This is a genomic window from Rhizobium leguminosarum bv. viciae USDA 2370 (assembly GCF_002008365.1).
In the GTDB taxonomy this organism is placed as follows: Bacteria; Pseudomonadota; Alphaproteobacteria; order Rhizobiales; family Rhizobiaceae; genus Rhizobium; species Rhizobium leguminosarum.
In genome coordinates this window covers 229,065-283,772 of sequence record NZ_MRDL01000001.1, presented here as the reverse complement: position 1 = coordinate 283,772, position 54,708 = coordinate 229,065, and the positions used below count along the sequence as shown (strand labels likewise).

Below are 54,708 nucleotides of genomic sequence, written 5' to 3'. Positions count from 1 at the left end.
CGCCATATCAGCACCCGTGTCGGCGTCATGTATCTCGGGCGGCTCGCCGAACTTGCCACCCGCGAGGAACTCTTCGACAATCCGCTGCATCCCTATACCAGGGCGCTGCTGTCGGCCGTTCCGGAGACCGATCCCGAGCATGAGCGCACACGTCAGCGCCAGATCCTGCAGGGCGACGTGCCGAGCCCGCTGAACCCGCCGTCGGGCTGCCGTTTCCACACGCGCTGCCCAATCGCCATGGATGTCTGCAGCAAGGTCATTCCCGCGTGGAAGGAGGCGAAGCCCGGCCACCTCGTCGCCTGTCACGCCGTCAACACCGGACAGACCGCATGACGCTGAAGGCCGTTATCGTCGCCGATGATCTGACGGGTGCGCTCGATACCGGAACGCCCTTCGTCGAAGCCGGCCTTTCGGTTGCGGTCGCCGTCGATGTCGAGGCCGCAGAGGATGCGATCGCCACCGGCTGTGACGTTGTTGTTATCAATACCGCCTCTCGCGCGCTCGGCGAACCGGAAGCTGCCGAGAGGGTCCGCTTCGCGACCGCGGCACTTCATGGCGTGAAGCCCGCGGTCGTGATGAAGAAGATCGACTCGCGGCTGAAGGGCAATGTCGCGGCGGAAAGCCTGGCGCTGGCCTATGCGCTCGGCATGGAGACTATCCTCGTGGCGCCCGCTATTCCCGATCAGGAGCGTGTGACCTGTAGAGGCTGTGTCGTCGGCCGCGGCGTCGACAAGCCACTGCCGATCGCCGATCTGTTCGAGGGCCGTGCGGGCAATGTTGCCGTTGCCGATGCGGAGGACGATAGTGATCTCGACCAGATCGTTGCCGATCATGACTGGCGGCTGACGCTTGCGGTCGGCGCACGGGGTCTGGGTTCCGCACTTGCCCGTCAACTCGGCGAGACGGGGCGGCAATCGGTGCCGGAGTTTGCGGCGACCCGGCGTACCCTGTTCGCCGTTGGCTCGCGCGACCCGATTACCGCTACCCAAATGGACCGGCTCGAAGCCTCGGGCGTTCTGCGTATGGTGGTTGACGCGCCGATGGGGCAGGTCGAAGGCGGGGAGGGCATGGCGCTGCCGGCGTTGCTGCGCTGCACCGGCGATATGGCAACCGATGCAACACTTGTCGCCCGCCATTTTGCGGCTGGCGTCAAAACGGCCATCGACGATACGAGGCCTGACATGCTGATGGTCGGAGGCGGCGATACAGCGCTTGCCGTTTTCCAGGCGCTTGATGTCAGGGTGCTGGTGCCGAAGGGCGAAATCGAAGCTGGCGTGCCGTGGTTCGATGTCACTGCAGCCGACGGGCGGCATTTTCGGTGCGCCGTGAAGTCGGGGGGCTTCGGCAATCCCGATAGTTTGCTAAGACTGGTTCTTTGGAATCGGGCGGCATAGTAAGACACCGCCGGGGAGAATGACGTGGCTGAAGTGAATGGCGAATCTTTGAACGCGGAAGCCGGCCCACCGGGCAAGCCCGAACGCGGCAAGGCCGTCAAGCTGGTCGATCGCGTCTTCGACCAGTTGCTCGAGCGTATCCGCGGCGGAAATTATCCGCCGGATTCCCGCCTTCCCGGCGAGCATGAGCTTGCCTCGATGCTGGGTGTGTCGCGGCCGATCGTCCGCGATGCGCTGGCGCGCCTGCGCGATCAGGGCATGGTCTATGCCCGGCAGGGCGCCGGCACCTTCGTCAGTGCGCATGGATCGCCGACGACGCAGCTTGCCTATTCACCGGTCAAGACGATCGCCGACATCCAGCGCTGCTACGAGTTCCGCCTGACGATCGAGCCGGCGGCAGCCTATTTTGCCGCCAAACGCCGCAATGAGCAGGCCATTCAGAAGATCGCCAGCGCGCTTGCGGATCTGCGTGAGGCGACCAGCCACCAGCTTCATCGCACCGACGCCGATTTTCTCTTCCACCGCGCGGTGACGGAGGCTGCCAACAATCATTATTACACGGCCTCGATCGATGCGCTGAAGGCCCATATCGCAGTAGGCATGCATCTCCACGGTCTCTCTTTGCTCGGCCCTCGCCAAGGGTTGGAACAGGTCTACGAAGAGCACAACGCCATCTACAAGGCGATCGCCGATGGCCGGCCTGACGATGCACAAAGACTGATGAAGGCGCATCTCGAAGGCTCCCGGGACCGTCTGTTCGAGGGCAGGGTGCTCGACCTATCCTTCTGACGCGCATTCCAAGCGGCTATCAACTCAAAAATGGTAGAGAGTTCATGCCCTTAACTCGGGATGTCTCCTTCGTCGTCAATTGTCAGCCGGATTTCTGCTTCTTGATGATGCTGATGTTGCCGCTTACTTCGAGGATCGCAAATTTTATCTCCCCCACGCTCTCGATGCCTTCCTGGCTTCGAGCCGCTTGCATGACGTCTTCCTTCTGCAGCCGGGCGCCTCTGAGCGCGCGTTCGTCGTAGACGCCATCCGTCACCAGAATGGTTGGAACGCCATCGATGATATGAGCTGCGCGAGGCCACCACCTCTTTACGTAAGACAGGCAGATGTCGGTCGTAAACAGTGTGAGGATCAAGATGACGGCGTTGGTGATCGAGAAGTCATCGCCTAGCATCGCCTGCTGGGTGGTTTCGGAGATCACCAGCACGATCACCAGATCGAACGGTGTCATCTGGGCCAATGTCCGTCTTCCCGACAAGCGGATGATCACGAGCAGGGTGAAATAGATTGCCAGTCCGCGTAATACCGCATCCACCGTGCTGTCCTCATGGAAAGATGAAAGTGGATTGGGTGCGGGTCTCCCCGCCCATGCCAATGGTGGCGCGAAGAGGGCCGGGGAGTTGCGTTTGCAGACGGAAGACGATCTGCGTCGGCCCTGCCGGGTCGGCGGGGAACACGTAGCCTATCCGGCCCGCGCGCGCAAAGGTCGCTTTTTGGGGCGGGTCGACGCCTTGGATCGAAAAGGTTTGAAGAAAGGCGGGATCTATCGTGAATATCCTGTCTTCGGACGACGGCGTGAAGGTCACCGTCATATCCTCGGGAGCATTCCATCGGGAGATGACGGGAAAGTCCACGGACCCTTCGGGCAGTATGAGTGTTTGCCGCGAAAACGGACCGCCTCTTCCAAGCAGACCCAGCAAGCAGGTCAGCAGAAGAAGCGTGAAAACGATCCAGGAAAAACGTTGAACAGCCCAGAACCGTTGCTGAAATTCGCTATGATCGAGCACACCTTCCGGCAGCGTGGGCAATGCGTCTATCTTTCCGATTCCCCCTCCCTGTACGTCTTGCGGAGAGCTTGGCTCGGGGGCAACCGTTCCCGGCAATGAGGGGGCCGTCGCCGTATACATCGGATGGGAAGCGGTCCAGGCGTCTTCGCCGATCAAGGGAACGAAGAGTACCCCGCCGAGATCTTCTTCCTCGAATGCGGTGGCGCCGATGCGCGTGAGGCGTTTCAGGCGCTGCCCATCACCGCGGCCGACCGGGATGATGAGCCGCCCTCCGAGCCCCAGTTGTTCCCTCAAGGCGGATGGCACCTCTGGTGCGCTCGCAGAAACAATAATGGCATCGAAGGGGGCGGCTTCCGCCCAGCCCCTGCTGCCATCGCCCACGCGAACGTCAATGTTGCGGTATCCCAGTTTCTCGAACCGTTCCTTGGCCTCAAGCGCCAGTATTTCATGGCGCTCGATGGAGTAGACATGCCTGGCTATCCGGCTCAGAAGGGCTGAAGCGTAGCCGGAACCTGTTCCGACCTCGAGCACCGTGTCGCCGGCATCCAGTTTGGCCTTTTCGAGCATCAAAGCCACGATAAACGGCTGCGAGATTGTCTGGCCTTCGCCGATCGACAGGGGCGCATCCTCATAGGCGAATTCCTCGGAGCCCGGAGGAACGAATTTTTCGCGCGGCACCGTGCGCATCGCTTCGGTCACACTTGGATCGCGAATGCCACGACGCGTAACGTGGTGCTCCACCATGCGATCTCGGATGCGCGTCATGTCCATGGATCAGTTCCACTGTCGCCGACTGCACCTTGGAAAACTTCCGGGTGGTGCAGAATGTAAAACAAATGGGCGACCGGGGAGTTCCTGAGAGGAGCAGGTTTTCCGCAAAGGCGTCCTCCACGAGTTCATGACCTTCAATGCCGGAATAAGCGGCGCTTTATTGGACTTCTCCCGGCATGTCGCACCCCGCGTTGAATGTCGCGGCCGGCCATCGAACAGCGGGACCGACGGCTCGATAGCCCCGGGTCTTCAAATCATGCCTGGAACTAGGTTAGATCAGCCTCTGTAAACGTGAATCGTGATCGCCATGATGCGCTTTCGTGAAAGTCAGGATATCAGCAAGAGTTGCACCGACCTGGAAAGCTCTGAAACCCGCCCATGAACCACACCGACATCAGTTTCCCTTCCCTATCCCTTTCTTCAAACATCAGAAAACATGCTCATGACTAATCCTACCAGCGTCTATTCGATGCCCGGAACGTGTTTTTTCGATCTGGCTCCTGCCGCGGGCGGCGAGCCCTATCGCATATTCCTTTCCATTCCGGCAGAGAGCCCGCCGGTGAAAGGATGGCCGCTTCTCGTTATGACCGACGGCAACGCCACTTTCCCCTTCGCGGTTGCCAGCTTGGTCACGCAGGCACCTTATCCCACGGGAACGAATGTCGGCTGGGGGGTGATCGCGGCGATCGGCTACCCGTGCGACGAGCCCTATGATCCGCTCCGCCGGTCTTGGGACCTGGGGCCTCCGCCGGTTAAATCCTATCCGCCCTTCGTTGAGGGCGGTCCGCCGGTTGTCATCGGCGGGACCGGTAAGCTGCTCGATTTCATCGAGAACGAGCTTATACCGCGGATTGCAGAGATGGTGATCCTGGATCCGACGCGCCGATCGCTCTTCGGACATTCCTTCGGCGGCCTCTTTACTCTCTATGGCCTGTTCGAGCATCCAGGTCTGTTTGCCAATTGGATTGCGGCCAGCCCGACCATCTATTGGGAGAACAGCGAAATCCTCAAGAATGAGGCGCGCCGTCAAGTCATACCGGGAAATGCACCCTTCCTGCATTTGTCTGCCGGAGAACACGAAGGCGATGAGCTGGCACCCTTCCAGTACCGGAACGAGGATGCGGCGGCACGTCTGGAGAAGAGGAAGATCGAGCGGACCGTCCTCCTGGCGCGAGAGATGGCGGAGCGATTAGACGGCGCCGCCGACGGATTGCGTGCTGAATTCGAGCTTTATGCCGGCGAGACCCACATGTCCGTTCTTGCGGCGGCAGTGAATCGCGCGGTGAGCATTGCGTTCGCCGTCCAGGGTTTGACCGGCAGGGAAGCGAAAACGGAGAATTCGCGATCGGCTTGATGCTGATGGCGCTTCTGCGGCCAAATGCGCCGGCCGGACGGAAGGTTGGACAGTGTTCAGCCTCCGTGTGGGCAGCGTGCGGCTAAGCGCGGATGAGCCTTCGCTCCAGAAAACTCTGCATGTCGCGCCGTCCATCTACCACGCAGTAGACGACGACATCAGTGCCCATGATGCGATAGATCATGCGCCACGGCTTATGGTGCAGTTCCCGATATTCGGAAATTCCGATCCCCGCCAACTCCTTCGGAATATTTCCGCGGGCGGGGAATTCTTCAAGCTCGGCGCAGGCGTTCTCGATGTCCGTCAGAATGCGCTCTGCCGTCTCGGCGCCGTCGCGACCGGCGATAAAGCGATGGAGATCTTCGATGTCGCGTTCCGCATCCTCGGCGAAAAGAACACGATATGGCATCAGGATTGGCTGTCCGCCAGACGTTTGCGGATGCGCGCAAAGGATTCCGCAGCAGGGCGCAGTTTGCCCTCCTCGATTTGCCGGTTGGTGAGCGCCAGCACCTTCAGGAGCGCCAGTGTCTCCTGGGTTTCTTCATATTGGCCGACGTCCTGAAGGATGGCTTTCGCTTCTCCGTGAAGCGTAATGACGACCGGCTGCGGGTTATCCTTCAATGTCCGGATGATCTCGGGCGCATGCGCCTTGAGATAGCTGATCGGCTTGACCTGTTCTGACAGCTTCATGTGGCTACTCCCTTTCGACCAGAATATAGACCATCAAGTGGTCGATTGAAAGAAGCCTTTCAGTGGCGGCGAGACACATTCGCAGCATCCGATTTTCCATCTTGGGTGCGGCCGCTTTTTTCAATCAACGCGTTCGAAAGAGAATGTCATTTCTTATAATTAAGTTTGTCTACTGATTTTATAGACTAAACTTTGCAACCAAGGATCGGATCGTGGTGCCATGACCTACCTCCTCAGTCTTCTCGACAAAAGCCCGATCGAACAGGGGCTGACGGCCGCGGATGCGCTGCGGGCGACGGTAAAGATTGCCGGCCGGGCCGAGGAACTCGGTTATCACCGTTTCTGGGTCGCCGAGCATCATAACATGTCCAATCTGGCAAGCTCGGCGCCGGAGGCGCTGATCGCCTATCTTCTCGCCAGGACATCGAGGATCCGCATCGGTTCCGGCGGCGTCATGCTGCAGCACTACAGCGCCTATAAGGTTGCCGAGACCTTCAATCTTCTGGCATCGCTTGCGCCCGGCCGCGTCGATCTCGGTGTCGGCAAGGCGCCGGGCGGTTTTCCTCTCTCGACGCGCGCCCTGCAGCTTGCCGTCGATCCGGCCAGGAAGCCGGATTTCGCGAGCCAGCTTTCCGATCTCAACACATATCTCGCTGCGGACCCGAATTACGACGGCGCGCAGGCAACGCCTTTCCCGCCGACTGCGCCTGAGCGTTTCCTGCTCGGCGCCAGCGTCGAAAGCGCCGAACTCGCTGCCGAGAAGGGCTGGGAACTCGTTTTCGCCGGTCACCTGAACGGCGATCCTGACAATCTGCGCAGGACCTTCGAGGCCTATGAGCGGGCATCCGGCGGCAAGCGCCCGATCCTGGCACTCGCCGCCTTTGCCGCCGAAAGCGAGGACTATGCCCGCGAGCGCGTCGGCAATCTGCGCATCGTCAAGGTGTTCCTGCCGAACGGCCAGACCGTCAATGTCGGCAGCGAGGAGCAGGCGGCCGAATTCGCCCGCCAGGCCGGCGTCACCGATTACCGCATCGAGGAGAAGGTGCCTAGCGTGCTGCATGGCACGGCGGAGCAGATCCGCAAGGAGCTGGACGAACTTCACCGCCGCTATGGGGTCAAGGAGTTCGTGCTGGACACGCCGGCGCTTTCGGTTGCCGAGCGCCTGGCTTCCATCGAGCTTCTCGCCAAAGAGCGGCTTTCCCTCGTCGCCTGATCGTTTCCAAGGAGGACTGATCCAATGGCTCAAAAACACGTCACGTTCGGCATCATGCTGCAAGGTCCCGGCGGTCACATGAATGCCTGGAAACATCCAAGCGGACCGGCCGATGCCAGCGTCAATTTCGAGTTCTTCGTCAAGACCGCGCGCAAGGCGGAGGCGACCGGCATCGCTTTCGCTTTCGTCGCCGACGGGCTCTATATCAACGAGCAGTCCATCCCGCATTTCCTCAACCGGTTTGAGCCGATCGCCATTCTCTCGGCGCTCGCCGCCTCGACCTCGAAGATCGGCCTCGTCGGCACGGTCTCGACCTCTTATAGCGATCCCTTCACCATTGCCCGCCAGTTCGCCTCGATCGATCTCATCAGCGGCGGCCGGGCAGGGTGGAATGCGGTGACCTCGCCGCTTGAGGGGTCGGGCCGCAATTACAGCCGCGAACATCCCGAGCACGAACTGCGCTACGAGATCGCCGAGGATTATATCGATGCGATCAAGGGCCTGTGGGATTCCTGGGACGACGACGCCTTCGTCCGCAACCGTGAGACCGGCGTCTTTGTCGACAAGACGAAGATGCATCGCCTCAACCACAAGGGCCGCTTCTTCCGCGTCGAGGGGCCGCTCAACATCGGCCGTTCCAAGCAAGGCCAACCTGTCGTTTTCCAGGCCGGGGCCTCGGATTCAGGCATCAGGCTCGCCGGCAAACATGCCGACGCGGTCTTCACCAATGGCGGGCCGTTCGAGGATGCGCAGGCCTTCTACCGTCAGCTCAAGGACAGCGTGATTGCCCATGGCCGCAGCGCCGCGGAAGTAGGCATTTATCCTGGTATCGGGCCGATCGTCGGAGCGACGCAGGACGAGGCGGAAGCCAAGTATCAGGCGATTCGCAACCTCGTCACGACAGAGGAGGCACTGCTCTATCTCGGCCGCTTCTTCGATCATCATGATTTCAGTGTCTATCCGCTCGACGCGCCGTTCCCCGAACTCGGCGATATCGGCAGGAACAATTTCCGCGCCACCACCGACCGCATCAAGAAGACGGCGCGGGAGAAAGGCCTGACGCTCCGGCAGGTCGCGCTCGATTCGGCAACGCCGCGCACGACTTTCATCGGCACGGCCGATCATATTGCCGACGAAATCATCCGCTGGGTGGACCATGGCGCTGCCGATGGCTTCATCCTCGGTTTCCCTGTCATCGCCGAGGGCTTCGACGATTTCTCCAGATATGTTCTGCCGATCCTCACGGAGCGCGGCTATTTCGATCCCGTCCTGAAGGGCGAGACGCTGCGCGACCATCTCGGTCTGCCCTTCCGTGAAAGCCGCTACACGGCGGGCGCAGATCAGGTCGAGCGCGGAAAGGCTGTCGGCGCCTGAGGCGCCGACGAACCGTCATGAACATCATCGCTCAGAACCCAAGCAGCAACGATCCGGTCGACAAGGGCATCGCCGCCTATCTCGACGAGATCATCGCGCTTCGCCACGATCTGCATCAATATCCGGAGCTTGCGTTCCAGGAGCTCAGGACCAGCAAGCTTGTGGCATCCCGCCTTTCCTCCTGGGGCTATGAGGTGGCGACGGGCATTGCCGGAACCGGCATCGTCGCCACCCTCAGGCGCGGCGAGGGGAAAAAGCGGATCGGCATCCGCGCCGACATGGACGCGCTGCCGATCGAGGAGGCGAGCGGTCTTGCCTATGCCAGCAGCAATCCCGGCGTCATGCATGCCTGCGGCCATGACGGGCATACGTCGATCCTGCTCGCTGCCGCGCGTTATCTCGCCGAAAGCGGCAATTTCAGCGGCACGTTGCGGCTGATTTTCCAGCCCGCTGAGGAAATCGGCGCCGGCGCCCGCAAGATGATCTCGGAAGGCCTGTTCGAACGGTTTCCTGTCGACGCGGTCTTCGGGCTGCACAATTGGCCGGGTGTGCCGACGGGACAATTCGGCTTCGTTAGCGGCCCCGCCATGGCCTCGGTCGATCAGGCGGTGATCAAGATCATCGGCAAGGGCGGCCACGGCGCCGAACCGCACCGCGCCGTCGATCCGGTGCTCGCCTCGGCCTCCTTTATCACCGCCCTGCAGAGCGTCGTCTCGCGCAATGTCGACCCGCAGGATATGGCGGTCGCGACCGTCGGCTCGATCCATGCCGGCTCCGCCTCAAACGTTATCCCCGAAAGTGTGGAGATGAAGCTCACCATGCGGGCCTTCAGCGAGACGGTCCGCCAGCTGTTGCGAGAGCGCATTCCCGCACTTGCACGCGCCCAAGCCGAAAGCTTCGGCGCCGAGGCGGATGTGAATTACCGCCTCGGCTTTCCGGCGCTGATCAACCATGCTGCGGAGACGGCCTTTGCCCGCGACGTCGCCTACGACGCACTCGGCCCTGCGGCGGTCGAGAAGGATTTCCGGCCGAGAACCGCAAGCGAGGATTTTGCCTTCATGCTGCAAGCAAATCCCGGCAGCTATCTCTTCGTCGGGAATGGTGACAGTGCTCCTCTCCACAGCGCCCACTACAATTTCAACGACGCGATCATCGCGCCCGCCGCCCGCTACTGGGTGCGGCTCGCCGAAACCTTCCTCACTGATGACAACGGGTGATGAACGATATGAGCGATACGTTTCTGTATACTAGCCCTCTCGACCCGCGCGCCAAGCCGCTGATCGATGAATTGATCTACGAATACGACAGCCGTTACGGCAACTATTTCAATGCCGAAGGTGCTGCGGCCGAGCTCAACCGTTATCCCCCTGAGGCTTTTGCGCCGCCTCAGGGCAATTTTCTCCTGTTGATCCGTGATGGTGAAACCATCGGCGGTGGTGCCTTCAAGAACTATGACGACCGCACGGCCGAGTTCAAACGCATCTGGACGCGCTCCGATCTGCGCCGTCAGGGCCTTGCCCGCAAGGTGCTGGTGGAGCTGGAGGCCCAGGCCGCTCGCCAGGGCTATTCCCGCATCTATCTGACGACCGGCTTTCGCCAGCCCGAGGCCGTCGGCCTCTATCTGAACTACGGCTACACCGCTCTCTTCAACACATCCGCCGATCCCGAGATCTACAAGAGCCTGCCCTTCGAGAAGGACATCACTCATCTCGCTGAGCCTGCTCACGAAGATGCCGAGCCGCGCCTGCGCGTGGCCGGTGCAAATTTTTGAAAACGGCAAAGACCGACAATCATAAAAGGGAAGCACAATGGCACTGACGACGGATTTCGCCGGCATCGACGCCGGTAGCAGGGCGGCAGAATCGAAGGATCATTCCCGTTACCGCATCGTGCAGGCGCGCCATCCGGGCCGCCTGGCAGGCACGATCTTTGCCGCCCTCGTCATCATTGCCGTGCTCTATTCCATCTTCACCAATCCGCGCTGGGGTTGGAGCGTCTTTGCCGAATGGTTCTTTGCCGAACCGGTGCTCGTCGGTCTCGGCAGGACGCTGCTTTTGACCGTGCTTGCCGCCATATCCGGCTCCATCCTCGGAACGGCCCTGGCGCTTGCCCGCGTTTCCAAGTCGCCGCTGCTCTCCGGTCTCTCCTGGGGCTATATCTGGCTGCTGCGCTCAATCCCGGTCATCGTGCTGCTGCTGATCCTGAACAATCTCGGCTACCTCTATGAGACGATCAAGATCGGCATTCCCTTCACCGATACCGTCTTCCTCGACTATCCCACAGTGCAGTTGCTGACGCCCTTTGCAGCCGCCTTTCTCGGCCTGACGCTCAACCAGTCGGCCTTCTTCGCCGAGATCGTGCGCGGCGGTATTCTCTCGGTGGATCACGGACAGTTGGAGGCCGCCGCAGCACTCGGCCTGCCGCGCCGCCGCCAGGCCTTCCGAATCGTGCTGCCGCAGGCCATGCGTTCGATTCTGCCGACCGGCTTTAACGAACTCATCGGACTGGCGAAGAGCACCTCCATGGTCTACGTGCTGGCGCTGCCGGAGCTCTTCTATACGGTCCAGGTGATCTACCGCCGCAATCTCGAAGTCATTCCGCTGCTGATGGTCGCGACCGTCTGGTATCTGATCATCATGACGGTGCTGTCGATCGCTCAGCGCTATATCGAACGCTACTTCTCCAAAGGCGCCGTGCGCAATCCGACGCCGTTGCCCTTCCAGGCATTTTTCGAGCGTTTCCGCCGTCCGCTGCCTGTCCTCGATACGGCGACCGACACCGTGCGCAAGATCGGTTTCCAGGATGCGGCGACGCTGCGGGCCGCAGGAGGCGCGGTGCGCATTCACGGCATTTCCAAAAGCTTCGGCTCGCTGAAAGTGCTCGATGATGTCGAGCTCAGCCTTCCCGCCGGCAGCGTGACCGCCATCCTCGGTCCGTCCGGTTCGGGCAAGTCGACGCTTCTGCGCGCCATCAACCACCTGGAGCGTGTCGATGAGGGGTTCATCTCGGTGGACGGCGATTTCGTTGGCTACAGCAGGAAGGGCGATACGCTCTACGAGCTCAAGGAGAAGGATATCCTCAAACGCCGCGCCGATATCGGCATGGTCTTCCAGAGCTTCAATCTCTTCCCGCATCTGACCGTGCTCGAAAACCTCATCGAGGCACCGATCCAGGTTCGCGGCATCGGCCGTGAGGACGCCGTGCAGCTGGCGCAGGAGCTGCTGGCACGCATCGGCCTCAGCGACAAGATCAATGCCTATCCGCGCCAGCTTTCCGGCGGCCAGCAGCAGCGTGTGGCGATCGCCCGCGCACTGGCGCTCCGCCCGAAGGTGCTGCTCTTCGACGAGCCGACCTCGGCGCTCGATCCCGAGCTCGTCGGCGAAGTGCTCGACGTCATCCAGGAACTTGCCCGCACTGGCACGACGCTTGTCATCGTCACCCATGAGGTCGGTTTTGCCCGCGAAGTCGCCGACACTGTCGTCTTCATGGAAAGCGGCCGCATCCTGGAGGCTGGCCCGCCGGCCCGCATCTTCGCACAAGCGGAACATCCCCGTACGCGGGAATTCCTCGCCAAGGTTCTCTAGCGCCTGATAGCGCTGGCGAAATGCCGGGCCGCGACGGGCTGCTCCGGCCGAATAACAATAACCACAACCTAAAGATGAAATGGAGAAGGGGCATGACATTTACAGATAGGGCAAGGCTTCTGATAGCGGGAGCCGTCACCATTGCCGCGATCGGTTTCGGTTCCGCTCAGGCGCAGCAGAAGTTCGATCTCAGCCCCGAGCAGCCCAACCGGCTGCGGGTGGAAAAGAACGAGAAGCGCATTGCCGAAGTCAAGGACTTCAATTTCGTCGAAAGTGGCGTCTTCACCGTCGGCATCAGCTCGAGCGGCAATCTTCCGCTGCATGATTATGCCTCCGATTCCAAGACGGTTATCGGTTACGACGTCGATCTGGCGCAGGCGATTGCCGACAGCCTGGGCCTGAAGCTCGAACTCGTTTCCGTCGCCTGGGCCGATTGGCCGTTGGGGCTGACCTCCGGAAAGTTCGACGCGGTGATCTCGAACGTGACGGTAACGGAAGAGCGCAAGGAGAAATTCGATTTCTCGACCTATCGCAAGGACGAGCTTGGCTTCTACGTCAAGTCCGACAGCTCGATCACCTCGATCAAGCAGCCGAAAGATATTGCCGGTCTGAAGGTCATCACCGATGCCGGCACGAACCAGGAGAAGATCCTGCTGGAATGGGATCGTGAGAATGTCGCCGCCGGCCTGAAGCCGATCGAGGTGCAATATTATGACGACGATGCGGTCAAGGATCTTGCCGTCCAGTCGGGCAGAGCAGACACCGTCTTCAGCGTGAACGCGACGCAGGCCTATTCGGCGGGGATCAACGGCAAGACCAAGCTCGTCGGCACCGTCAGCGGCGGTTGGCCGATCACCGCAGAAATTGCGGTCACCACGCGCAAGGGCAGCGGCCTGGCCGCGCCCTTGACCGATGTCGTTAACGACCTGATCGCCAGCGGTGCTTACCGGAAGATCCTCGATACGTGGAACCTCGGTCCGGAGGCGATCGACAAGGCCCAGACCAACCCACCGGGCCTGCCGAAGAGCGGCTCCTGATCGATCCCTATTGGGCCGGCGGCAATGCTGCCGGCCATTCCCGCCTGACAATTTGGAGATTGAAGACGATGATTGCCTTTCCGGCATTCCGGACCCTGCTGATCGCCGCCATGGCGTCGGCCCTTTTCTTCGGCGCAGCTCATGCAGCCGAGGATTTCGACCTCAGCCCAGAGCAGCCAGGCCGGCTTCACGCCGCCAGGAACGATGCGGCGATTGCCGCAATCCCCAGGGAATTCAAGTTCGTCACACCCGGCAAGTTCACCATCGCCGTCAGCCCCGGCGGCCCGCCGCTTGCGACCTATGCCACGGACGCCAAGACCGTGGTCGGGGCAGATCCCGATTATGCCTATGCCATCGCCGACAGCCTTGGCCTGACGCTGGAGATCGTGCCGGTCGCCTGGATCGACTGGCCGCTCGGCCTCGCCTCGGGCAAGTATGATGCCGTCATCTCCAATGTTGGGGTCACCGAGCAGCGCAAGGAAAAATTCGATTTTTCCACCTACCGCAAGGGCCTGCATGGTTTCTTCGTAAAATCCGACAGTCCTGTAACCTCGATCAAGGAGCCCAAGGATGCGGCGGGCCTCGGGATCGTTGTCGGGGCCGGCACCAACCAGGAGCGTATCCTGGTGAAATGGAGCGAGGAAGATGTCGCAGCGGGCCTGAAACCGATCGAGCTGCAATATTACGACGACGAGGCGGCAAGCCTTCTCGCGCTGCGTTCCGGCCGGGCCGATGTCATCGTCCAGCCGCATGCACAGCTCGTCTTCATCGCCGCGCGCGACAAGAACATCAAACGCGTCGGCACGCTGAGCGCCGGCTGGCCGGATCGCTCGGACGTCGCGATCACCACTCGCAAAGGAAGCGGACTGGCCGATGCGCTTACCATTGCCACCAACGGTCTGATCAAGGACGGCACCTACGCGAAGATACTCGACCACTGGCATCTCTCCGAGGAAGCCCTGCCGGCATCCGAGACCAACCCGCCCGGCCTGCCGAAATACTGATCATCGGATGGCACGCGTGGGCAACATATCCATCAGCCATATCGGCTTCCTCACACCCGGCAATTATCCCGACGGCGATCCTTTGTCGGGCTTGGAGCAGACGCTTGAGCAGCTGCAATATGGCGAAGATCTGGGCTTCGACAGTGCCTGGGTCCGGCAGCGGCACCTGGAGCCTGGAATCTCTTCCGCGAGCGCCTTCCTGGCGGCAGCGACGCAGCGAACCAGCCGGATCGAGCTTGGAACCGCGGTCATCCCGATCGGTTACGAGAGCCCTTACCGGCTGGCCGAAGATCTCGCCACCGTCGATGTTCTGTCGCGCGGGCGGCTGAATATCGGCGTCAGCGCCGGCCGGCCGCTGCACGCCGAGCTGATCGCTCCGCTTGTCTTCGACGGCGACTGGACGGGTTACGATTTCTCGCATGATCGCGTGCTGCGCTTTGCCGACAATCTGCGTGGCACTTATCTCGGCGACGAGCAGACCTTGATCAAGACGCCCTTCGGTCCGCAGCGGCCACGGCTGCAGCCCTATGCCAAGGGCCTGATCGACCGGATCTGGTATGGCGGCGGGTCGCAGCGCTCGGCCGAATGGGCCGGCCGCAATGGCTTCAACCTGTTGACCGGCAATGTGATAACGGGCGACGGGACCGATGATTTCTTCACCGCGCAATCGCGGCTGATCCAAACCTATCGCGCCGCCGGCACGCAGCGCCGGGTCGCGCTGGGCCGCGTCATCGTGCCTTTCGATAGCGCCGATGCCGCAACGCGGCGCCGGTATCGAGACTATGCCGATGGCCGTCATGAGCGAACCCTTTCACCGCAGGGCGAGCGGCGCACCCTGTTCGCCCGTGATGTCGTCGGCACCTCGGACGAGATATTGGCGCAGCTTTTTGCCGATCCGATCTTGCCTGAGGTCGGTGAGTTGAGGCTGGAGCTCCCTTACGAGTTCGAGCACGAGGAGTATCGACAGATTCTCCACGACTTCGTGACGCTGATCGCACCGGAACTCGGATGGAAAGCCCAATCCGAAGTTAGATCCGCTTCCTGAAAATGCCGTCGACCATTCGATGCCAGAACAATCACCTCGTAGGGAACATGCATCAGTGACCAAATCAGTAGAGTACTTCTTTTCTATCGGCTCGCCCTGGTCCTACATCGGCTTCGACGTCTTCGCCGAACTTGCGGCAAAGAACGACGTCGTCATCACGCCCTATTTGACGACGGTGGTCGAGGAAAATGGCGGTATCTTTTCGCGCAATCGCCCGGAGATCCGGCGCGCTTACTGGACGCGGGACCTCAAGCGCTGGGCGCGCGTGCGCGGCAAGGAACTGCGGCTCGAACATCGCCCGGATTTGAGCGATCCGACGCCGGCATCCCTCTTCGTGATTGCGGCCTATCTCGACGGACAGGATTGGATCGGCGTTGCCCGCGCCCTGCAGCATGCCTTCTGGAGCGAGGCGAGGGATATCGGCAAGCCCGACGTGCGCGAGGCGATCGTGACATCAGCGGGTTTCGACGGCGCAACACTCCTCCGGCGACAAGCCGACGACGATGTCCAGAACAAATGGTCGGCAGACCGCGTGCATGCGCGCGACAGCGGCGTCTTCGGCTTTCCCACCTATGTCTATGATGGCGAGATCTATTGGGGACAGGACAATTTGCCCTTCCTTGAACGCCATCTTCGTGGTGACAAGCCTTAGACTCGAGCGAGCAATCCGATCGGATTGAGACGGATTTTTTCAAATAAATCTATAAAATAGATAGCTTTATTCTCTATCGCTGATGCCCTGCGATAGATTGGTGTGGTTGATGGGGAAAAATCACACGCATGCTCGACAGGACTTCGCAAGCCATTATTCCGTCGCGTTCGACGGAATGGCCGACCGTCATTCTCGCACTCGTCATCCATGGCGGATTTCTTGCGCTCACCTGGTGGTGGCAATCATTGCCGCTGATCATGGCCGTGATTGCCGGAGGCTGGTTGATTGCCTGGCATGGATCCCTTCAGCACGAAGTCATTCACGGCCATCCGACGGGAAACCAAGGCATAAACGACGCGATCGGGTCGATACCGCTGTCGCTGTGGCTGCCTTATCCGATCTATAGGGAAAGCCATCTGGAGCATCATCGCGACGAATATCTGACCGATCCGATCGAAGATCCGGAATCCTCCTATTTTACCAAGGCCACCTGGGACCAGCTCGGCGCGACCGGCAGGTTGCTGGCACGGTGGAACACCACCCTGTTCGGCCGTTTGACCATCGGCCCTGCGGTGATGCTTTTGAGTTTCCTTGGGCAGGAAGGGCAGCTGGTACGGGCGAACGAACCGGGACGACGGCGGATATGGGGTGTGCACGGCATCGCCGTTGCCGCCGTTCTTTTCTGGGCGACCGTCATCTGCGGCATGCCGCTTTGGCTTTATCTTGCTTTCGTCTATACGGGTGCTGCGATGACGCGGCTCAGATCCTATGCCGAGCACAGATATGCCGACAGCCATGAGGAACGCACCGCCATCGTCGAAAACAGCTATCTCTTCGGCTTGTTGTTTCTCTACAACAACCTGCACGTTCTCCATCATCGCCGGCCGGGCATCTCCTGGTATCGCCTTCCGGCGGTCTATCGCAAAAACCGCGATACGCTCGTCCGTTCGAATGGCGGGCTTGTCTATGATGGCTATTGGGACATCGCGCGTCGGTTTTTCCTGAAGCCGCACGACGATCCGACGCATCCTCATCATTCCTAAAATTTCTACCTGAGCCGGACCCGTCACTATAATGTTTGAAAAGCCGGGATTTGGGGGCTGCTCAGTCGCCCTGTATTGCGGCTTCCTGTTGCCCCCATTTCACAGCTCTGCAATTTGCACTTTCAGCGGATGTCCAGTGTGATCAGCTACGGCTGGCGGCGATCAGGGCGTGCGCTGCATCGCGGAGCAAACCGGTGGCCTCGCCGGGCTCAAAGAGCTGCATGCTGACAAAGGCGCCGTTGATCAGAACCGCGAGTTGACCGGCGAGCCGATCGGGCGCGGCAACCGCAAGCCCCTCGGCGATGGTCTTCAGACGCCGCCGCATCTCGCGCATGTGGGCTTCGGCGACCTTGCGGGCAGGGTGATCCGCTTCGGGAAATTCGGCTGCGGTGTTGATCTGCGGACAGCCTCGGTAGTTTTCCCGCCCGACCCGTTCGCCGATCCACTCAAAATGTGCATCGAGCATGGCCTCGGCATCGTCCGAATGCTGTTCCGTCACGCGATCCCAGGTGCTCCAGAAGTCTAGGTCTTCGCGCTTGAGGAAGGCCGCGATGAGCTCGTCCTTCGTGCCGAAATGGCGGTAGAGGCTGGTTTTGGCGACGCCGGATTTTTCGACCACCAGATCGACACCGACAGCACGCACGCCGCGCCGGTAAAAGAGTTCCGACGCCGTCTCGAGAATCCTATCCCGCACCTCGTTGCCGCCAGAGGCACGGGAGTTCGTTGCGCTTTTCGACATTCGTGTACCTCCAATGTCGCCAGCATAACAGCAAACGGATTGACACGCTACAGACCTGTATGTTTTATTGGGTACAGACAGGTCTGTAGCGATGGAGAAAACAATGACCATTTACGAAGCCGACATCACGGAGACGTCCCAATCTATCGCGGTCTTGGGAGCGAACGGCCATACCGGTCGTTTTGTCGTAGCCGAACTGTTGCGGCGCGGTCTCAAGCCCATCGCGGTTGGACGGAATGCCGAGCGGCTGGCGGCTGCGGGCTTTGCGGAGCGCGGCATCGAATGCCGCGAAGCAGCGGTCGAGGATGACGGGGAATTGGACAGGGCGCTAGCCGGCGCGGCGGCGGTCATCAACTGCGCCGGCCCGTTCATGGACACCGCCGACGCAGTGGTGCGTGCCGCGTTGCGAGCGGGAATTCATTATCTCGACGTGACGGCCGAGCAACCGAGTGTGCAGGCCACGTTCGAGAGGCATGAGGTTGCGGCCCGGGAAGCGGGCACAGCCGTCATCCCGGCCATGGGTTTCTATGGCGGCTTGGCCGACCTGCTCGTGGCAGCTGTCATGGACGAGTGGGAGCACGCCGACGACATCGAAATTCGAGTTGCGCTCGACAGCTGGCTCCCGACGAGAGGCACACGCGTTACCGGAGAAAGAAACACTGCACGGCGCCTGGCCGTCAGCGGTGGGCAGCTGGAGCCGGTGCCTCAACCGCCTGCTGAAAGGGTGTCGACTTTACCGGCCCCGTTCGGTCGGCAGACTTTCGTCGAGCTTCCCTTTTCGGAAGTGCCGCTGATCGCCCGGCACGTCCGGACGAAGGAACTGCACACCTTCTTGAGCACAGTCGCTCTGCGGGATGTCCGCGACTCGTCGACGCCTCCGCCGCAGGCAGTCGACGAATCCGGGCGTTCGGCGCAGCGCTTTGCCGTAGAAGTGATCGTCACGCAGGGTGACGTGCGCCGTCAGATTGTCGCACAGGGACAAGACATCTACGCCGTCACGGCGCCGATCATCTGTGAAGCGGTCCAGCGTATCCTCTCGGGGCGCATCCGCGATATCGGCGCAAAGGCGCCGGCAGCCATTTTCGATGCCGCTAGCTTCCTGCAGGCGCTCGGCCCGGATCTGTCGGTCGAGATATCGGAAACTTAGTTCGGAAACGCCAGACTTTCAGAAAGTCCCTCACAATGGCGTGGGGGACTTAATTCTCCTGGCGTATTCAGGGAGACTGTTCAGAACGATCGTCCCGCTCTGGCGATGATAGCGGATGGAATTCCGTTATCTTGGCAAGATTGCACATTCCCATCGAAACCGTTCCATTCTATTGGAGGAAAATATAGGGGAAGATTTTTTTACATTGTTTGCTGCAATTGGTTCTTTTATCTCCAGTTTCATCGAAACACGAAACGCTACGATATTGACCGGAGAGAGACAATGAACCCCGCCATGAACATGATGCCGATGATGAACAACATGATGCCCGCCATGATGAACCCGATGATGGGTGGAATGATGCCGATGATGTCAGGCATGCCCATGATGAACGGCGCGATGATGCCGATGATGGCCTCCATGCCGATGATGATGATGATGGGCTCCATGAAATGCACGATGACCGCCGAGGGCATGGTCTGCGAAATGAAGCCGATGGAAGGCATGGACAAGGACATGTTCATGGAATGCTGCAAGCGTATGATGTCCAGCGGCATGCCGATGATGATGAACTGCGGCGGCATGATGATGTGCTGCATGATGGCCGCCTGAGCCATCCGCCTCTCAAGGAAACGACCAAGAGCCTCCGGAGACGGGGGCTCTTTTTGTGTCAGACGCGAACGTCTTCGAGATAGGTCGTGACTAGGTAGAGGATTGCTTCCGTTCCCGTCATGTTGCGGTAGATGTGCGGCACGTCTGCATCGAAGATGATGGCATCGCCTTCACCCAGAATATGGGGTGCCTGCTTGCCGGCGATGATTTCGACGGTGCCCTGAGCAACGACCAGATTTTCGACCGTTCCATGCTGATGGGGATCGGCGCTTTCGGTATGGTGCGGAGCGATCCTGAGCTCGTAGAATTCCACCTTTCTTTCGCTTTCGAAGGGGAAAAGAGCCCGTGTCCGGAAGCGCCCTTCGGAAGAGGCGAGGATCTTCGATCTTGCCCGCGGTACTGTAATGATCGAGGTGTCGCCGCGTTCGGCGATCAGAGCGGCGCAGGGAATACCGAGAGCAAGTGCAATCTTCGAGAGAATGCTCAATGTCGGGCTGCTTTTGCCCGTCTCGATTTGCCCGAGCATGGCGCGGCTGACGCCGGCGATCTTTGCCAGCCGGTCCAGGGAGTAGCCGCGGCGGGTGCGAATGCGCCGCAAATTCTGTCCTGTCTGAACCGTGATCTCTTCGGCGGCATCTCTCGCTTCGCCGTCGGGAAGAAGCGCTTGATCAGACGCCATATCCCGCAATGCCCATTGCCATGACCGGGACAAAGCCCCAATAGGGCACCCACATCAGAACCGGCTGCATCGCAAAGGATACGGGCGCGGCCGCCTTCAGCGCATCGGGCGCATCTTTGCTGCGAGATTGCCGGTAGGCCTGGAAATCGATGACATCAGCCGTCTGCACTGGCATGAAAAGCTCCCGCTAAAATCTATAAGAAGCGTATATTTTCCGCAGAGGAAAAGGCAGGGCTTGTCATCCAATCGTTCCGCTGAACCGGAAATCTTATACCAATTATATTCGACCTTGCGGCAAAGCCATTTATGGCGAGCAATTTGTACGAGCTTCTCGCCAGGCTCGCGACATCACGATGCCGCCCACACCAGCGTCTACAAAAGAAGCCGAACAAGTTCCCCTTCCTGCCGTCTTCCCGCACGCGAGGTCGAAGCGGTCGCTGGACCGGCGATCCCTTGTGACGATCGCCATGCAGCCTATGCGTGCTGGAGCGGCGGCGAACGTTTTTTTCAACCAGGCGAAGAAGGAGAGACGCACGTTCCTTTAATCTATCAATTTTGTAGACAATAGTTGGGGCAACGCAAAGAGAGGAAAAACCATGTCAGGTTTCAAACTCGTCGGCATCGCTGGCAGCTTCAACCGTCCATCGAAGACATTGGCACTTGTGCGGCACGTCGCCGAACGTGCGAGCATTCGCTACGGATTTGCGAGCAAGAGCTATGATCTGCATGATGTCGGTCCGTCGCTTGGCAGCGCCTTGTGGCGCAAGGATCTCGACGCGCAGGCCAGGCATGTCGTCGACGAGATCGTGCAGGCCGATGCCCTGATCATCGGCTCGCCAACCTACAAGGGCTCTTATCCCGGCCATTTCAAACACCTCATCGACCTGATCGACCCGCACGAACTTCGGGGCAAGCCGATCATCATCACGGCGACCGGCGGCGGTGACCGGCATGCGTTGATGGTCGAGCATCAGCTTCGGCCGCTGTTTGGGTTTTTCATGGCCCATACCTTGCCGACCGCCGTCTATGCGTCCGACCGCGATTTCACAAACTATGCGGTTTCATCCGACGCGCTTTTAGCCCGCATCAACGACGTGATCGACGAATTGGCGGCCTTCTTTCCGGGCGCAAACCCGGCCCTGGCGGCAGCCGAGTAAGGATCGTCACCATGGCTCGATCTCAGGAAGCAACGATCACCGATGAGGAAAGGCCGGGGCCAAGCGAGCAATTGTGGAGCGTCTTCGAATTCGCCCGACGATATCGTCTCGCCAAACGCGAGGAGAACCGCCTGCTGATGCTCTACGGACCGACGGCATCGCTTCACGTTCTTCTCGCCAATGCACAACGTCATTCGCTGATTTCGTAGAGCAATTCCAGCAAAAGTGCACAGCGGTTTTGCGTCCGGAATTGCATGAAAACAAAGAGATAGAGCACCTCCGTGATTCGAAGAAAAACGGAAATGCTCTAGCCGAAGAATACCGGTTCCTGACAGGAGGTTCGCATGAAGCTTGATTTTCAGTTCTGGCTGAAGCTTTCGATCGGCCGGATCCTCGGCCTGAAGCCGCCCGCTGCACGGGAGCCTGTGAACGGATTGTTCATGCCGGACGACGAGCGCGACCGGTCCGCCCGCGAATACGAACTCCATTATTGGGGCACCATGCCCGGCCTTTGGTATTGAGGAGAACGGCGTGATGGCGATTGTCGTTGAGACCGACCTGCGTCGGCACGGTGCGAGAAGAGCGGAAGGCAGCGTCATGTCGCATTTCAGGCATGCGGCCGGAATCTGCACGATCGTCAGTTCCTTCACATTCCTGTTCGCCCTGGTGATCGGGCTGGTCTGATGAGTGAGGTCAGATGTTTGCCCCGATCGGGAAAAGGACCGACGCGCAGCTTCGGAGAGGATGCCGTCAGATGATCGATGTACTTATTCTTCCCGGGCTTTTCGGCTCGGGAGAAGGGCATTGGCAACAGCACTGGCTGCAGGATCAGCCGGGCAGTCGTTGCGTCGCCCAGCAGGACTGGGATCATCCGAACCTTGACAGTTGGCTGCTGCGATTGGAAGGCGCACTTGAAGAGGCCGGCGAGGCCTATCTGGTCGCCCATAGTCTCGGATGCCTGCTTGCCGCCCGCTTGGCCGGGCGAAGTGCGGCGCGGCGCGTCAAAGGGGCATTGCTCGTTGCTCCATGCGATCTGCCGGCCACGGAAAACCTGCATCCGGGGCTTATCTCGTTTGGCGCCATGCCGACGGCGCCTTTGCCTTTTCCAAGCATCGTCGTCGGCAGCATGAACGATGCCTACATGACGGTCGATCGGTTGACCCTGTTCGGCCGCCTGTGGAACGCCGAGACCAGGAATATCGGCCTTGCCGGACACATCAATGTCTCCAGCGGCTTTGGCCGCTGGCGCAACGGCTACCGATTGCTGGAGGGCTTGAAGACGCAAACGCGCGGTCGAAGGCATGTCGTTTCCATGCCCCCGGCCTTTGCAATGTGAGTGGAATCGCAATGTCCGACATTGTCGCCGACCTGCTGCGCCTTAGCGAAGATCCGAATGCCGACCCGAGGACCAGGCGCCGCCAAACCATGGAGCGGCTGGTGCAGACGCTGCTCGCCATGGCCGATGCCGAAATAGGATCGGGAGATGCGCAGCATCGCCATTCCATCATTCATTTGACGACGATCATCCGCGAGATGACGGGAAGGATCGCAGAGGCCGATGATGCGACGTTTTCGGCAATCGTCAGGGAGGCCGCGATGCTGATACGCAGCCTGCAGCGGCGCCAGGCCGATGCGGCCAGATTTACGGTGCACTGACGCATGACGGATATCCGGGAGCATAAGCTGGTGACGGTCCGGGGAAGCAAACTTTTGATGACCGGATCAAGAATGGCTCTAACGGACGAGCTCGTATCGCTGAGCCTTCGCCCTGCGGTCGATGTAGGCCCCGAGCCACACCGAACACCGCTGACCGAAGCAGAGGTGGAGATGCTCGCCAACCGGCTGCTCGATGAGTCTATCGGCGCGCCGCTTTGGATCTTCGCCTATGGATCATTGATATGGAAGCCGGACTTCGATGCCGTCGAATCGCAGCATGGCGCAACAAGAGGGTGGCATCGCTCCTTCTGTCTGCAGATGACCCGCTGGCGGGGAACGCGAGCACAGCCGGGCCTGATGATGGCACTTGACCGCGGCGGACGTTGCAACGGCATTGTCTTCAGGCTTGCCGATGATGATCGCCTTGGCCAGATTAGGCGGTTGATCCGCCGTGAGGTCGGCACGATCGAAGACGCTGCGACGGTTCGCTGGATCCCGGTCGCGACCGCGCATGGGCTGGTGCGCGCGCTGGTCTTTTGGGCTGGCCCGAAGGGCGAGCGGGTTTCCCGCAAATTGCCGCTGGAGACGGTGGCGCAGGTGCTTGCGAGAGCCTGCGGACATATGGGCTCCTGCGCCGAATATCTGTATCTGACGGTGAAGCATCTGGAGGAACGCGGCATCAGGGACCGCAATTTATGGCGGCTTCAGAAGCTGGTCGCAGCCGAGCTTGTCGCCATACACGGGCTGAACGCGGCGGCAGGAAGCCATTGAATAGGCATCCCTGCCGCCACCTGGTCAGAGCTTGCCCTTCCAAGGCACAAGGAACGCCTCCAGAAAACGAATGGCGGCCGAGAAGGTGAATGCGCAGATCGCGATGATGCCGATGCCGACGAAGACGACGTCGGTCGCCAGGAACTGTGAAGCCGACATGATCATGAAACCGATCCCGCGCGTGGATGCGATCAATTCGGCCGCGACCAGCGTGCCCCAGCCGACACCGAGCGCAATTCGGATACCGGTGAGGATCTCGGGCAGGGCCGACGGCAGGACGATATCAAGGAAGAGCTGCAGCCGGCTTGCGCCCAAGGAACGTGCGGCATTGACGCGCTCGATCGGCAGCGAACGAACGCCGGCCTGGGCCGAGAGGCAGATCGGCGCGAACATCGCAAGCACCAGCAGCGTGATCTTCGACGTCTCCCCAATGCCGAGCCAGATGATCATCAGCGGCAGGTAGGAGAGTGGCGGAAGCGGCCAGTAGAATTCGATCGGCGCGTCGAGCACCCCTTTTGCCCAGCGATTCAGGCCCATGAGCAACCCGAGCGGGATGCCGGCGGAAACGGCGATGAGGGCGGCGACCACGATGCGGAACAAGCTCGCAAAAACATGCTCGGACAGTGACGCTCCGGCGTAGCCGTCGCGATAAATGGCGCCGATTTGTGTCAGCACCTCGTCTGGACGCGGCAGGAACAGGTGTGGGACGACACCGAGCGCCGATACCAGCCACCACAGCAGAAGGATGGCGAGGGCCGTGGCAATGCTGATGGCCACCGTCGATTTCTCGCCGGCTCCGAAGCTTGCCATTTTTACCAGCTTGACCTGGCGGTCCTCTCTGCCCGCCGCAATCGGCGGGGCCTGCACTATGTCGCTCATGCGGCGCTCCTGAGGTCTTCGGTGCTGTGGAGAATGGCGCGGATCTCCTCGCGCAGCTCGGCAAATTGCGGCGACGCCTTGATCGACCGGGCGTCGCCGGTTTCGGCGAAGCGGCGAACGAAATCGAGATCGAAACGTGCCACGACGCGGCCCGGTCGCGGTGACATGACCAGCACCTGCGTCCCCAGGAACAAGGCCTCTTCGATCGAGTGCGTGATGAAGAAAATCTTCTTTGCCGTTTTATCCCAGATGGAAACCAGCAGTTCCTGCATCTGCTCGCGCGTCAGGCTGTCGAGCGCGCCGAACGGCTCGTCCATCAGCAGGATGTCGGGATTTGTCGCCAGAGCACGTGCAATGCCGACACGCTGGCGCATACCGCCCGACAGCTCGTAGGGAAAAGCGCCGGCGAATTCATCGAGGCCGACGAGCCGGAGAAGCTCCAGGGCGCGCGCTTCGCGCTCCTTGCGCTTGACCCCGGCGAATTTCAAACCGAGCGCGACATTGTCGACAACGGATTTCCAGGGCAGCAGCGAGTCCTTCTGAAAGACGACGCCACGATCCGCGCCGGGTTTTTCGACCGCGCGGCCATCGAGCGTGATCCGGCCATCCGAAAGCGGGAGGAAACCGGCGATCGCATTGAGAAGGGTTGATTTGCCGCATCCCGACGCTCCGAGCGCAACGACGAAGCCCCGTTCGGGAATATCGAAGGAAACGCGATCGAGTGCATGAACGGTCCGCCCGTCGCGGGCTGCGAAGAAAACGCTGGCGTGATCGACTTTAAGCATGTTGCCGCTCGCAGGTTCGACGCCGGCGCGGCAAGCCGCGCCGGCGTTGGGGAGGATCAGTTGCTGACGCCGGTGAGGGCATCTGCGGTGACGAAGGCGCCGTAATTCGCCAGCACGTCAGAAACCTTGCCCTGTTCCTTCAGAAACGATGCGGTGTCCTTGAGGATCTTGCCGGCACCCGCCTTTTCGCCGCCGCCAAGCCAGGCATCCGATGCCTGGACCTCAGGTGTCAGCAGCGTGAGGTTCTTCAGGGCCGATGCCTGCTGGTCGGCTGTTCCGCCGAGAAGCTTGGCGAGTGACTTGGCGTTGTCGCTGTCGGGACCCCAGGCGGATTTGTCCGAGGCAAAGGATGCGTAGTATTTGTTGATGACCGAAGCGAAGCCCTTCAGAAACGCCGGGTTGTCGGCGGCAAATTTCGAGGTCGCGACCCAGGCGGAGAATGTCGGTGCACCCTTGTCTGCCACCTCCTTGGAGGTCACCAGGACCTTGCCGTTCTTCTTCAGTTCGGTGAGTGCCGGATCCCAGACGAAGCCGCCATCGATATCGCCGCGGTTATAGCTGGCGACGATCTCAGGCTGAGGGATTGCGAAGACCTGAACGTCCTTTTCGGTCAGACCGAGCGATTTGATCAGCGCCAGAAGCTGATAGTGGTCGGTGGAAACAGGCGCGGCCGCAAGCTTCTTGCCCTTCAGATCATTCAGGCTTTCGATACCGGAGCCGTTACGGACGACGAGAGCCTCGTCGATGCCCGAGATCGAGGCGAGGTAAAAGGCCTTGACCTCGAGCCCGCGTGATACCGCAGCCGCAAACGGGCTGGAGCCGACATAGCCGACCTGGACATCGCCGGAGGCAATTGCCGCAAAGATTTCGGCGCCTGAGTTAAACCGGCGGAAGTCGATCTCGTATCCCGTCTCCTTGGCGAATTCGCCATTGGCGATCGCCACGGAAGACGGCAAGGCGTCGGTTTGATAGGCGACGACGACCTTCTTGTCCGCCGCTTCAGCGACAACAGCCGTTGCAAGAGTGCCGACGCCGACGGCGATTGCGGCAACCAAATTCCTGAAATTCATCTTGAGCCCCTTTGTTCAGAGCCGCTCGGCTCTTGATCTCACCCTCAAAAGGGTAATGGTCGGGAAGGGGCTAGCGGGAGAAATAACAAACTATATTTATAGACTATAGAGATAATTGTTTTCGTGATTCTGCCGCTTGTGCGATCAGCAGGGACCGGTGAGCGACACGGGGCTTGAATGACGACATGTCTCGATGACGTTCTGAGCTTCAGGGAGAATGCATTTGACATATGATGTTATCGTGGTCGGTTCCGGTTTTTCAGCGATAGCGGTTACCTGCAATCTCATCGAACAGCTTCCCGCTTCGGCGAAGATCGCCGTCGTTGGCGACGATCCCGGTTTCGGCCGCGGGACGGCCTACCGGACGGAGCTCTATCTCCATCGCCTCAATGTTCCCGCCGGCCGCAAGAGCCTGTTGCCGCATCAACCCGACGACTTTGTCGACTGGCTGAAAAGCCATGGACGCCTGACGCAGGCAGGAGATTTCGCCTCGCGCAGCGATTTCGGTCTTTATGTTCGCGATACGCTTGCACGGCTGCTTCGAAAGCGGGACGGCCGTTGCCGGGTCGATTTCATCAAAGCCAAGGCGGCGGGATGCGTTGAACGCTATAGCAGCACGCTGGCCTTCCATCTCGGCAATGGCGACGAGATTGCCGGGAAGAACGTGGTGCTCTGCCTCGGCGTCGGGAACGCGAGCCTTCCGGCCGCTCCGGACGGGGTCCCGCCATCGCTGCGATCGCGGATCATCGAGAACCCGTGGCGGCTTTCGTGGTTGAGGCGCGTCGCACCATCCGATGCGGTGTGTATCCTCGGATCCGGCCTGACGATGATCGATCAGGTTCTCGCGCTTCGCGCCCATGGCCACAGCGGCAAGATCGATGTGCTTTCGCGGCGCGGGCTCGCACCGCTCGGACACGCGTGGAAGCAGCCGGCGCCTCTGCCGATCGACGTCGAGAGGCTTCCGGAGACGATCAGCGGCATATTGAAGACCCTGCGGGGAAAGAGCAGGACGGTTGCCGACTGGCGAGCCGTGATGGACGGTCTGAGGCCTGCAACGCAGGCCCTCTGGCAACGGCTTTCGAGCAGGGAGCGGGCACGCTTCCTCAGGCATGCGCTTCCATGGTGGAACATTCATCGTCACCGGGTCGCGCCTGACGTGTTCGACAGGTTTGAGAAGCTGGTCTTAGACGGAACCGTTCGCTTCCACGCGGGCTTCCTGAAATCGCTCGGAGCCGAGGAGGGGCGGCTTGCTGCCAGCTACAGGGTCAGATCGACGCGAGAGATCGCCGAGATCAGGGCGGACTGGCTCGTCAACTGCACGGGAATGGAGCGGGCCGGGATCAGTCATTCACCGCTTTTGAAGGAAATGAGCCGCTTTGAGTTGATCGTCCCCGATCCTCTTGGCCTCGGAATCCAGGTGGATGCCGCTTCCGAGGTGATAGCCTCGTCCCGGATCTCGCCTGCCCGACTATTCGCGGTCGGCGCCCTGACGGCGGAGCAATTCTGGGAGATCACGGCCGTTCCGGATATCCGGGTGCAGGCCAAGGCCGTGGTCGAGGAGATTGTTTCAAGAGGCTAGCTCGCGACTTCTAGAGCAGCAGATCTAAGTGCTACAGCGTCCTTTGCACGTCTGAAAGACGCGCGGCCCTATAGGTCGGCACGGCGCTTGTTGAATTGCCGGCCGCCGACAGCTACAGTATCTGGTACGCCATAATACGATTCTTGCATTCGGCTGCCGCGGCGGAAGTTGAGCGTGCAAAGTCCAACACTGAGGTACAGAATGAGCGGTGCTCTGAAGGACGCAATTAGAGTTGAGCGTCCTGCAAAGACCTTGCGGGAATTGGCGCTCGACAAGGTCCGCGAGGCGATCGTCAACGGATATTTCCGTCCCGGAGATCGCCTTGTCGAGCGTGACCTCTGCGCCCAACTCGGCGTCAGCCGAACAGTCGTGCGCGAGGTTCTGAGGCATTTGGAATCGGAAGGGCTTGTCGCCAATCTGCCGAACAAGGGGCCGATCGTCGCGCAGCTCGACATCGAGGAAGCCAAGCAGATCTATGAGATCCGTGGCGCGCTGGAAGGCATGGCGGCGCGGCTGTGCGCGGAGCGCCGCAGCCCCGAGATAGTCGCTGCGCTGGAGGAATCGCTGGCCGGGATACGCAACAGTTACCGCGACAACGACATGTCGGCTGTGCTGACGAACACCTCTGCCTTCTATCATACCCTGTTCACGATGGTTGACAGGAACGTTGCCTGGGGCGTCGTTAATCTCCTCACCGTGCGCATAAACCACCTGCGCTCGATGACGATCAAGACGGAGAGGCGCGGCATCGAAGGGCCGCTGCAGATGTCGAAGATCGTGGACGCCATCCGCCGCGGTGACGGCGAGGGGGCTTACCGGGCGGCGATGGATCACGTCGCCGCCGCGAGCGCGATTGCCGAAGCGGTGCTGTCGGCGAAGCAGCCTGCCGACTAGGCGCGGCGGACTCGCTGTGGCCTTCGTCGCAGGCGGATGGCAAAGCGCCGGCACCGAGCATCTGTCGATGTCACTCCACTAAGCGCAATCATATTCCTAGGAATTTAGCAGACTCCGCACTCCAAGCTTGACACCCAACTTTGCTCAATGTGATGGTATGCCATAATAAATAATACATAAGGCGGTATCATATGAACTGGGACAATCGTGACCTCCGGACTTGCCGTGAGCCTTCGGCGCTGCCGTTGCGGGGTCTGTGGCTGCTGACAATAAGCTGAAAAGAAGAGGCGCTTTCCAAGCGTGAGAGCACACGCGCGCCAAATTGAAAATCTCCGCCTCGGCCTGAACTGCGTCCATGCAGGAGCCAACTTGACACTCATATATTATGGTATACCATAATATGAAATTGAGAAAATGAGGTGTTCGATGGCCATTCAAATTCGCAAGACGGGACTGCAGATCGAAACGACATTGATCGAAGGCGGCAAGGCCGCGGCGGTTCCGCTGAAACTGTTTACCGCCTTTGCGGTCGTGAAGAATCCTTGGGCAGGGCGCGGCTTTGTCGACGACCTCAAGCCCGAAATTCACGCAGGCGCTCCGGTGCTCGGCGAGTTGCTGACCAAGATGATCATCGATGCGGTCGGGTCCGGCGAGGCTGTCGAAGGATATGGAAAGTCCGCTGTCGTCGGCCTGGACGGCGAGATCGAACACGGGTCCGCGCTCATCCACACCCTGCGCTTCGGCAATTTTTATCGCCAGGCCGTCGGCGCCAAGTCCTATCTCGCCTTCTGTAACACACGCGGTCCGGCCAACGCGCCGATCATGATCCCGCTGATGGACAAGAACGATGAGGGCCGCCGTTCGCACTACCTGACCATCCAGACGTCGATCCCCGATGCGCCCGCTGCCGACGAGATCGTCGTGGCTCTCGGGGCTTCGATAGGCGGGCGCCCGCATCACCGCATCGGCGACCGCTACCAGGATCTGAAAGACCTGGGGCAGGACGTTGCCAATCCTGCGGGCGTTTGAGGGAGCGGCTCTGAGATGCTGACGGCCGGATCGACCACACGCACCGCTGCAGCAACAAACGCCGCCGGTGCCTTGCCCCGAAAGACGACGGCAAGCGGAACGGCCTATCATGAGGCCGGCAGCGGCGAGCCGCTGGTTCTCATTCACGGCGTCGGCATGCGGCTTGAGGCTTGGGCTCCGCAGATCGCATTCCTGTCTGCAGGCCATCGCGTCATCGCTGTCGATATGCCGGGACATGGGGAAAGCGCAAAGCTGCCGGTGGGCAGTCGGCTCGAGGAGTTCGTCGCCTGGTTCGGACGCTTTCTCGACGAGATGGCAATCGGCACGGCAAATGTTGCCGGGCACTCAATGGGCGCACTGGTTTCGGGAGGGGCAGCCGCGACCTTTGGCGAGCGTATCAGCCGCGTCGCTTACCTCAACGGTGTCTACAGGCGTGACCCCGAGGCAAAGGCCGCCGTGCTTTCGCGCGCCGCGGCCATTCCGGTATCGGGCGTCGACAAGGAAGGCCCTCTGGCCCGCTGGTTCGGCGAGGATGCGGACAGCGTCACTGCGCGTGAATTGACACGAAAATGGCTGAACCTCGTCGATCCCCAGGGATATGCCGTTGCCTACGCCGCCTTCGCGGGAGGAGACGAGACCTATGCTGACGGCTGGAAAGACGTGGCTGGTCCGGCCCTGTTTCTGACGGGGTCCGATGATCCGAACTCGACGCCCTTGATGGCAACGCAAATGGCCGAGCTTGCGCCGCGGGGCTATGCCCGCATCGTCGAAGGCCATCGTCATATGGTGAACCTGACCGCGCCTGATATCGTAAATTCGCTGCTCGCTGAGTGGCTGTCGTTCGGGGAGGATGAACGATGACAATCCAGACTGTCGACCCAAGAGCGCTGCGAGATGCATTCGGGGCTTTTCCGACCGGGGTGACTGTCGTCACCGCCTGCGACGGGGACGGAAATCCGATCGGCTTCACGGCGAACTCCTTCACCTCGGTCTCGCTCAATCCACCGCTTCTCCTCGTCTGCCTTGCCAAGACGTCGCGCAATTTCGCCATCATGACCGGAGCGCAGCATTTTGCGATCAACGTGCTTTCGGAAACGCAGAAAGACGTGTCGAACACCTTTGCGCGACCGGTCGAGGACAGATTTGCGGCGGTCGAGTGGGCGAGGGGATCGGCAGGCTGCCCGATATTCTCGAGCGTGGCGGCCTGGTTCGAATGTGCCATGGAGCAGGTCATCGAGGCTGGCGACCACGTCATCTTGATGGGGCGCATCGAAGCTTTCGACAATAGCGGCCGCAACGGTCTCGGCTATGCGCGTGGCGGTTATTTCACGCCGACGCTCGCAAGCAAGGCAGTGTCCGCGGCAAGCGAAGGCAATATGGAACTTGCGGCCGTTGTCGAGCGGCGCGGGGAAGTTCTGCTGCTCGGCGAGGATGTGCTCTCCTTGCCAAGCGTCGACGCCCATGACGGCAGCCCGACCGAGGCACTGCAAAAATACCTGGAGACATCAACCGGGCTGAAGGTCAGCATCGGCTTTCTCTATTCGGTTTATGAGGGCAAGAGCGACGGCAAGCAGCACATTGTCTATCACGCCGTTGCCGGAGAGGGCGAGCCTGCCGGCGGCAGGTTCCTGAAGCCTGACGCATTGGTTGCGGCAAAGTTCAAGACCAGTTCGACTGCCGATATCGTCAACCGTTTTGCGATGGAAAGCTCGATCGGCAATTTCGGAGTCTATTTCGGCGACGAGACCGGCGGCACTGTACACCCAATTCCAGCCAAGGACGCAAAAGCATGAAATTCTCCCTCTTCGTCCATATGGAACGGCTCGACGCCAGCCAAAGCCACAAGAGCCTCTATGAGGAATTCGTCGCGCTCTGCGAGATCGCCGACAAAGGCGGCATGCATGCGATCTGGACGGGCGAGCACCATGGCATGGATTTCACCATTGCGCCCAACCCGTTTGTGACCATTGCCGATCTGGCGCGCCGCACATCGCGGGCACGGCTTGGGACGGGAACAGTAATTGCCCCCTTCTGGCATCCGATCAAACTCGCCGGCGAGGCGGCCATGGCCGACATCATCTGCGATGGACGACTCGACATCGGCATCGCGCGCGGGGCCTATTCCTTCGAATACGAGCGTCTGCTGCCCGGTCTCGATGCCTGGGGTGCTGGCCAGCGCATGCGCGAACTCATCCCGGCGGTCAAAGGCATATGGGCCGGCGACTACGCGCATGACGGGGAATTCTTCAAGTTTCCGTCGACCACGTCGGCGCCGAAACCACTGCAGCAGCCGAACCCGCCCATATGGGTGGCAGCGCGCGATCCGAACTCGCACGAATTTGCGGTCGCCAACGGCTGCAACGTTCAGGTGACGCCGCTCTGGCAGGGCGACGACGAGGTTCAGTCGTTGATGGAGCGCTTCAACGATGCCTGCGCGAAGAATCCCGAGATCGAGCGGCCCAAGATCATGTTGCTGCGTCACACCTATGTCGGCTCGTCAGAGGACGATGTCGCGCAAGCCGCCCATGAACTCAGCGTCTACTACAATTATTTCTTCGCCTGGTTCAAGAATGAGAAGCCGGTTACCCAGGGTCTGATTGAACGGATCCCGGACGAACAGGTCAGGGCAAACGCGATGCTGTCGGATCAGGTCATGCGCACCAACAATGTCGTTGGCGACGCTGAGACCGTCATCGACCGGCTCAAGGCGTATGAAGCGCTCGGTTATGACGAATATTCCTTCTGGATCGACACCGGCATGAGCTTCGAGCGCAAGAAGGCGTCGCTCGAGCGCTTCATCACCGAGGTCATGCCAGCATTTCAGGAGTAAGACCATGCGGCGTTTCCAGCACTACATCGACGGCGAATTCTCGGATGGCGAGGCCAGCTATCCGAGCATCGATCCAGCCTCCGGCGCGGTCTGGGCTGATATGCCCGAAGCGCGCGAAGGGGATGTCGATCGGGCTGTCAACGCGGCCGACAGGGCGCTTTACGAAGGCGCCTGGCCGAAACTGACGGCCACGCAACGCGGCAAGCTGCTCTACAAGCTGGCCGACCTGGTTGCCGCAAACGCGCAGATCCTCGCAGAACTGGAGACACGCGACACCGGCAAGATCATCCGCGAGACATCTGCGCAGATCGCTTATGTCGCCGAATACTATCGCTATTATGCCGGTATCGCCGACAAGATCGAAGGCGCCTACCTGCCGATCGACAAGCCCGACATGGATGTCTGGCTTCGCCGCGAGCCGATCGGCGTCGTTGCGATGGTCGTGCCGTGGAACAGCCAGCTCTTCCTGTCGGCGGTGAAGATCGGCCCGGCGCTTGCGGCCGGCTGCACGATGGTGGTCAAGGCCTCGGAAGATGGGCCGGCGCCGCTTCTCGAATTTGCGCGGCTCGTGCACGAGGCAGGATTTCCTGCCGGCGTCGTCAACATCATCACGGGTTTCGGCGCCTCCTGTGGCGCCGCCCTCGGGCGGCACCCGAAGGTCGCGCACGTCGCCTTCACCGGCGGTCCTGAAACCGCCCGGCATGTCGTTCGCAACTCGGCCGAAAACCTCGCCTCCACCTCGCTTGAACTTGGCGGCAAGTCGCCATTCATCGTCTTTGCCGACGCGGATCTCGAGAGCGCTGCCAATGCTCAGGTCGCGGGCATCTTCGCCGCGACAGGGCAGAGCTGCGTTGCCGGGTCGCGGCTGATCGTCGAACGCAGCATCAAGGACAAGTTCGTCGCCATGCTGCGTGAGAAGGCGGAGGCGATCCGGATCGGTGCTCCGCTCGATATGGCGACAGAAGTCGGCCCGCTTGCCACCAAGCGCCAGCAGGACAATATCGGCGCCCTCGTCGCCAAGTCGATTGAAAGCGGCGCCCGCCTCGTCACGGGCGGAAGCAAGATCGACGGCGACGGCTATTATTTCCCGCCGACGATTCTCGATTGCGACGATGTCGCCTCGCCGTCCCTGATCGAGGAATTCTTCGGACCGGTCCTGTCCGTCGTGTCGTTCGAGACGGAGGCCGAGGCGCTGCGGCTCGCCAACGATACCCGTTATGGCCTGGCTTCCGGCGTCTTCACCCAGAACCTCACCCGGGCGCACCGGCTGATGAAGGGGCTCCGTGCCGGGATCGTCTGGGTCAACACCTACCGCGTGGTATCACCGATCGCGCCGTTCGGCGGTTTCGGCCTGTCTGGCCATGGCAGGGAAGGCGGCATGGCCGCGGCGCTCGACTATACCCGCACCAAGACGATCTGGCTCAGGACATCGGACGATCCGATCCCCGATCCCTTCGTGATGAGGTAGCGCCGATGTTTTACGAGATCCGCACCTATCGGCTGAAGAACGGCACGATCCCGCAATATCTCAAGGTCGTCGAGGAGGAGGGGATCGAGATCCAGAAGAGCCATCTCGGCACGCTCGTCGGTTACTTCTTTTCGGAGATCGGGACGATCAACGAGATCGTCCACATCTGGGCCTTTGCGAGCCTGGACGACCGGGAAGCGAGGCGCCAGAGGCTTTTGGCCGATCCCCGGTGGCAGGCCTTCCTGCCCAAAATCCGCGATCTCATCGAGGTGGCGGAAAACAAGATTATGAAGCCAGCTAACTTTTCTCCCAGGAGCGAGGCGCACTGACGGCATAAGGCATACAGGACAAACCAGAACAAGGATAAGGGAACATGAAAACAACATTTGCTTTCGCGGCGGTTGCCGCATTCGTGGCTGTGTCCGCGCCGGCACACGCCGACAACATGGTCTTCTCGAGCTGGGGAGGAACGACCCAGGACGCGCAGAAGGCCGCATGGGCCAGCCCATTCACCGAGAAGACCGGCATCACCGTCGTACAGGACGGGCCGACGGATTACGGCAAGCTCAAGGCGATGGTCGAGGCTGGCCAGGTCACCTGGGACGTTGTCGACGTCGAAGGCGACTATGCCGCTCAGGCCGGCAAGAATGGCCAGCTCGAGAAGCTCGATTTCTCCGTCATCGATAAATCCAAGCTCGATCCGCGCTTTGTAACCGATTATTCGGTCGGCAGCTTCTATTATTCCTTCGTGATCGGCTGCAATGCCGATGCCGTCAGCGCCTGCCCAAAGACCTGGGCGGATCTGTTCGACACGACGAAGTTTCCGGGAAAGCGCACATTCTACAAGTGGTCGGCTCCTGGCGTGATCGAAGCGGCGTTGCTTGCCGACGGCGTGGCTGCCGACAAGCTCTATCCACTTGATCTCGACCGCGCCTTCAAGAAGCTCGATACGATCAAATCGGACATCGTCTGGTGGTCGGGCGGCGCACAGTCGCAGCAGCTTCTGGCGTCCGCCGAGGCTCCCTTCGGCAGTGTCTGGAATGGCCGCATGACCGCGCTTGCGGCGAGCGGTATCAAGACCGAGACCTCATGGGAACAGAACATCACCGCTGCGGATTCGCTCGTCGTGCCAAAGGGTTCGCCGAACGCGGAAGCCGCGATGAAGTTCATTGCAATGGCGACCTCGGCCGAACCGCAGGCCGCCCTTGCAAAGGCCACCGGATATGCACCAATCAATGTTGACTCGGCCAAGCTGATGGATCCGGAGACGGCCAAGACCCTGCCGGATCAGCAGACGGCAAGCCAGGTGAATGCCGACATGAACTATTGGGCTGATAATCGCGATGCCATCGGCGAGAAATGGTACGCATGGCAGGCAAAATAGCCTGAAACTTGAGATGATCAGGCACGGCGAATGTTCGCCGTGCCTCCCGCAGCGTCGGTGCCCGTTTGTTGGACCTCGGCGCCTGTGGAAATTGGCGGGTGGGAAGGACTGTCATGTCGACGTATAGCGATGCCTCCGGCGCAATTGCGCCCCTGCCAAAGGCCCGCAGGGCAACGGGTTTTGGCGGAGTCGTTCCGGCTCTCGCCTTCGTGGCGATCTTTTTCATCGCGCCGGTGGCGGTGCTCTTGTTGCGCAGCGTGCTGGAACCTGTTCCGGGCTTTGGAAACTATGCCCAGCTGATCGGATCCGCGACCTATCTCAAGATTTTCGCCAACACCTTCATCGTCTCCGGTCTCGTCACGATGATTTCGCTGCTGATCGGATTTCCCGTCGCCTGGGCACTGGCGATCATGCCCGGCCGCCTGACGTCGGTGATCTTTGCGATCCTGCTCCTGTCGATGTGGACCAACCTGCTTGCCCGCACCTATGCCTGGATGGTGCTTTTGCAGCGGACGGGGCTCATCAACAAGACGCTGATCGGAATGGGGCTGATCGACAAGCCCTTGGCGCTCGTCAACAACCTGACCGGGGTGACGATCGGCATGACCTATATCATGCTGCCCTTCATCATCCTGCCGCTCTACGGCGTGATCAAGAAGATCGACCCGTCGACCCTGCAGGCGGCAGCACTTTGCGGCGCCAACCGGTGGCAGTGCCTGACCCGTGTCCTGCTGCCCTTGGCCATGCCTGGCATGGCGGCCGGTGCCCTCATGGTCTTCGTCATGTCGCTTGGTTATTTCGTCACGCCATCGCTTCTCGGCGGCACTGCGAACATGATGCTCGCAGAGCTGATCGCGCAATTCGTGCAGTCGTTGGTCAACTGGGGCATGGGAGGTGCTGCGGCGCTGGTTCTCCTCGTGGTGACCCTGTCGCTCTATGCCGTGCAGCTGCGCTTCGTCGGCAACCAGAACCCGGGAGGGCGTTGACATGTTGCTCAATTTCGACCGCCTCGGCTGGTGGAAATACATGCTGCTGACGATAACGGTTCTGACTGCGGCCTTTCTGCTGCTGCCGATCGTCTTTATCGCCGCCCTGTCCTTCGGCTCCTCGCAGTGGCTGATCTTTCCGCCGCCCGGCTGGACGTTTCAATGGTACAGCGAGCTCTTTGCCGATCCGCGCTGGCTGGAATCAGCCTGGACGAGCTTCAAGATCGCGGTCATCGTGACGATCCTGTCGGTGCTGCTCGGGCTCGTGACCTCCTTCGGGCTGGTGCGCGGTTCGTTCCTGTTCCGCGATGCGCTGAAAGCGCTGTTCCTGACGCCGATGATCCTTCCCGTCGTGGTCCTTGCGGTTGCCCTTTATGCCTTCTTCCTGAGGATCGGCCTTGGCGGCACGTTGGTAGGCTTCGTCATTTCGCACCTCGTTCTCGCGCTGCCCTTCTCGATCCTGTCCATCTCAAGTGCGCTGGAGGGCTTCGACAAGTCGATCGAGGACGCGGCGGTTCTTTGCGGGGCCTCGCCTCTGGAAGCAAAGATCAGGGTGACCCTGCCTGCGATTAGCCATGGGCTATTTTCGGCGGCCGTCTTCTCGTTCCTGACATCCTGGGACGAGGTGGTGGTGGCGATCTTCATGTCCAGCCCGACGCTGCAGACGCTGCCGGTAAAAGTGTGGGCGACGCTGCGGCAAGACCTGACGCCGGTTGTCGCTGCGGCGTCGACCCTTCTCATCCTTTTGACGATCATCTTGATGGCGCTGGTTGCCGTCGTGCGTAAGGTACTGAAACAATGAAAGAACCATTCCTTCAGATCCGCGGAATACGCAAGGAATACGGCCCTGTCGTTGCCGTCCACGACGTCAATCTCGACGTTCGGCGCGGGGAGTTCCTGACCTTTCTCGGACCGTCCGGATCCGGGAAAAGCACGACCCTCTACATCCTGGCCGGTTTTGAAACTCCGACGAAAGGCGACATCACGCTGGAGGGCAAGACCCTGCTCGCCACGCCGTCGCACAAGCGCAACATCGGCATGGTGTTCCAGCGCTACACCCTGTTTCCGCACCTGACGGTAGGCGAAAACATCGCATTCCCGCTGAAGGTCCGGCGCAAGTCCAAAGCCGAGGTCGATAGCAAGGTGAAGGAGATGCTGCGCCTCGTCAGGCTCGAAGGCTTCGAGGATCGCAAGCCCGCGCAAATGTCCGGCGGCCAGCAGCAGCGTGTCGCCCTTGCCAGAGCCCTAGCCTATGATCCGCCGGTGCTTCTGATGGACGAGCCGCTGTCGGCGCTCGACAAGAAGCTGCGCGAGGAAATCCAGCATGAAATACGCCGGATCCATCAGCAGACCGAAGTGACGATCCTCTATGTCACGCACGACCAGGAGGAGGCGTTGCGGCTCTCCGACCGCATCGCCGTCTTTTCCAAGGGCGTCATCGACCAGATCGGCACGGGGCCGGAACTCTACACCAATCCGCGGACCCGCTTCGTTGCCGAATTCATCGGCGACAGCGACTTCATTTCATGCGACCTGCTGTCATCCTCCGATGGGCAGGCTACCATTTCGCTTGGCGGCGGGAGCGTCTTCAATCATATTCCGGTGCATGGAAAAGGAACCTCCGGGACGAGGGCAGCCCTGATGCTGAGGCCTGAACGCATTCGATTGTCGCGCGCCCAAGCGGCGGAAGCGGGCCTTGCCGCAACAGTCAGCGACATTACCTTTCTCGGCAACAATATTCATGTCTCCACCGAGACGGCGACAGGCGAGGCGCTGGCGGTTCGCCTGCCGTTCGGTCACGAGGCTATCGCGGGGCTCAGCCGCGGAGATATAGTCCATCTGAATTTCGATCCCGGTGCCGCTCACGTATTCTGTTGAAAGTTGTCATATGAAGCTCAATGATCCCTCGCTGTTCCGTCAGGCATGCCCCATTGCCGATCGCTGGATCGAAGCGGAAGGCCGCAAGGCGGCGACGATCCGCAATCCGGCGACAGGCGAACCGCTGGGGGTGGTCCCTGATCTCGGTGCCGCGGAAACGGAGGAGGCCATCCGCGCTGCCGTGATTGCCCAGAAGCTTTGGGCGAAGAAGACCGCCGGGGAGCGCGCCGCCGTTCTGAAGGCTTGGCATCGGCTGATGATCGAAAACCGCGACGATCTGGCGATGATCCTGACGCTGGAACAGGGAAAACCCCTGGCCGAGGCCAAGGGGGAGATCACCTATGGTGCGAGCTTCATCGAATGGTTCGCCGAAGAGGCGAGACGCATCAACGGCGAAACCATCCCGGGACATCAGGCCGACAAGCGGATCCTCGTCCTGCGCCAGCCGGCAGGCGTAGTGGCGGCGATCACGCCCTGGAACTTTCCGAACGCGATGATCACCCGCAAGATTGGCCCTGCGCTTGCCGCCGGCTGTGCCGTCGTCCTCAAGCCGGCGCTCCAGACGCCATTCTCCGCGATTGCAATCGCCGTTCTCGGTGAGCGTGCCGGCCTGCCGCCGGGGCTTCTCAACATCGTCACGGGTGACGCAGCGGCAATTGGCGGAGCGCTGACGGCAAGCCGTGACGTTCGGGTTCTGACATTTACGGGCTCCACCCGGACGGGCGAGCTGCTTTACCGGCAATGCGCGCCGACGATCAAAAAGCTCGGTCTCGAACTTGGCGGCAATGCACCCTTCATCGTGTTCGACGATGCCGATCTCGACGCTGCCGTCGAAGGCGCGCTCATCGCCAAGTTCCGCAACAACGGCCAGACCTGCGTCTGCGCCAACCGGCTTTATGTCCAGGACGGCGTCTACGAGGCCTTTGCCGCCAAGCTCGCCGCGGCGGTTTCGGGCTTGAAGGTCGGCAACGGTCTCGACCGCGACGTCGTGCTTGGCCCGCTGATCGATGACAATGCCGTCGCCAAGGTCGAAAGCCATATCAGCGATGCCGTTGCAAAGGGGGCCGGGATCGTCTTGGGCGGCAAGCGCCACGCGCTTGGCGGCCATTTCTTCGAGCCGACAATCTTGCGCGATGTCGCTGCCGGCATGCAGGTCGCGCGCGAGGAAACCTTCGGGCCGCTTGCCCCGCTTTTTCGTTTCCGCGACGAGCAGGACATCATCGAACAGGCAAACGACACCGAGTTCGGGCTTGCTTCGTATTTTTACGCCCGCGATCTGTCGCGAGTGTTTCGCGTCGCCGAAGCGCTCGAATATGGGATGGTCGGCGTCAATACCGGTCTTGTCTCCACGGCTGAGGCTCCGTTCGGTGGCGTGAAGATGTCGGGTCTCGGTCGCGAAGGGTCGAGGCACGGATTGGACGAATACACCGAGCTTAAATATGTATGCCTCGGCGGCATTGCCTGATCTGGTCGATGCTTGCGCCTCATCGCAGGGAAAGACCAGAATGTCTCTCGTCAGCATCGCCATGTATGTCACATCGGAGCCGCTCGCGGATGCGACGGCTGAGCTCTGGTCGTTCCTCCGGCATTATCTCGCGAATGCCAGCCTCAAGGGCTTGCCTGAAAAACTCGATCGGACGGTTCCCTATGACGAAGCCTGGTTGAGGCCGGATCTTCTTCTCTCGCAGGCATGCGGCTATCCCTTTGCCAGGAGCCTGCGAGGCAGGGTCCGCCTAGTGGCGACGCCGATCTATGACCATCCTGGCTGCGACGGTCCGCTGATGCGCAGCTTCATTGTCGTCCGCAAGGATTCTCCCCTTTGCTCGCTGGCGGATTTGCGTGGCACGACGGCTGCGATCAACAGCCCTGACAGCAATTCCGGCAGCAATTTCTTTCGCGCAGCGGTCGCTCCGCTTGCCGACAGCGGTCGCTTCTTCGGCCGGATTATCGAAACCGGCAGCCACCGCGGCAGCATCGGGGCAGTCGCCGAAGGCAGGGCTGACAGTGCGGCCATTGACTGCGTCACTTATGCGAATATTCGCCGCTTCGATCCCGGCCATCTCCAAGCGGTCCGCATCATCGCCGAAACGCCCAAAGGCCCCGGTCTGCCCTTCATCACCTCAGGCGATGCATCGGACGAGAGAGTCCTTCTGCTGCGAAATGCGCTTGACGCCGCGATCAAGGAGCCATCGCTGGCCGCTATGCGCGCTACACTCGGGCTCGTTGATTTTTCAGTGCTTTCCGAAGCCGACTATGCGCCGCTCTTATCGCTTGCCGGCGATGCTTTGCCGCAATTGAGAGCTTGAGCGGCAGACGAATTTTTCCCGACTTTTTCTTCGGTTGGGAGTGAGCCACACGAACTAGGCAGGTGAAGGCAAGTCCGTAGCACTCGAACCTTGAATGCAAGGAAAAATTCCATTACTTTTGTATGGGTTTAAAGTTCGGAGATTTTCCATGGCTTCCCTTGCGGTCACAATGAAAGGGCAAATCACGCTGAGACGGGATTTGCTGACGCATCTTGGGGTCAAGCCGGGGGAGCGGATCGAATTCGACAAGCTGCCTGGGGGCGAGCTGCGGGTAAGGGCTGCTCGTCCGACGGGGACAATCGAGGACTTTATCGGACGGCATGCTGGCAAGATGAAAAAACCGTTGACCATCGAAGAGATGAACGAAATCGCGGCTTCGGGCTGGGCTGGCGAGGAATGAAAATCTCAGTCGATACCAACGTTCTTGCTCGAGCCGTCCTGCAGGATGACGCCGAGCAGGGAAGGGCAGCGGCAAAGCTCCTCAAGGAAGCATCGCTGATCGCGGTTTCCCTGCCGAGCTTATGTGAACTGGTCTGGATACTGCGTCGAGGAGCCAGGCTATCAAAGGAAGATGTTTCACAGACGATCCACGACCTGCTCAACGCGGGCAATGTGGCGATGAACCGTCCTGCGGTCGAAGCAGGACTGGCCATGCTGGAGGCGGATGGCGATTTTGCAGATGGCGTGATCGCCCATGAAGGAGCATGGCTTGGCGGCGAGAGCTTCGTATCTTTCGACAAGCAGGCGGTCGAGCTGGTAATCCGCCAAGGCCAACCCGCGCGTCTTCTCGCCTGAAATTCCGCAGGCTCATGAGCGAGACGGCGGGCAGGCGTTAGCCTCAGAACCGATGTTCCGCTCCTTCGACCGGATTTGCCCAGACTGTCATTCCAGGCGCAAATGGCGTCTCGCCTTCGGCGCGCACCACCATCTCACCGAGTTCGGGGACGTCGAGGTAGAGGATCGCGTCGGCGCCAAGCCGCTCGAGATGCCGGATCCTGCCCTGCCACTGCCCGGCACCTTCCGAAAGCCTGATATGTTCCGGGCGAATACCGTAGGTCGTGCAGTTCATTCGCCGCGCGGTCTCGCCCCCATAGAGGTTCATCTTCGGGCTGCCGATGAATCCGGCGACGAATGGTGTCGCCGGATTACGGTAGAGTTCCATCGGACTGCCGATCTGCTCGACCGCCCCGCCGTTCAGGACGACGATCTTGTCCGCCATCGTCATGGCCTCGACCTGGTCGTGGGTGACGTAGATCATCGTCGATTTCAGGCGGGCGTGCAGATCGGCGATCTCAAGACGCATCTGGGCTCTGAGCGATGCGTCGAGATTGGAGAGCGGCTCGTCGAACAGGAAGACCTTGGGATCGCGGATGATCGCGCGACCGATGGCGACGCGCTGCCTCTGGCCGCCGGAGAGTGCTTTCGGCTTTCTCTCCAGCAGTTGGGTGAGCTGCAGCGTTTCGGCCGTCGCCGCGACCTTGGCGGCGATTTCGGCCTTTGGGCGGCGGGCGAGTGAAAGGCCGAAGCCGATATTCTCGGCGACGGTCATATGCGGGTAGAGCGCGTAGCTCTGGAACACCATGGCAATACCGCGCTCGGAGGGTTCCGCATAGGTCACCTCCTTGCCGCCGATGGTCAGCGTGCCTGATGTCGTTTCCTCCAGGCCGGCGATGATCCGCAGCAACGTCGACTTCCCGCATCCCGACGGGCCGACGAAAACGACGAACTCGCCGGAGGCAACCTCCAGATCGATTCCCTTGATGACTTCAAGGGCGCCAAAGCTCTTGCGAACTTGCTTGAGAGTGAGCTCAGCCATTCGGTTACCCTTTTACTGCGCCGGCCGTCATGCCGGCGACGATCTGCCGGTTGAAGAAGATGAAGACAATCAGCGGCGGGATCGTCACGAGGAGGATATTCATGAAGAGGAGATTGTACTGGCTCGTATACATGCTCTGGAAATTATAGAGCGTCAGCTGCACGGTCACGTTCTCCTTGCCGGGAAGGTAGTAGAGCGGGTTGGTAAAATCGTTGAAGATCGCGATCGACTGCACGACGATGTTGGTGACGGTCACCGGCTTCAGCAGCGGCAGGATCACTCTGAAGAAAATCTGTCGGGGTTTGGCGCCATCGATCAGCGCCGCCTCGTCAAGGTCGCGTGGTATGGTCGAAATGAACGACCGGTAGAGCAATGTCGAGAACGAGAGATTATAGGCGACCTGGATCAGGATCATCCCGGTCATGGTCTTGAAGAGACCGATCTCCTGCAAGAGGCCGATGGTGGGTACGACGGCTGGGGGCATCATCAGACCCATGAACAGGGCAATGGAGGCCACCTTGTTCCAGACGGTCTTGCGGCGCTGCATCACATATCCGACCATTGCCGACAGCAGGATCAGGATCGTGACGGAGACCACGGTGATCAGCGTGGAGTTGAAATAGGCGAGCGCGAGCTGGTAGTCGCGCGCCTTGAAGACGGCGATCAGATTATCCCAGAACAGCCAATGCTCGGGCAATTCGAAATCGAGGCGAGAGGCTTCGGATTTCGATTTGACCGCCTGGAGAGCGACGAAAACGAAGGGCATGACGAAGATGACGGCCGCCACCGCAAGGGCTATCGCGCCGGTCACGTAAGGGCGGACGCTTCTCATTCCTGGACCTCGCGCCGGTTGAACCACAGGGTGAATGGCAGGATTATTATGGCGATCAGCGCGAACAGGATGACGTTTCCGGCCGTCGACAGACCGTAGAAACCCGCCTGGTACTGCTTATAGATGACCGAGGCGATCACGTCGGAGGAGAAACCAGGCCCGCCGCGGGTCATGGCCCATATCAGATCGAAGGATCGAAGCCCGCCGATCAGCGACAATGTCACCACGATGACGGTGGCAGGACGCACGAGCGGCAGGGTGATCCGGAAAAATTGCTGGAGACGCGTGGCGCCGTCGATCCTCGCCGCCTCATAATAATCGGGGCTGATCGCGGCAAGGCCGGCGATGAAGATCAGGGTTGCAAGGCCGACACCCTTCCAGACATCGACCAAAGCCACCGAAAAAAGCGCCAGCGCCGGATTGGTGAGCCATCCCGGGCCGGGAATGCCGAGCGTCTCGAGCGTGACATTGATGATGCCCCTGGTCGGATGCATCATCACCGTGAAAGTGATTCCGATGCCGATCGTCGAGACCAAGACGGGAAAGAAGACCAGCGTGCGCAGGAAGCCGCGGGCGAAGATATTGCTGGTTAGCAGCACGGCAAGCAGCAGCCCGCAGACCGTCTTCAGGCCGGATGTCGTCACGGCATAGATCAGCGTGTTGACCAGTCCCTTGACCAGGAATGGTTCGGAAAAGAACTGCTGAAAGTTTTCGAGCCCGATGAATTCGGCCGTCGAAAGATCCCAGCGTGTGAGGCTGAACCAGAGAGAGGATACCGTAGGAACCAGAAACAGCACGCCGTAGATGATTGCGGCCGGAATGAAAAACCACAGCGGGTAGGGCGATTTGCGCGAGCGGGGGCGTGTCTCGGTCATGACTACCTCTTCGATCGGGTGGAACCTCGCCCCTTTAGGAGCGAGGTTAATTGACCCGAAAGGCCGCTACCAGTTTGGAAGACCGAGCTGCTTGGCCTGCTTGCGCACGTCGTCGTCATAAAGCTTTGCTGCGTCGGCCGGCTGGCGAATACCGGAGCCGACTTCGACGGTGATCTGCTCAAGAGCCGGTCCCTTGATCGGCGAAACGAATTCCAGCGCCGGGGTCGTCTTGTCCTTGGCCTCGAAATAGGGGAGCATGTCCTTTATCGCAGGCGGTACACTAGCTGGCAGGTCGCAGCCGTCGATCAGGGAAGGCCCCTGAACGGCATTGGTCTCCACCATGATCTTGCAGGCCTCGACGCTTCCGGCAAAATCGACGAATTTCCGTGCTTCCTCGGCGTGCTGGCTGGTCAGGGGAATGTAGAGGGCTGGCGGCATCCAGACCGTCAAGCCGTTGGTTGCGGCGTCGTCGCTCGGCTGCGCGAAAAAGCCGACATCGTTGAGGTTTTCGGGATAATTCTGTTTGAGCGCGCCGACCGCGAAGCTCAGCATCGGATAATGCGCTGCCTCGCCGGTTGCCACCATTCTCAGGCCGTCGTCGTAGCTTGCCGCGCCGAAATCTTCGTTCATCAGACCGGCGTCGTGAACGTCCTTCAGCCGTTCGAAGCCCTTCAGAGCCGCAGGCGTCTCGGCGTATTTTGCCTTGTTGGCAGTATAGTCTGCGGCGAAGTTCGGCACGGCCGCGTGCAGGTTGTAATAGTCAGCCAGAACGAACAGCTGCGAGGTCCAGGTATCGCGATAGGTCTGCGCCACGGCGACCTTTCCTGATGCTTTGACCTTCGCGTTGTTCGCCATGAAGTCCGCCCATGTCTTCGGGACGGAGAGGCCGAGGTCCTGGTAGATTTTCCTGTTGTAGAGGATCCCGCCTGCCATCGCCGTGCCGAAGGGAACGCCATAGACCTTGCCATCGGCACGGACAACCGATTTGAAACCTTCGTCGACCTTCGCTTGCGAGGAGAGATCGCTCAGATCGACAAGCGTCTGTGTCGGCTTCAGCGCCTGTAGCAGCGAGCCGGAATTGTAGAGAAACACATCGGACATCTCCCCCGTCGCCAGGCGCGTCTTGATGATGTTGTCGCCTTCGCCGCCACCGGCCCGCGGCTCGATTTCGATCGTCACGTCGGGTGCCTTTGCCTGATAGGCGGCAACCAGTGCCTCGGCTGCCGCGACGGTGTCCGGGTTGTTGTCGATCAGGAATGACAGCGTGGTGTCTGCATGCGACGGGCCAGCCGCGACCAGTGCCAAAAGCGCGGACGCGCCCGCAAGAATGAGTTTTATCCGATGTGTCATGACGTTCCTCCTCTGAACGGTGTGACGTGTATGCTCCTCAAGAATTGGGTAGGGAAAAGACCAGCTGGTGCGTCCCGGAGGGAAGAATGGCTTCCTCGACAACAGGCTCTCCGTTGAGCGACGGATTTTGATGCCGTTTTCCCGGCCGGAACCGGCCGATGCAGCCCTCCGGAAGGGTCAGCACATAGGTGACCTTGTTGCCGTCGCACTGCCAGCCGGCCTCGATGCGTCCCTGGCTGATATCATGATAGGCCGAAACCGGCGAAAGGGACGGAATCGGCGCCGGATCGACGACCACCTCGGCAAATCCGGGCGCGCTCGGGCACGGAGAAATTCCGGCGACGCTTTCGAACAGCCACTGGCAAACCGCGCCATAGGCATAGTGGTTGTAGCTGTTCATATCAGGTTCGTAGATGGTGCCGTCAGGCGCCATGGAATCCCAGCGCTCCCAGATCGTTGTCGCCCCTTTTGACACCTGGTAGAGCCAGCCCGGTACATCCTCCTGCAGGAAGACCTTTTCGGCCAGATCGTCCATGCCGAGCTTCGTCAGCGCCGGCAGCAGAGCGGGCGTGCCGATGAAACCGGTGCCGATCTTGTAGTCGGCATCGACGATCACCTGCCGGAAATGCTGCTGTGCGGCTTGCGTGTGCTCCGCCGGTATCAGGTCGTGGAGGAAGGCCAACGCATAGGACGTCTGGTCGTTGTGTGCGAGCCGTCCTGCCGGCGTGATGAACTCGTTGGCGAATGTCCGCCGGATCTCGTTTACGCGCTGTTTCATCTTCTCTTCAAGCGCATGCTCGCCGAGAGTGGCTGCGATCCTTGCCAGAAGGTCGGTCGAGATGAAGTGGTAAAGCGTGGCCGCGCAGTCGTCAGCAATCGTCGGACGAGGCTTTCGATTGTCGCCGACCGGCTGCAGCCAGTCGCCGAAGGTGAAGCCGCGGTCGCCCCAACGCGAGGGCGGACGCACGAGCGGACCATCCGAGATCGACCAGACGAAATCGACCCAGCGCACCATGGAATCCAGGCACTCCGACAGGACGGCCCGGTCGCCGTAATGGGTGTAGAGTACCCAGGGGATGACGACGATCGCGTCGCCCCAGCCGGTCGAGCCGGCATAGCCCGGGAAATTGGCCGGATGCAAGCGCGTCGGATCCGGTGAAAAATGCGAGACGGCGCCATCCTCGCGCTGATCAGCCATCACATCCCGCAGATACTTCCTCAGGAAGGATTGGCTGTCGCTCAGCCAGCATGCGGTTGCGGCAAATACCTGGGCGTCGCCCGTCCAGCCCAGGCGTTCATCGCGCTGCGGGCAATCGGTTGGAACTTCGACGAAATTGGCGCGCTGCGACCAGATGGTATTCTCGACGAGGCGATTGACCAGCGCATTGCCCGAAGTGAAACCGCCGGCGGGCTCAGGCACCGACGAGATCGGGATGGACGCGATTGCGAGGATCTTCGCATCGCCCTCGATCGTCACCCTGGCATAACGGAAGCCGTGGAAGGTGAAATGCGGTGCGTAGGTCTCATCGCCGTCTCCCCGCAGCGTGTAGACGGTATGTGCCGCGGCAGTGCGATAGTTGCGATTGTCGAAATGACGATCGGGGCCGAGTACCTCCGAATGCTCCACCCGGACTTCGGCGCCGGCAGCGCCGCGGACCTTGTATCTGACATAGCCGCCGGCATTCTGGCCGAAATCGTAGACGGTCCTGCCCTCATCGTCGGTCCAGCTTTCGACAGCGGCAAGTGGCGGCAACTCGCGCACCGCAGCCGTTTCGTGCGCGACAAGCAGCGCCCTGTCGAAGGGCAATCTCTCGGTGCCATGGCTCTCCAAGTAGTTTTCCTGGCGGGCATCATAGATTTCGCCGAAGTAGATTCCGGATTTCAGGATCGGCAGAAGGCCGCTTCGCCATGAGGTGTCGGTGGAAAGAACGGTGCCATCCGGTCCGATCAGATCCGCAATAGCGCCGATCCTGTCGCCCCAGCAATTCGGGATCGCCTGGGCGCCCCACATCAAAGGCGACCGATACCATCCGTCGGCAAGCCAGATCTCGATCCGGTTGAGGCCCGGCTTGAGCAGCTTCGAGACGTCGTATCGCTGATAGGCAAGGCGATCGTCGTAGTTCGTCCAACCTGGGGTCAACAGATCGTCGCCGACGCGAACGCCGTTGATGAAGCAGCGGTAGAGGCCAAGTGCTGATATAAAGAGCTCGACGGGAAGCTTGGCGCCATCATGTTCGAAAGTTTTGGAGACGAAGCTTGCGGCCGTTCCCTGACCGCCATCCGATAGTGGCGCGATCATATCCCCGGACCAGGCACGCGAAACGAGGTTGCCGCTGATGGCTGCCGGCTGAAAGTTCATCAAGTCCTCCCGACGAGTTGTAGAACGTTCTCCATATAACGTTCTACATTTTCTTCGGAAGCGCAATAGAATTTTCGTTGCCAGTCTGCCATGGTGGTTCTGCGGGCGATGTCGACGATCCGCAGTAAGCCAGAGATTTCATGTCAATCGAAGAAAAACAAAAGCTGCAACGAAACGATCGCGTGACGATCCGGACGGTGGCAACTCACGCAGGCGTATCGGTCGCAGCGGTTTCCAAGGTGATGCGAAATGCCTACGGCGTCAGTGATGCGCTGCGCGCAAGGGTGACTGATGCCATCGAGGCACTCGCATATCGCCCCTCGCGGGCAGCTAGAGGGCTGCGTGGCCGGAGTTTCACCATCGGAGTGCTCCTGATCGATATCCGCAATCCTTTCCTTCCGGAGGTGATTGCCGGCGTAAACGGGGTGCTGGCGCCTTCGCACTACCAGGCGATGATCGGCGTCAGCGATGCGCGCGTGCAGCTGGAGACGTCGTTGATCGAGTCGATGATCGACTACAAGATGGACGGCCTTATCCTCGTTGCGCCGCGTTTGCCCTCGGAGATCCTCGCAAAGTTCGCAGTCCAGATACCGATCGTCGCGGTCGGTTACCACGATGCCAGCGCTACGGCCTTCGATACCGTCAACGCAGACGATCAGCGCGGCGCGGAGATCGCCGTGGAAGCGCTTCTGGCCTGCGGTTATCGCGATATCGAAATGCTCAGTCTCGGCGAGCGCCAGGGGCATGCGGTCTCCGTCGTCCGCCAGCGTGAGATCGGGTTTCGCCGGGCGATGCAGCGTGGCGGGCTCGGCTCCTCGCCAGCGATCGGCAAGATTCCCATTGCTTCGCCGAAGCGGGAAGAGGCGATGCGAAAGTTTCTATCGAGGAAGGACAGGCCGCGCGCCGTATTCTGCTGGAGCGATCTCGACGCGATCACCCTTCTGAGCCTGGCTATGGAGATGGGTGTGCGCGTGCCCGAAGATCTCGCCGTCATCGGATACGACAATTCGTCGACCGCAGCACTCGGCCTCGTCAATCTCGCCAGCATCGATCAGTCGGGCAGGGAGCTCGGTCAGGTCGCAACCCGGGCCCTCATTTCCAGAATAGAAGGCCGCACCGCTTCCGAGCATATTCTCCAGATACCATCGCTTGTCAGCCGCAACAGCCTGACCCGTTCCGGCAATTCCACGGACAGATAATAGCGACGACGGCCGGCTTGCTGTGTTGCTTGCCGTCGTTCTCAGCCGGATTGAAGGGGGCTGCCGCAAGACTGCCGCACGACCAGGCGACAGGGCAATTTGGTGATGCCGGCAGGGACCGGCTCACCCTTGGAGAGGCTGAGGATTGCCAGGCCGGCGCGATGGCCCAGTTCCTTCAACTCCATGTCGATGGTGGTCAGCGGCGGGCGTGTTTGCCGTGCGACGACCTCCCAATTGTCGAAGCCGACCACGGCGACATCCGTGGGAATCTCCACATTGAGGTCGCGCAGCGCGTCGATGACACCGCGGGCGATCTCGTCGCTGCCGCAGAAGATGGCGTCGGGCTTTGCGCCGGGCCGGGCAAACACCGACTGAACGGCCTCGTGACCCCATTCCTCCGACCAGTCGCCGAACATCGCTTCGGCACCGTCGCCGCAGGCGTCAAGATAGGATTGGGCGCGGATGCGAGCGGCGAGATAATCCCGCGGTCCGGTGATGTGGAGGATCCGCGATCGACCGAGTTCTTTCAGGTGGTCGACGGCGAGGCGGGCGCCCTGTTCGTCATCCGGAAAGAAGGTGACGCTGTCAGCCGGTCCCTCGGCAAAGACGTAGACGACGGGTATCGGCAAGCGAGACAGCTGGACCGGCGGCGTGAGATCGAGGCGGGTCGCGGTGAATATGATGCCGTCGACCTGCCGGTCGAGAAGCGCCTCCAGATGCAGCTGGGCGAGCCTTGGATCATTATTCGTGGCGCAGAGGAAGACGGACACGCCGTGATCGACCAGCACCTCCGATACCCCGGCCGCCATCGGCAGCGTCAGTCTGCCATAGGTGTCGTTCGTCAGCATGCCGATCGCATGGCTTCGCTTGCTTAGCAACCCACGGGCGAGTGCATTGGGCCGAAATCCGATCTCCTCCGCCACGCGCCGGACCCGCTCGCGTGTTTCGGCATTCGTCCGGCCGGTGTCGTTCAGTGCGTTCGACGCCGTCGAAATGCTGACGCCTGCAGCCTTCGCCACATCATAAATCGTCCGTCTTCGATCGCCCGTATTCTTCAAGTGCCGCCTCGTAGTCGATTCATGATAAAAGCTTTTAGCAGAAAAAAATGTGCTGTTAAAAGGTTTTATCAAACGCACATCATATTTTTGCACACAGACTGTCGACACCAAAAAATTTCTGATCTAACGTCCATTTCGTCCGATGGCCTGAGGCCTGAACGAGAAAAAGGGGAACAAGCATGCTTCGACTGAAAACGACGATCACCGCTCTTGCACTGCTGGCAAGCTCTTCTCTCGCCGGCGCCGAAGAAATCACCCTATGGGTGCGCACGTCGTCCGGCGCCGTCCTTCAGGGGTTGGCCGACAAATACAACGCCTCTCACTCCGACAAGGTCAATGTCACCCAGATCACGGCGGAGCAGATGGTGCCGAAGCTGGGTGCGGCGATTGCCGGCAGCGCGGCTCCTGACGGTGCCGTGCTCGACCTGATCTATCTTCCGACCTTTGCCGCCGCGGACGGTCTCGAAGATATCTCCGACTTCGTGAAGGGGCTGCCTTATTCCGCGGCCATGAGCCCGTCCCACATCCGCCTTGCCACCTATGACGGCAAGATCTACGGCGTGCCGGCCCTGCCGGATGCCTCCATCATTGCTTATAATACCGATCTGTTCACCAAGGCCGGCCTCGATCCGAACAAGGCGCCGGCGTCGATGGAGGAGATTGCCACCGACGCCAAGAAGATCGCCGCGCTCGGCAACGAGACCTATGGCTTCTATTTCGTCGCTAATTCGGGAAGCTGGCTGATTTACGATTTCCTGCCGCATCTCTGGGCCGCCAATGCCGATGTGCTGAGTGATGACGGCCGCAGCGCCACGGTCGATACGCCGGCGCTGCGTGAGACCATCGCTGCCTATCGCGATATGTGGAAGGCCGGGGCGATCCATCCGACCTCGCGTTCCGGCAACGGCAACAATGCCGTCGAGGCCTTCGCCTCGGGCAAGGTCGGCATCCTGATGACCGGCTCCTACATCGTCAATCTGCTGACCAGCAAATATCCTGACGTGAAATTCGCCGTCGCACCGATCCCGGGGCCGAAGGGCGGTGAATCGAGCTTTGCCGGCGGCGATACGCTTTCCCTGATCAAGGGCATCAGCGACGAGAAGAAGAAAGTCGCGCTCGACTTCGTCAATTTCTACATGCAGCCCGAGCAGCAGGTCTATATCACCCAGGAATCGGGGATGCCGTCGCGCACCGACCTCGCAGCGGAAGCCTATGCGAAGTTCGACCAGCGCAATCTCGTCGCCTACAATATCCTCGCCAAGGGGCGCACGCCTTACACATTTTCGTCCGACGAACTCTTCGTCAGCCGCACCGGACCCTTCCTCAATCTGATCCAGGGCACGATCTTCGGCGACGATGTCGACGGAACGATCGCCAAGACGCAGGCCGACTTCACCCGCATCCTTGAACGCACCAATCCGAACTAAGCCAACGCGTTTCGGCAGGGTATCTGTGGATGCCCTGCCGTCCATTTCACATCTCGACTTTCAAGCGGAAGGAGGAGTTGCGGTGGTATCCTCGACACTTCGCAGCCGGAGGCGCGCAGTCGCGACCGGAGAACCCGAGCCAAAGGGTTGGCTTGGTCTTGCCTTCATCCTGCCGGGCTTGCTGTTCATCGTCGTGCTTTTCCTCGTGCCGCTTGTCATGACGGTCTGGATGAGCTTCTACAACTGGCCGCTTCTTGGCCGGACGAAATTCATCGGCCTTTCCAACTATGCCGAGCTGATCGGCGATACCCAGCTCTGGCATTCCCTGGGTTTCACGCTGCTCTACACGGTGCTGGTCACGGCTGCGATCTTCCTGGTGGCCTTTCCTTTGGCGCTGCTCGTCGACCGGCCGCTGCGGATCGCCGGCTTTTTCCGCACGATCTATTTCATGCCCGTCGTCATCGGCTTCGGGGCGGCCTCGACATTGTGGATGTGGCTGCTCAATCCCGATAGCGGCGTTTTTGCGCAATTGCTGCGCGGAGCAGGCATTATCGACAGCGCGCCGAGGCCGCTCGAAAGTTTCTGGCCGGCACTCGGCGTCGTCATCCTGATGGTCGTCTGGAAAACAGCGGGCTTCACGATGATCATCCTTCTGACCGGCCTGCAGAGCATATCCAGCGACGTCATCGAAGCCGCCAGGATCGACGGCGCCAGCGTCTGGAGCCGGTTTCGCCGTATCACGCTGCCTTTGATGAGGAACTCGGTCGTGCTGGCGCTCGTCCTCAACGTCACTTCGTCGATGCTGGCCTTCGACCAGTTCTTCATCATCACCCAGGGCGGCCCTGAGAACAGCACGATCTCCGCGGTGTTCTCGATCTATCTCGCGTCGTTCTCATCCTACCGTCTCGGTTATGGCTCGGCGATCTCCTTTGCCCTGCTCGTCGTCCTGGTGGCGATCAGCGCGATCCAGTTCGTCCTGCTGCGCCAGCGGCCGGAGGAGGGCTGATGGAACGGCTCAACCACAATCTCGCAGCGAAGCCGGCGAGCGAGCGGCTCGGCTATCTCGCCTTCGTTCTGACGGCATGCGTCTTTGCCGTCTTCTTCGTGATGCCGATCGTCTGGTCCTTCGCCAATTCCTTCAAGCCCTCGGCCGCAGCACTTGCCGATCCGGCAGCGCTTTTCTCGAAAGCCTTCTCGCTTGAAAATTACCGCCGCCTCGAACATGTCGGCGCCGGCTGGTACGTCTATGCCAGCAATTCGGTGCTGATCGCTGCCGGAACGGTGATCCTGACGGTGCTCGTCTCGGTGCCGGCGGGATACGGCTTTTCGAAATTCCGCTTTCCCGGCCAGTCGCTGCTCTTCGTGCTGATCATGGCGACGATGATGATCCCGTTCCAGTCGATCCTGACGCCGCTTTTCCTGATCCTCAAAGCCTTCCACCTGCAGAACAGCCTTCTCGGCCTGGTGCTGATCTACGTGACCTTCCAGCTTCCTTTTTCCGTTTTCATGATGCGCAACGCCTTCGACGCGGTGCCGAAGGCGCTGATCGAAGCGGCCCGGATAGATGGCGCGTCGCAGGCGACGATCCTGCGCCGGATCATGCTGCCGATCGCGCTTCCCGGTGTCGCCACCGTTGCAATGTTCGCCTTCCTGAATTCCTGGAACGAATTCCTCGCTGCCCTCATCTTTCTGTCCGACCAGAACAAGTTCACGCTGCCGATCATGCTGGTGAATGTTTCGTCGGGCATATACGGCATCATCGACTGGGGCGCACTGCAGGCCGGCATATCCGTGACCATGGTCCCCTGCATCCTGCTTTTCCTTCTCTTGCAACGATATTACGTGCGCGGCCTGACGGCCGGCGCCGTGAAGTAACAGCGCTCGTTCAGCTCAGGAGTCCTCATGACCAGCTCACCTCGCTTTCAATCGGCACGCGCTGCGGGACGGCAGCGATACAGGCCTGCCGACCATACCGGTGTCGTATTCGATGGCGGTTTCTGGCAGAGCTGGACGGAGACGGTCCGCAACGTCACCATCCCGACGCAGCACAAGCGGCTGGAAGAGGAGGGCTTCCTCGAGGTGCTCGATTTTGACAAGCCGGCCGGGCCGCTGGTGCGCCCGATCCAGCCGAGCGGACTGTCGATGCAGCATTTCTTCGATTCCGATTTCGGCAAATGGATCGAGGCCGCAAGTTACACGCTGAAGGCTCACCCGAATGCTGTGCTCGAAACGAAGATCGACGCTATCGTCGAAAAGCTCGAAAAAGGGCAGATGGCGGATGGCTACCTCAACAGCTGGTTCATTCGCCGCGAGCCGGACAGGCGCTGGACCAATCTGCGCGATCTGCACGAGATGTATTCGATGGGCCACCTGCTGGAAGGGGCCGTCGCCTACCACGAGGCGACGGGAAAGCGTCGTTTCCTCGATGTGATGATCCGCGCCGTCGACCATATCATCGCCACCTTCGGCGCGGAGCCCGGAAAGCTCAGGGGTTACGATGCCCATGAGGAAATCGAGCTGGCGCTGGTCAAGCTCTATCGCGTGACGCGCGATCCGCGGCATCTGAAGCTTGCGACCTATTTCGTCGACGAACGTGGCCGGATGCCCTCATATTACGACGAGGAGGCTCGCAAGCGCGGCGAGAGCCCTGATGATTACGTCTATGAGACATATGCCTATAGCCAGGCCCATATGCCGGTGCGCGACCAGCACCAGGTCGTCGGACACGCGGTTCGCGCCATGTACCTGTTTTCTGCGATGGCGGATCTCTCCCATGAGAACGACGATCCGACATTGAAGGCGGCCTGCGACCGGCTTTTCGACAATCTGGTCAGCCGCCAGCTCTACGTGACCGGCGGCCTTGGCCCATCGGCATCCAATGAAGGGTTCACCCGGGAATTCGACCTGCCGAACGAGACAGCCTATGCCGAGACATGCGCAGCCGTCGCGTTCGGCTTCTGGAGCCATCGCATGGCGCAGGTCGATC

Annotated in this window: 60 protein-coding genes (2 of these 60 running past the window's edge); 43 read left to right on the top strand and 17 right to left on the bottom strand. The window is 60.6% G+C overall.

Annotated elements, in window-relative coordinates; translation table 11 throughout:
* The 3 genes in view from BS629_RS01360 to BS629_RS01350 are tightly spaced (at most 24 nt apart) and all read left to right on the top strand, a layout consistent with a single transcriptional unit that may run on beyond the window.
* Positions 1-333 carry the 3' end of an ABC transporter ATP-binding protein gene (locus tag BS629_RS01360; RefSeq protein WP_026188794.1) on the top strand. The gene continues 660 nt to the left of window position 1, outside the view, so 333 of the gene's 993 nt are visible here — the last part of the coding sequence; its start codon lies off the left edge, out of view; the stop codon is at positions 331-333.
* Positions 330-1,394, top strand: coding sequence for a four-carbon acid sugar kinase family protein (locus tag BS629_RS01355; RefSeq protein WP_018246677.1), 1,065 nt, complete (start codon positions 330-332; stop codon positions 1,392-1,394). The genes BS629_RS01360 and BS629_RS01355 overlap by 4 nt, the downstream gene beginning before the upstream one ends.
* Positions 1,395-1,418: 24 nt before the next feature.
* Positions 1,419-2,183, top strand: a complete 765-nt coding sequence (locus tag BS629_RS01350; protein ID WP_003549481.1) for a FadR/GntR family transcriptional regulator — start codon at positions 1,419-1,421, stop codon at positions 2,181-2,183.
* 82 nt (positions 2,184-2,265) lie between these two features.
* Here BS629_RS01350 and BS629_RS01345 read toward each other — a convergent pair whose 3' ends face one another.
* Positions 2,266-2,718 (bottom strand): DUF421 domain-containing protein, encoded by a 453-nt coding sequence (locus tag BS629_RS01345; protein ID WP_018246678.1) that lies wholly within the window; start codon positions 2,716-2,718, stop codon positions 2,266-2,268.
* 10 nt (positions 2,719-2,728) lie between these two features.
* Positions 2,729-3,961: a protein-L-isoaspartate(D-aspartate) O-methyltransferase gene (locus BS629_RS01340; protein WP_018246679.1), complete on the bottom strand. Its 1,233-nt coding sequence runs from the start codon at positions 3,959-3,961 to the stop codon at positions 2,729-2,731.
* 442 nt (positions 3,962-4,403) lie between these two features.
* Here BS629_RS01340 and BS629_RS01335 point away from each other — a divergent pair, with 442 nt between their 5' ends.
* Positions 4,404-5,315 carry an alpha/beta hydrolase gene (locus BS629_RS01335; protein ID WP_032980272.1) on the top strand — a complete coding sequence of 304 codons (912 nt, stop codon included), beginning with the start codon at positions 4,404-4,406 and terminating at the stop codon, positions 5,313-5,315.
* Positions 5,316-5,397: 82 nt separating this feature from the next.
* Here BS629_RS01335 and BS629_RS01330 read toward each other — a convergent pair whose 3' ends face one another.
* Positions 5,398-5,724 carry a type II toxin-antitoxin system RelE/ParE family toxin gene (locus tag BS629_RS01330; RefSeq protein ID WP_018246681.1) on the bottom strand — a complete coding sequence of 109 codons (327 nt, stop codon included), beginning with the start codon at positions 5,722-5,724 and terminating at the stop codon, positions 5,398-5,400.
* Positions 5,724-6,005, bottom strand: a complete 282-nt coding sequence (locus tag BS629_RS01325; protein WP_018246682.1) for a type II toxin-antitoxin system Phd/YefM family antitoxin — start codon at positions 6,003-6,005, stop codon at positions 5,724-5,726. Before BS629_RS01325 ends, BS629_RS01330 begins: the two co-directional genes overlap by 1 nt.
* 220 nt (positions 6,006-6,225) lie before the next feature.
* Between BS629_RS01325 and BS629_RS01320 the strand changes: the two genes are divergently transcribed.
* The 10 genes from BS629_RS01320 (at position 6,226) to BS629_RS01275 (ending at position 16,957) form a co-directional block, all read left to right on the top strand.
* The gene (locus tag BS629_RS01320) at positions 6,226-7,218 is read left to right on the top strand and encodes an LLM class flavin-dependent oxidoreductase (RefSeq protein WP_018246683.1); all 993 of its coding nucleotides are present in this window, start codon (positions 6,226-6,228) and stop codon (positions 7,216-7,218) included.
* 24 nt (positions 7,219-7,242) lie between these two features.
* Entirely contained in the window at positions 7,243-8,592 is a 1,350-nt protein-coding gene (locus BS629_RS01315; RefSeq protein ID WP_018246684.1) for an LLM class flavin-dependent oxidoreductase, read from the top strand.
* Between the two features lie 17 nt (positions 8,593-8,609).
* Positions 8,610-9,809 carry a M20 aminoacylase family protein gene (locus BS629_RS01310; RefSeq protein ID WP_018246685.1) on the top strand — a complete coding sequence of 400 codons (1,200 nt, stop codon included), beginning with the start codon at positions 8,610-8,612 and terminating at the stop codon, positions 9,807-9,809.
* On the top strand, positions 9,806-10,363 hold the full coding sequence (locus BS629_RS01305; protein ID WP_018246686.1) for a GNAT family N-acetyltransferase: 558 nt from the start codon (positions 9,806-9,808) through the stop codon (positions 10,361-10,363). Before BS629_RS01310 ends, BS629_RS01305 begins: the two co-directional genes overlap by 4 nt.
* 37 nt (positions 10,364-10,400) lie before the next feature.
* Positions 10,401-12,176 (top strand): amino acid ABC transporter permease/ATP-binding protein, encoded by a 1,776-nt coding sequence (locus BS629_RS40190; RefSeq protein ID WP_077987920.1) that lies wholly within the window; start codon positions 10,401-10,403, stop codon positions 12,174-12,176.
* A gap of 92 nt (positions 12,177-12,268) precedes the next feature.
* Positions 12,269-13,213 (top strand): ABC transporter substrate-binding protein, encoded by a 945-nt coding sequence (locus BS629_RS01295; RefSeq protein ID WP_018246687.1) that lies wholly within the window; start codon positions 12,269-12,271, stop codon positions 13,211-13,213.
* A 68-nt stretch (positions 13,214-13,281) separates the two neighbouring features.
* Entirely contained in the window at positions 13,282-14,217 is a 936-nt protein-coding gene (locus tag BS629_RS01290; RefSeq protein WP_018246688.1) for an ABC transporter substrate-binding protein, read from the top strand.
* A gap of 7 nt (positions 14,218-14,224) precedes the next feature.
* The gene (locus BS629_RS01285; protein ID WP_018246689.1) at positions 14,225-15,262 is read left to right on the top strand and encodes an LLM class flavin-dependent oxidoreductase; all 1,038 of its coding nucleotides are present in this window, start codon (positions 14,225-14,227) and stop codon (positions 15,260-15,262) included.
* 55 nt (positions 15,263-15,317) lie between these two features.
* Entirely contained in the window at positions 15,318-15,914 is a 597-nt protein-coding gene (locus BS629_RS01280) for a 2-hydroxychromene-2-carboxylate isomerase (RefSeq protein ID WP_018246690.1), read from the top strand.
* Between the two features lie 128 nt (positions 15,915-16,042).
* Positions 16,043-16,957: a fatty acid desaturase gene (locus tag BS629_RS01275; RefSeq protein WP_018246691.1), complete on the top strand. Its 915-nt coding sequence runs from the start codon at positions 16,043-16,045 to the stop codon at positions 16,955-16,957.
* A 142-nt stretch (positions 16,958-17,099) separates the two neighbouring features.
* Here the strand turns inward: BS629_RS01275 and BS629_RS01270 are convergent, their stop codons facing one another.
* Entirely contained in the window at positions 17,100-17,696 is a 597-nt protein-coding gene (locus tag BS629_RS01270; protein ID WP_018246692.1) for a TetR/AcrR family transcriptional regulator, read from the bottom strand.
* Positions 17,697-17,799: 103 nt separating this feature from the next.
* Here BS629_RS01270 and BS629_RS01265 point away from each other — a divergent pair, with 103 nt between their 5' ends.
* A complete protein-coding gene (locus BS629_RS01265; protein ID WP_018246693.1) occupies positions 17,800-18,843 on the top strand; it encodes a saccharopine dehydrogenase family protein in 1,044 nt (347 codons plus the stop codon).
* 257 nt (positions 18,844-19,100) lie between these two features.
* On the opposite strand, the gene BS629_RS01260 is transcribed toward BS629_RS01265, so the two are convergent.
* From BS629_RS01260 to BS629_RS01250, 3 genes are read right to left on the bottom strand one after another with little or no spacing between them, the layout of a single operon-like run.
* Positions 19,101-19,460 (bottom strand): hypothetical protein, encoded by a 360-nt coding sequence (locus tag BS629_RS01260; RefSeq protein WP_018246694.1) that lies wholly within the window; start codon positions 19,458-19,460, stop codon positions 19,101-19,103.
* Between the two features lie 53 nt (positions 19,461-19,513).
* Positions 19,514-20,134: a helix-turn-helix domain-containing protein gene (locus BS629_RS01255; protein WP_018246695.1), complete on the bottom strand. Its 621-nt coding sequence runs from the start codon at positions 20,132-20,134 to the stop codon at positions 19,514-19,516.
* The gene (locus BS629_RS01250; protein WP_018246696.1) at positions 20,124-20,309 is read right to left on the bottom strand and encodes a hypothetical protein; all 186 of its coding nucleotides are present in this window, start codon (positions 20,307-20,309) and stop codon (positions 20,124-20,126) included. Before BS629_RS01250 ends, BS629_RS01255 begins: the two co-directional genes overlap by 11 nt.
* A gap of 421 nt (positions 20,310-20,730) precedes the next feature.
* On the opposite strand from BS629_RS01250, the gene msuE reads away from it, so the two are divergent.
* From msuE to BS629_RS01225, 7 genes are all read left to right on the top strand, one after another.
* Positions 20,731-21,291 (top strand): FMN reductase, encoded by a 561-nt coding sequence (msuE, locus tag BS629_RS01245; RefSeq protein ID WP_018246697.1) that lies wholly within the window; start codon positions 20,731-20,733, stop codon positions 21,289-21,291.
* Between the two features lie 11 nt (positions 21,292-21,302).
* On the top strand, positions 21,303-21,500 hold the full coding sequence (locus BS629_RS01240) for a hypothetical protein (protein ID WP_018246698.1): 198 nt from the start codon (positions 21,303-21,305) through the stop codon (positions 21,498-21,500).
* A 135-nt stretch (positions 21,501-21,635) separates the two neighbouring features.
* Positions 21,636-21,812, top strand: coding sequence for a hypothetical protein (locus BS629_RS39080; protein WP_018246699.1), 177 nt, complete (start codon positions 21,636-21,638; stop codon positions 21,810-21,812).
* A 13-nt stretch (positions 21,813-21,825) separates the two neighbouring features.
* On the top strand, positions 21,826-21,975 hold the full coding sequence (locus tag BS629_RS39075) for a hypothetical protein (RefSeq protein WP_018246700.1): 150 nt from the start codon (positions 21,826-21,828) through the stop codon (positions 21,973-21,975).
* A gap of 70 nt (positions 21,976-22,045) precedes the next feature.
* On the top strand, positions 22,046-22,627 hold the full coding sequence (locus BS629_RS01235; RefSeq protein ID WP_018246701.1) for an RBBP9/YdeN family alpha/beta hydrolase: 582 nt from the start codon (positions 22,046-22,048) through the stop codon (positions 22,625-22,627).
* A gap of 11 nt (positions 22,628-22,638) precedes the next feature.
* Positions 22,639-22,947, top strand: coding sequence for a hypothetical protein (locus tag BS629_RS01230; RefSeq protein WP_018446115.1), 309 nt, complete (start codon positions 22,639-22,641; stop codon positions 22,945-22,947).
* A 3-nt stretch (positions 22,948-22,950) separates the two neighbouring features.
* Positions 22,951-23,718, top strand: coding sequence for a gamma-glutamylcyclotransferase (locus BS629_RS01225; RefSeq protein WP_018246703.1), 768 nt, complete (start codon positions 22,951-22,953; stop codon positions 23,716-23,718).
* A gap of 24 nt (positions 23,719-23,742) precedes the next feature.
* Here BS629_RS01225 and BS629_RS01220 read toward each other — a convergent pair whose 3' ends face one another.
* Genes BS629_RS01220 through tauA form a run of 3 tightly spaced genes read right to left on the bottom strand, consistent with a single transcriptional unit; the run spans position 23,743 to position 26,452 of the window.
* The gene (locus BS629_RS01220; protein ID WP_018246704.1) at positions 23,743-24,597 is read right to left on the bottom strand and encodes an ABC transporter permease subunit; all 855 of its coding nucleotides are present in this window, start codon (positions 24,595-24,597) and stop codon (positions 23,743-23,745) included.
* On the bottom strand, positions 24,594-25,382 hold the full coding sequence (locus tag BS629_RS01215; protein WP_018246705.1) for a taurine ABC transporter ATP-binding protein: 789 nt from the start codon (positions 25,380-25,382) through the stop codon (positions 24,594-24,596). The genes BS629_RS01220 and BS629_RS01215 overlap by 4 nt, the downstream gene beginning before the upstream one ends.
* Before the next feature lie 56 nt (positions 25,383-25,438).
* Positions 25,439-26,452: a taurine ABC transporter substrate-binding protein gene (tauA, locus tag BS629_RS01210; protein ID WP_018246706.1), complete on the bottom strand. Its 1,014-nt coding sequence runs from the start codon at positions 26,450-26,452 to the stop codon at positions 25,439-25,441.
* Between the two features lie 217 nt (positions 26,453-26,669).
* On the opposite strand from tauA, the gene BS629_RS01205 reads away from it, so the two are divergent.
* The 16 genes from BS629_RS01205 to BS629_RS01130 all read left to right on the top strand — a co-directional run bounded on the left by BS629_RS01205 (position 26,670) and on the right by BS629_RS01130 (position 41,601).
* Positions 26,670-28,031, top strand: a complete 1,362-nt coding sequence (locus tag BS629_RS01205) for an FAD/NAD(P)-binding protein (protein WP_018246707.1) — start codon at positions 26,670-26,672, stop codon at positions 28,029-28,031.
* Positions 28,032-28,232: 201 nt separating this feature from the next.
* Positions 28,233-28,925: a GntR family transcriptional regulator gene (locus BS629_RS01200; RefSeq protein WP_018246708.1), complete on the top strand. Its 693-nt coding sequence runs from the start codon at positions 28,233-28,235 to the stop codon at positions 28,923-28,925.
* Between the two features lie 426 nt (positions 28,926-29,351).
* Entirely contained in the window at positions 29,352-29,954 is a 603-nt protein-coding gene (locus BS629_RS01195) for an amino acid synthesis family protein (RefSeq protein ID WP_003538313.1), read from the top strand.
* 15 nt (positions 29,955-29,969) lie between these two features.
* Positions 29,970-30,815: an alpha/beta fold hydrolase gene (locus BS629_RS01190; RefSeq protein ID WP_018246709.1), complete on the top strand. Its 846-nt coding sequence runs from the start codon at positions 29,970-29,972 to the stop codon at positions 30,813-30,815.
* Positions 30,812-31,747, top strand: coding sequence for a flavin reductase (locus BS629_RS01185; RefSeq protein ID WP_018246710.1), 936 nt, complete (start codon positions 30,812-30,814; stop codon positions 31,745-31,747). The genes BS629_RS01190 and BS629_RS01185 overlap by 4 nt, the downstream gene beginning before the upstream one ends.
* Positions 31,744-32,784, top strand: a complete 1,041-nt coding sequence (locus tag BS629_RS01180) for an LLM class flavin-dependent oxidoreductase (protein ID WP_018246711.1) — start codon at positions 31,744-31,746, stop codon at positions 32,782-32,784. The genes BS629_RS01185 and BS629_RS01180 overlap by 4 nt, the downstream gene beginning before the upstream one ends.
* Positions 32,785-32,788: 4 nt before the next feature.
* Positions 32,789-34,252: an aldehyde dehydrogenase gene (locus tag BS629_RS01175; protein ID WP_018246712.1), complete on the top strand. Its 1,464-nt coding sequence runs from the start codon at positions 32,789-32,791 to the stop codon at positions 34,250-34,252.
* Positions 34,253-34,257: 5 nt separating this feature from the next.
* Positions 34,258-34,581: an NIPSNAP family protein gene (locus BS629_RS01170; RefSeq protein ID WP_003538302.1), complete on the top strand. Its 324-nt coding sequence runs from the start codon at positions 34,258-34,260 to the stop codon at positions 34,579-34,581.
* A 44-nt stretch (positions 34,582-34,625) separates the two neighbouring features.
* A complete protein-coding gene (locus BS629_RS01165) occupies positions 34,626-35,636 on the top strand; it encodes a polyamine ABC transporter substrate-binding protein (RefSeq protein WP_018246713.1) in 1,011 nt (336 codons plus the stop codon).
* A gap of 113 nt (positions 35,637-35,749) precedes the next feature.
* Positions 35,750-36,622, top strand: coding sequence for an ABC transporter permease (locus tag BS629_RS01160; protein WP_018246714.1), 873 nt, complete (start codon positions 35,750-35,752; stop codon positions 36,620-36,622).
* A gap of 1 nt (position 36,623) precedes the next feature.
* Entirely contained in the window at positions 36,624-37,424 is an 801-nt protein-coding gene (locus tag BS629_RS01155) for an ABC transporter permease (protein WP_018246715.1), read from the top strand.
* The gene (locus BS629_RS01150) at positions 37,421-38,500 is read left to right on the top strand and encodes an ABC transporter ATP-binding protein (RefSeq protein WP_018246716.1); all 1,080 of its coding nucleotides are present in this window, start codon (positions 37,421-37,423) and stop codon (positions 38,498-38,500) included. The genes BS629_RS01155 and BS629_RS01150 overlap by 4 nt, the downstream gene beginning before the upstream one ends.
* Positions 38,501-38,510: 10 nt before the next feature.
* The gene (locus tag BS629_RS01145; RefSeq protein WP_018246717.1) at positions 38,511-39,965 is read left to right on the top strand and encodes an NAD-dependent succinate-semialdehyde dehydrogenase; all 1,455 of its coding nucleotides are present in this window, start codon (positions 38,511-38,513) and stop codon (positions 39,963-39,965) included.
* A gap of 40 nt (positions 39,966-40,005) precedes the next feature.
* Positions 40,006-40,806, top strand: coding sequence for a phosphate/phosphite/phosphonate ABC transporter substrate-binding protein (locus BS629_RS01140; protein WP_018246718.1), 801 nt, complete (start codon positions 40,006-40,008; stop codon positions 40,804-40,806).
* Positions 40,807-40,954: 148 nt separating this feature from the next.
* Positions 40,955-41,206, top strand: coding sequence for an AbrB/MazE/SpoVT family DNA-binding domain-containing protein (locus BS629_RS01135; protein ID WP_018246719.1), 252 nt, complete (start codon positions 40,955-40,957; stop codon positions 41,204-41,206).
* Positions 41,203-41,601 carry a type II toxin-antitoxin system VapC family toxin gene (locus tag BS629_RS01130; protein ID WP_018246720.1) on the top strand — a complete coding sequence of 133 codons (399 nt, stop codon included), beginning with the start codon at positions 41,203-41,205 and terminating at the stop codon, positions 41,599-41,601. The genes BS629_RS01135 and BS629_RS01130 overlap by 4 nt, the downstream gene beginning before the upstream one ends.
* A 43-nt stretch (positions 41,602-41,644) precedes the next feature.
* Here the strand turns inward: BS629_RS01130 and BS629_RS01125 are convergent, their stop codons facing one another.
* From BS629_RS01125 to BS629_RS01105, 5 genes are all read right to left on the bottom strand, one after another.
* Positions 41,645-42,622 carry an ABC transporter ATP-binding protein gene (locus tag BS629_RS01125; protein ID WP_018246721.1) on the bottom strand — a complete coding sequence of 326 codons (978 nt, stop codon included), beginning with the start codon at positions 42,620-42,622 and terminating at the stop codon, positions 41,645-41,647.
* 4 nt (positions 42,623-42,626) lie between these two features.
* Complete coding sequence (locus BS629_RS01120) at positions 42,627-43,454, bottom strand: carbohydrate ABC transporter permease (protein WP_018246722.1); 828 nt, start codon at positions 43,452-43,454, stop codon at positions 42,627-42,629.
* Positions 43,451-44,329, bottom strand: a complete 879-nt coding sequence (locus BS629_RS01115; RefSeq protein WP_018246723.1) for a carbohydrate ABC transporter permease — start codon at positions 44,327-44,329, stop codon at positions 43,451-43,453. Before BS629_RS01115 ends, BS629_RS01120 begins: the two co-directional genes overlap by 4 nt.
* 66 nt (positions 44,330-44,395) lie before the next feature.
* A complete protein-coding gene (locus BS629_RS01110; RefSeq protein WP_018246724.1) occupies positions 44,396-45,679 on the bottom strand; it encodes an ABC transporter substrate-binding protein in 1,284 nt (427 codons plus the stop codon).
* 37 nt (positions 45,680-45,716) lie between these two features.
* Positions 45,717-48,038, bottom strand: coding sequence for an alpha-L-rhamnosidase (locus tag BS629_RS01105; protein ID WP_018246725.1), 2,322 nt, complete (start codon positions 48,036-48,038; stop codon positions 45,717-45,719).
* Positions 48,039-48,178: 140 nt separating this feature from the next.
* On the opposite strand from BS629_RS01105, the gene BS629_RS01100 reads away from it, so the two are divergent.
* Positions 48,179-49,237 (top strand): LacI family DNA-binding transcriptional regulator, encoded by a 1,059-nt coding sequence (locus BS629_RS01100; RefSeq protein ID WP_018246726.1) that lies wholly within the window; start codon positions 48,179-48,181, stop codon positions 49,235-49,237.
* Between the two features lie 41 nt (positions 49,238-49,278).
* Here BS629_RS01100 and BS629_RS01095 read toward each other — a convergent pair whose 3' ends face one another.
* Positions 49,279-50,295, bottom strand: coding sequence for a LacI family DNA-binding transcriptional regulator (locus BS629_RS01095; protein WP_018246727.1), 1,017 nt, complete (start codon positions 50,293-50,295; stop codon positions 49,279-49,281).
* A 179-nt stretch (positions 50,296-50,474) separates the two neighbouring features.
* Here BS629_RS01095 and BS629_RS01090 point away from each other — a divergent pair, with 179 nt between their 5' ends.
* The 4 genes from BS629_RS01090 to BS629_RS01075 form a co-directional block, all read left to right on the top strand.
* A complete protein-coding gene (locus BS629_RS01090) occupies positions 50,475-51,722 on the top strand; it encodes an ABC transporter substrate-binding protein (protein WP_018246728.1) in 1,248 nt (415 codons plus the stop codon).
* A gap of 82 nt (positions 51,723-51,804) precedes the next feature.
* On the top strand, positions 51,805-52,728 hold the full coding sequence (locus tag BS629_RS01085; RefSeq protein WP_018246729.1) for a carbohydrate ABC transporter permease: 924 nt from the start codon (positions 51,805-51,807) through the stop codon (positions 52,726-52,728).
* Positions 52,728-53,597 (top strand): carbohydrate ABC transporter permease, encoded by an 870-nt coding sequence (locus BS629_RS01080; protein WP_018246730.1) that lies wholly within the window; start codon positions 52,728-52,730, stop codon positions 53,595-53,597. The genes BS629_RS01085 and BS629_RS01080 overlap by 1 nt, the downstream gene beginning before the upstream one ends.
* Positions 53,598-53,624: 27 nt before the next feature.
* A protein-coding gene (locus tag BS629_RS01075) for a glycoside hydrolase family 127 protein (RefSeq protein ID WP_018246731.1) crosses the window boundary here: on the top strand, positions 53,625-54,708 show its 5' portion. It continues 860 nt past the right edge of the window; 1,084 of the gene's 1,944 nt are visible here — the first part of the coding sequence; it begins with the start codon at positions 53,625-53,627; its stop codon lies off the right edge, out of view.

What these genes read in the sequence shown, in the direction of transcription:
- BS629_RS01355 (WP_018246677.1), top strand. Translation starts at nt 330, where the DNA reads ATGACGCTGAAGGCCGTTATCGTCGCCGATGATCTGACGGGTGCGCTC.
- BS629_RS01340 (WP_018246679.1), bottom strand. Translation starts at nt 3,961, where the DNA reads ATGGACATGACGCGCATCCGAGATCGCATGGTGGAGCACCACGTTACG.
- BS629_RS01335 (WP_032980272.1), top strand. Translation starts at nt 4,404, where the DNA reads ATGACTAATCCTACCAGCGTCTATTCGATGCCCGGAACGTGTTTTTTC.
- BS629_RS01330 (WP_018246681.1), bottom strand. Translation starts at nt 5,724, where the DNA reads ATGCCATATCGTGTTCTTTTCGCCGAGGATGCGGAACGCGACATCGAA.
- BS629_RS01325 (WP_018246682.1), bottom strand. Translation starts at nt 6,005, where the DNA reads ATGAAGCTGTCAGAACAGGTCAAGCCGATCAGCTATCTCAAGGCGCAT.
- BS629_RS01320 (WP_018246683.1), top strand. Translation starts at nt 6,226, where the DNA reads ATGACCTACCTCCTCAGTCTTCTCGACAAAAGCCCGATCGAACAGGGG.
- BS629_RS01315 (WP_018246684.1), top strand. Translation starts at nt 7,243, where the DNA reads ATGGCTCAAAAACACGTCACGTTCGGCATCATGCTGCAAGGTCCCGGC.
- BS629_RS01310 (WP_018246685.1), top strand. Translation starts at nt 8,610, where the DNA reads ATGAACATCATCGCTCAGAACCCAAGCAGCAACGATCCGGTCGACAAG.
- BS629_RS40190 (WP_077987920.1), top strand. Translation starts at nt 10,401, where the DNA reads ATGGCACTGACGACGGATTTCGCCGGCATCGACGCCGGTAGCAGGGCG.
- BS629_RS01295 (WP_018246687.1), top strand. Translation starts at nt 12,269, where the DNA reads ATGACATTTACAGATAGGGCAAGGCTTCTGATAGCGGGAGCCGTCACC.
- BS629_RS01290 (WP_018246688.1), top strand. Translation starts at nt 13,282, where the DNA reads ATGATTGCCTTTCCGGCATTCCGGACCCTGCTGATCGCCGCCATGGCG.
- BS629_RS01285 (WP_018246689.1), top strand. Translation starts at nt 14,225, where the DNA reads ATGGCACGCGTGGGCAACATATCCATCAGCCATATCGGCTTCCTCACA.
- BS629_RS01275 (WP_018246691.1), top strand. Translation starts at nt 16,043, where the DNA reads ATGCTCGACAGGACTTCGCAAGCCATTATTCCGTCGCGTTCGACGGAA.
- BS629_RS01270 (WP_018246692.1), bottom strand. Translation starts at nt 17,696, where the DNA reads ATGTCGAAAAGCGCAACGAACTCCCGTGCCTCTGGCGGCAACGAGGTG.
- BS629_RS01265 (WP_018246693.1), top strand. Translation starts at nt 17,800, where the DNA reads ATGACCATTTACGAAGCCGACATCACGGAGACGTCCCAATCTATCGCG.
- BS629_RS01260 (WP_018246694.1), bottom strand. Translation starts at nt 19,460, where the DNA reads ATGGCTCAGGCGGCCATCATGCAGCACATCATCATGCCGCCGCAGTTC.
- BS629_RS01255 (WP_018246695.1), bottom strand. Translation starts at nt 20,134, where the DNA reads ATGGCGTCTGATCAAGCGCTTCTTCCCGACGGCGAAGCGAGAGATGCC.
- BS629_RS01250 (WP_018246696.1), bottom strand. Translation starts at nt 20,309, where the DNA reads ATGCCAGTGCAGACGGCTGATGTCATCGATTTCCAGGCCTACCGGCAA.
- msuE (WP_018246697.1), top strand. Translation starts at nt 20,731, where the DNA reads ATGTCAGGTTTCAAACTCGTCGGCATCGCTGGCAGCTTCAACCGTCCA.
- BS629_RS01240 (WP_018246698.1), top strand. Translation starts at nt 21,303, where the DNA reads ATGGCTCGATCTCAGGAAGCAACGATCACCGATGAGGAAAGGCCGGGG.
- BS629_RS39080 (WP_018246699.1), top strand. Translation starts at nt 21,636, where the DNA reads ATGAAGCTTGATTTTCAGTTCTGGCTGAAGCTTTCGATCGGCCGGATC.
- BS629_RS39075 (WP_018246700.1), top strand. Translation starts at nt 21,826, where the DNA reads ATGGCGATTGTCGTTGAGACCGACCTGCGTCGGCACGGTGCGAGAAGA.
- BS629_RS01235 (WP_018246701.1), top strand. Translation starts at nt 22,046, where the DNA reads ATGATCGATGTACTTATTCTTCCCGGGCTTTTCGGCTCGGGAGAAGGG.
- BS629_RS01230 (WP_018446115.1), top strand. Translation starts at nt 22,639, where the DNA reads ATGTCCGACATTGTCGCCGACCTGCTGCGCCTTAGCGAAGATCCGAAT.
- BS629_RS01225 (WP_018246703.1), top strand. Translation starts at nt 22,951, where the DNA reads ATGACGGATATCCGGGAGCATAAGCTGGTGACGGTCCGGGGAAGCAAA.
- BS629_RS01220 (WP_018246704.1), bottom strand. Translation starts at nt 24,597, where the DNA reads ATGAGCGACATAGTGCAGGCCCCGCCGATTGCGGCGGGCAGAGAGGAC.
- BS629_RS01215 (WP_018246705.1), bottom strand. Translation starts at nt 25,382, where the DNA reads ATGCTTAAAGTCGATCACGCCAGCGTTTTCTTCGCAGCCCGCGACGGG.
- tauA (WP_018246706.1), bottom strand. Translation starts at nt 26,452, where the DNA reads ATGAATTTCAGGAATTTGGTTGCCGCAATCGCCGTCGGCGTCGGCACT.
- BS629_RS01205 (WP_018246707.1), top strand. Translation starts at nt 26,670, where the DNA reads ATGCATTTGACATATGATGTTATCGTGGTCGGTTCCGGTTTTTCAGCG.
- BS629_RS01200 (WP_018246708.1), top strand. Translation starts at nt 28,233, where the DNA reads ATGAGCGGTGCTCTGAAGGACGCAATTAGAGTTGAGCGTCCTGCAAAG.
- BS629_RS01195 (WP_003538313.1), top strand. Translation starts at nt 29,352, where the DNA reads ATGGCCATTCAAATTCGCAAGACGGGACTGCAGATCGAAACGACATTG.
- BS629_RS01190 (WP_018246709.1), top strand. Translation starts at nt 29,970, where the DNA reads ATGCTGACGGCCGGATCGACCACACGCACCGCTGCAGCAACAAACGCC.
- BS629_RS01185 (WP_018246710.1), top strand. Translation starts at nt 30,812, where the DNA reads ATGACAATCCAGACTGTCGACCCAAGAGCGCTGCGAGATGCATTCGGG.
- BS629_RS01180 (WP_018246711.1), top strand. Translation starts at nt 31,744, where the DNA reads ATGAAATTCTCCCTCTTCGTCCATATGGAACGGCTCGACGCCAGCCAA.
- BS629_RS01175 (WP_018246712.1), top strand. Translation starts at nt 32,789, where the DNA reads ATGCGGCGTTTCCAGCACTACATCGACGGCGAATTCTCGGATGGCGAG.
- BS629_RS01170 (WP_003538302.1), top strand. Translation starts at nt 34,258, where the DNA reads ATGTTTTACGAGATCCGCACCTATCGGCTGAAGAACGGCACGATCCCG.
- BS629_RS01165 (WP_018246713.1), top strand. Translation starts at nt 34,626, where the DNA reads ATGAAAACAACATTTGCTTTCGCGGCGGTTGCCGCATTCGTGGCTGTG.
- BS629_RS01160 (WP_018246714.1), top strand. Translation starts at nt 35,750, where the DNA reads ATGTCGACGTATAGCGATGCCTCCGGCGCAATTGCGCCCCTGCCAAAG.
- BS629_RS01155 (WP_018246715.1), top strand. Translation starts at nt 36,624, where the DNA reads ATGTTGCTCAATTTCGACCGCCTCGGCTGGTGGAAATACATGCTGCTG.
- BS629_RS01150 (WP_018246716.1), top strand. Translation starts at nt 37,421, where the DNA reads ATGAAAGAACCATTCCTTCAGATCCGCGGAATACGCAAGGAATACGGC.
- BS629_RS01145 (WP_018246717.1), top strand. Translation starts at nt 38,511, where the DNA reads ATGAAGCTCAATGATCCCTCGCTGTTCCGTCAGGCATGCCCCATTGCC.
- BS629_RS01140 (WP_018246718.1), top strand. Translation starts at nt 40,006, where the DNA reads ATGTCTCTCGTCAGCATCGCCATGTATGTCACATCGGAGCCGCTCGCG.
- BS629_RS01135 (WP_018246719.1), top strand. Translation starts at nt 40,955, where the DNA reads ATGGCTTCCCTTGCGGTCACAATGAAAGGGCAAATCACGCTGAGACGG.
- BS629_RS01130 (WP_018246720.1), top strand. Translation starts at nt 41,203, where the DNA reads ATGAAAATCTCAGTCGATACCAACGTTCTTGCTCGAGCCGTCCTGCAG.
- BS629_RS01125 (WP_018246721.1), bottom strand. Translation starts at nt 42,622, where the DNA reads ATGGCTGAGCTCACTCTCAAGCAAGTTCGCAAGAGCTTTGGCGCCCTT.
- BS629_RS01120 (WP_018246722.1), bottom strand. Translation starts at nt 43,454, where the DNA reads ATGAGAAGCGTCCGCCCTTACGTGACCGGCGCGATAGCCCTTGCGGTG.
- BS629_RS01115 (WP_018246723.1), bottom strand. Translation starts at nt 44,329, where the DNA reads ATGACCGAGACACGCCCCCGCTCGCGCAAATCGCCCTACCCGCTGTGG.
- BS629_RS01110 (WP_018246724.1), bottom strand. Translation starts at nt 45,679, where the DNA reads ATGACACATCGGATAAAACTCATTCTTGCGGGCGCGTCCGCGCTTTTG.
- BS629_RS01105 (WP_018246725.1), bottom strand. Translation starts at nt 48,038, where the DNA reads ATGAACTTTCAGCCGGCAGCCATCAGCGGCAACCTCGTTTCGCGTGCC.
- BS629_RS01100 (WP_018246726.1), top strand. Translation starts at nt 48,179, where the DNA reads ATGTCAATCGAAGAAAAACAAAAGCTGCAACGAAACGATCGCGTGACG.
- BS629_RS01090 (WP_018246728.1), top strand. Translation starts at nt 50,475, where the DNA reads ATGCTTCGACTGAAAACGACGATCACCGCTCTTGCACTGCTGGCAAGC.
- BS629_RS01080 (WP_018246730.1), top strand. Translation starts at nt 52,728, where the DNA reads ATGGAACGGCTCAACCACAATCTCGCAGCGAAGCCGGCGAGCGAGCGG.